Annotated in this window: 51 protein-coding genes, 1 tRNA gene and 3 rRNA genes (1 of these 55 running past the window's edge); 16 read left to right on the plus strand and 39 right to left on the minus strand. The window is 66.0% G+C overall.

Annotated features, from left to right (window positions below; genetic code table 11):
• Both A5756_RS05170 and A5756_RS05175 read left to right on the plus strand, forming a co-directional pair.
• Window positions 1-494: SDR family oxidoreductase (locus tag A5756_RS05170; protein WP_156659243.1), on the plus strand; the 494-nt coding region annotated here is incomplete at its 5' end.
• Window positions 495-547: 53 nt separating this feature from the next.
• Window positions 548-976, plus strand: a complete 429-nt coding sequence (locus A5756_RS05175; protein WP_066948308.1) for a pyridoxamine 5'-phosphate oxidase family protein — start codon at window positions 548-550, stop codon at window positions 974-976.
• Window positions 977-981: 5 nt separating this feature from the next.
• Here A5756_RS05175 and A5756_RS05180 read toward each other — a convergent pair whose 3' ends face one another.
• The 3 genes from A5756_RS05180 to A5756_RS05190 all read right to left on the minus strand — a co-directional run bounded on the left by A5756_RS05180 (window position 982) and on the right by A5756_RS05190 (window position 6,467).
• Window positions 982-2,058: a phosphotransferase family protein gene (locus A5756_RS05180; protein WP_066948515.1), complete on the minus strand. Its 1,077-nt coding sequence runs from the start codon at window positions 2,056-2,058 to the stop codon at window positions 982-984.
• Between the two features lie 87 nt (window positions 2,059-2,145).
• On the minus strand, window positions 2,146-3,885 hold the full coding sequence (locus A5756_RS05185) for an ABC transporter ATP-binding protein (RefSeq protein WP_066948311.1): 1,740 nt from the start codon (window positions 3,883-3,885) through the stop codon (window positions 2,146-2,148).
• Window positions 3,882-6,467 carry an ABC transporter ATP-binding protein/permease gene (locus tag A5756_RS05190; RefSeq protein WP_066948315.1) on the minus strand — a complete coding sequence of 862 codons (2,586 nt, stop codon included), beginning with the start codon at window positions 6,465-6,467 and terminating at the stop codon, window positions 3,882-3,884. The genes A5756_RS05185 and A5756_RS05190 overlap by 4 nt, the downstream gene beginning before the upstream one ends.
• A 154-nt stretch (window positions 6,468-6,621) precedes the next feature.
• Here A5756_RS05190 and A5756_RS05195 point away from each other — a divergent pair, with 154 nt between their 5' ends.
• On the plus strand, window positions 6,622-7,047 hold the full coding sequence (locus A5756_RS05195; protein WP_066948318.1) for a thiol-disulfide oxidoreductase DCC family protein: 426 nt from the start codon (window positions 6,622-6,624) through the stop codon (window positions 7,045-7,047).
• 315 nt (window positions 7,048-7,362) lie between these two features.
• Here A5756_RS05195 and A5756_RS05200 read toward each other — a convergent pair whose 3' ends face one another.
• A complete protein-coding gene (locus A5756_RS05200; RefSeq protein ID WP_082959988.1) occupies window positions 7,363-7,638 on the minus strand; it encodes a DUF3761 domain-containing protein in 276 nt (91 codons plus the stop codon).
• Window positions 7,639-7,842: 204 nt separating this feature from the next.
• Window positions 7,843-7,925 (minus strand) — tRNA-Leu (locus A5756_RS05205).
• A gap of 97 nt (window positions 7,926-8,022) precedes the next feature.
• On the opposite strand from A5756_RS05205, the gene A5756_RS05210 reads away from it, so the two are divergent.
• Both A5756_RS05210 and A5756_RS05215 read left to right on the plus strand, forming a co-directional pair.
• Window positions 8,023-8,403: a hypothetical protein gene (locus A5756_RS05210; RefSeq protein WP_066948324.1), complete on the plus strand. Its 381-nt coding sequence runs from the start codon at window positions 8,023-8,025 to the stop codon at window positions 8,401-8,403.
• Window positions 8,400-8,741, plus strand: coding sequence for a DUF3817 domain-containing protein (locus A5756_RS05215; RefSeq protein ID WP_066948327.1), 342 nt, complete (start codon window positions 8,400-8,402; stop codon window positions 8,739-8,741). Before A5756_RS05210 ends, A5756_RS05215 begins: the two co-directional genes overlap by 4 nt.
• Before the next feature lie 67 nt (window positions 8,742-8,808).
• Here A5756_RS05215 and rdgB read toward each other — a convergent pair whose 3' ends face one another.
• Window positions 8,809-9,411, minus strand: coding sequence for an RdgB/HAM1 family non-canonical purine NTP pyrophosphatase (rdgB, locus tag A5756_RS05220; RefSeq protein ID WP_197505383.1), 603 nt, complete (start codon window positions 9,409-9,411; stop codon window positions 8,809-8,811).
• 159 nt (window positions 9,412-9,570) lie between these two features.
• Between rdgB and A5756_RS05225 the strand changes: the two genes are divergently transcribed.
• Window positions 9,571-10,014, plus strand: a complete 444-nt coding sequence (locus A5756_RS05225) for a nitroreductase family deazaflavin-dependent oxidoreductase (RefSeq protein ID WP_066948330.1) — start codon at window positions 9,571-9,573, stop codon at window positions 10,012-10,014.
• A 91-nt stretch (window positions 10,015-10,105) separates the two neighbouring features.
• On the opposite strand, the gene rph is transcribed toward A5756_RS05225, so the two are convergent.
• From rph to clpS, 7 genes are all read right to left on the minus strand, one after another.
• Entirely contained in the window at window positions 10,106-10,885 is a 780-nt protein-coding gene (gene rph / locus A5756_RS05230) for a ribonuclease PH (RefSeq protein WP_066948346.1), read from the minus strand.
• A gap of 25 nt (window positions 10,886-10,910) precedes the next feature.
• On the minus strand, window positions 10,911-11,693 hold the full coding sequence (locus A5756_RS05235) for a cyclic nucleotide-degrading phosphodiesterase (RefSeq protein ID WP_066948350.1): 783 nt from the start codon (window positions 11,691-11,693) through the stop codon (window positions 10,911-10,913).
• 70 nt (window positions 11,694-11,763) lie between these two features.
• A complete protein-coding gene (gene murI, locus A5756_RS05240; protein ID WP_066948354.1) occupies window positions 11,764-12,579 on the minus strand; it encodes a glutamate racemase in 816 nt (271 codons plus the stop codon).
• A complete protein-coding gene (locus A5756_RS05245) occupies window positions 12,576-13,250 on the minus strand; it encodes a rhomboid family intramembrane serine protease (protein ID WP_066948358.1) in 675 nt (224 codons plus the stop codon). Before A5756_RS05245 ends, murI begins: the two co-directional genes overlap by 4 nt.
• Before the next feature lie 36 nt (window positions 13,251-13,286).
• Entirely contained in the window at window positions 13,287-14,330 is a 1,044-nt protein-coding gene (locus A5756_RS05250; protein ID WP_066948361.1) for a P1 family peptidase, read from the minus strand.
• A gap of 17 nt (window positions 14,331-14,347) precedes the next feature.
• Entirely contained in the window at window positions 14,348-14,929 is a 582-nt protein-coding gene (locus tag A5756_RS05255; RefSeq protein WP_066948366.1) for a DUF2017 domain-containing protein, read from the minus strand.
• Window positions 14,930-14,953: 24 nt separating this feature from the next.
• A complete protein-coding gene (gene clpS / locus A5756_RS05260) occupies window positions 14,954-15,259 on the minus strand; it encodes an ATP-dependent Clp protease adapter ClpS (RefSeq protein WP_066948522.1) in 306 nt (101 codons plus the stop codon).
• Between the two features lie 67 nt (window positions 15,260-15,326).
• Between clpS and A5756_RS05265 the strand changes: the two genes are divergently transcribed.
• The gene (locus A5756_RS05265) at window positions 15,327-16,640 is read left to right on the plus strand and encodes a nicotinate phosphoribosyltransferase (protein ID WP_066948369.1); all 1,314 of its coding nucleotides are present in this window, start codon (window positions 15,327-15,329) and stop codon (window positions 16,638-16,640) included.
• A gap of 19 nt (window positions 16,641-16,659) precedes the next feature.
• Entirely contained in the window at window positions 16,660-18,666 is a 2,007-nt protein-coding gene (locus A5756_RS05270) for an ATP-dependent DNA helicase (protein ID WP_066948373.1), read from the plus strand.
• A gap of 2 nt (window positions 18,667-18,668) precedes the next feature.
• Here the strand turns inward: A5756_RS05270 and glgP are convergent, their stop codons facing one another.
• Window positions 18,669-21,308, minus strand: a complete 2,640-nt coding sequence (gene glgP, locus A5756_RS05275; protein ID WP_066948376.1) for an alpha-glucan family phosphorylase — start codon at window positions 21,306-21,308, stop codon at window positions 18,669-18,671.
• A gap of 403 nt (window positions 21,309-21,711) precedes the next feature.
• Between glgP and A5756_RS05280 the strand changes: the two genes are divergently transcribed.
• Together A5756_RS05280 and glgB are read left to right on the plus strand one after the other, a co-directional pair.
• The gene (locus tag A5756_RS05280; RefSeq protein ID WP_066948379.1) at window positions 21,712-23,826 is read left to right on the plus strand and encodes an alpha-1,4-glucan--maltose-1-phosphate maltosyltransferase; all 2,115 of its coding nucleotides are present in this window, start codon (window positions 21,712-21,714) and stop codon (window positions 23,824-23,826) included.
• A gap of 1 nt (window position 23,827) precedes the next feature.
• Complete coding sequence (gene glgB, locus A5756_RS05285; protein ID WP_066948382.1) at window positions 23,828-26,023, plus strand: 1,4-alpha-glucan branching protein GlgB; 2,196 nt, start codon at window positions 23,828-23,830, stop codon at window positions 26,021-26,023.
• 4 nt (window positions 26,024-26,027) lie between these two features.
• Here glgB and A5756_RS05290 read toward each other — a convergent pair whose 3' ends face one another.
• Window positions 26,028-26,951, minus strand: coding sequence for a tetratricopeptide repeat protein (locus tag A5756_RS05290; RefSeq protein WP_066948384.1), 924 nt, complete (start codon window positions 26,949-26,951; stop codon window positions 26,028-26,030).
• A 175-nt stretch (window positions 26,952-27,126) separates the two neighbouring features.
• Entirely contained in the window at window positions 27,127-28,308 is a 1,182-nt protein-coding gene (locus tag A5756_RS05295) for an acetyl-CoA C-acetyltransferase (RefSeq protein WP_066948387.1), read from the minus strand.
• 78 nt (window positions 28,309-28,386) lie between these two features.
• Here A5756_RS05295 and mce point away from each other — a divergent pair, with 78 nt between their 5' ends.
• Window positions 28,387-28,854 (plus strand): methylmalonyl-CoA epimerase, encoded by a 468-nt coding sequence (gene mce / locus A5756_RS05300; protein ID WP_082948363.1) that lies wholly within the window; start codon window positions 28,387-28,389, stop codon window positions 28,852-28,854.
• Between the two features lie 10 nt (window positions 28,855-28,864).
• Here the strand turns inward: mce and A5756_RS25275 are convergent, their stop codons facing one another.
• Together A5756_RS25275 and nucS are read right to left on the minus strand one after the other, a co-directional pair.
• Window positions 28,865-29,161: a hypothetical protein gene (locus A5756_RS25275; RefSeq protein ID WP_082948364.1), complete on the minus strand. Its 297-nt coding sequence runs from the start codon at window positions 29,159-29,161 to the stop codon at window positions 28,865-28,867.
• Between the two features lie 19 nt (window positions 29,162-29,180).
• On the minus strand, window positions 29,181-29,852 hold the full coding sequence (gene nucS / locus A5756_RS05305; RefSeq protein WP_066948396.1) for an endonuclease NucS: 672 nt from the start codon (window positions 29,850-29,852) through the stop codon (window positions 29,181-29,183).
• Window positions 29,853-29,897: 45 nt separating this feature from the next.
• Between nucS and A5756_RS05310 the strand changes: the two genes are divergently transcribed.
• The 4 genes from A5756_RS05310 to A5756_RS05325 all read left to right on the plus strand — a co-directional run bounded on the left by A5756_RS05310 (window position 29,898) and on the right by A5756_RS05325 (window position 34,110).
• Window positions 29,898-31,520, plus strand: coding sequence for an adenylate/guanylate cyclase domain-containing protein (locus A5756_RS05310; RefSeq protein WP_066948400.1), 1,623 nt, complete (start codon window positions 29,898-29,900; stop codon window positions 31,518-31,520).
• Between the two features lie 60 nt (window positions 31,521-31,580).
• Entirely contained in the window at window positions 31,581-31,961 is a 381-nt protein-coding gene (locus tag A5756_RS05315; protein WP_066948405.1) for a hypothetical protein, read from the plus strand.
• Window positions 31,962-32,113: 152 nt separating this feature from the next.
• Window positions 32,114-33,610, plus strand: coding sequence for a DNA-3-methyladenine glycosylase 2 family protein (locus tag A5756_RS05320; protein ID WP_066948408.1), 1,497 nt, complete (start codon window positions 32,114-32,116; stop codon window positions 33,608-33,610).
• Window positions 33,607-34,110, plus strand: a complete 504-nt coding sequence (locus A5756_RS05325) for a methylated-DNA--[protein]-cysteine S-methyltransferase (RefSeq protein WP_066948412.1) — start codon at window positions 33,607-33,609, stop codon at window positions 34,108-34,110. The genes A5756_RS05320 and A5756_RS05325 overlap by 4 nt, the downstream gene beginning before the upstream one ends.
• 60 nt (window positions 34,111-34,170) lie before the next feature.
• On the opposite strand, the gene rrf is transcribed toward A5756_RS05325, so the two are convergent.
• From rrf to murA, 4 genes are all read right to left on the minus strand, one after another.
• Window positions 34,171-34,283, minus strand: a 5S ribosomal RNA gene (rrf, locus tag A5756_RS05330).
• A gap of 92 nt (window positions 34,284-34,375) precedes the next feature.
• Window positions 34,376-37,473: ribosomal RNA gene (locus A5756_RS05335) — 23S ribosomal RNA — on the minus strand.
• Between the two features lie 281 nt (window positions 37,474-37,754).
• A 16S ribosomal RNA gene (locus A5756_RS05340) occupies window positions 37,755-39,283 on the minus strand.
• Together the 16S, 23S and 5S rRNA genes form the textbook arrangement of a ribosomal RNA operon.
• 371 nt (window positions 39,284-39,654) lie before the next feature.
• Complete coding sequence (gene murA / locus A5756_RS05345) at window positions 39,655-40,908, minus strand: UDP-N-acetylglucosamine 1-carboxyvinyltransferase (RefSeq protein WP_066948415.1); 1,254 nt, start codon at window positions 40,906-40,908, stop codon at window positions 39,655-39,657.
• 138 nt (window positions 40,909-41,046) lie between these two features.
• Here murA and A5756_RS05350 point away from each other — a divergent pair, with 138 nt between their 5' ends.
• Entirely contained in the window at window positions 41,047-41,631 is a 585-nt protein-coding gene (locus tag A5756_RS05350) for a cob(I)yrinic acid a,c-diamide adenosyltransferase (RefSeq protein WP_066948419.1), read from the plus strand.
• Window positions 41,632-41,646: 15 nt separating this feature from the next.
• On the opposite strand, the gene A5756_RS05355 is transcribed toward A5756_RS05350, so the two are convergent.
• The 17 genes from A5756_RS05355 to thrB all read right to left on the minus strand — a co-directional run.
• Entirely contained in the window at window positions 41,647-42,090 is a 444-nt protein-coding gene (locus tag A5756_RS05355) for a DUF2550 domain-containing protein (RefSeq protein WP_066948424.1), read from the minus strand.
• A gap of 17 nt (window positions 42,091-42,107) precedes the next feature.
• Window positions 42,108-42,473, minus strand: a complete 366-nt coding sequence (locus A5756_RS05360) for a F0F1 ATP synthase subunit epsilon (protein ID WP_066948427.1) — start codon at window positions 42,471-42,473, stop codon at window positions 42,108-42,110.
• A gap of 33 nt (window positions 42,474-42,506) precedes the next feature.
• The gene (gene atpD, locus A5756_RS05365; protein WP_066948432.1) at window positions 42,507-43,973 is read right to left on the minus strand and encodes a F0F1 ATP synthase subunit beta; all 1,467 of its coding nucleotides are present in this window, start codon (window positions 43,971-43,973) and stop codon (window positions 42,507-42,509) included.
• A 21-nt stretch (window positions 43,974-43,994) separates the two neighbouring features.
• The gene (locus A5756_RS05370; protein WP_066948435.1) at window positions 43,995-44,903 is read right to left on the minus strand and encodes a F0F1 ATP synthase subunit gamma; all 909 of its coding nucleotides are present in this window, start codon (window positions 44,901-44,903) and stop codon (window positions 43,995-43,997) included.
• Window positions 44,904-44,909: 6 nt separating this feature from the next.
• Window positions 44,910-46,586 carry a F0F1 ATP synthase subunit alpha gene (gene atpA / locus A5756_RS05375; RefSeq protein ID WP_066948440.1) on the minus strand — a complete coding sequence of 559 codons (1,677 nt, stop codon included), beginning with the start codon at window positions 46,584-46,586 and terminating at the stop codon, window positions 44,910-44,912.
• A 58-nt stretch (window positions 46,587-46,644) separates the two neighbouring features.
• Window positions 46,645-47,985: a F0F1 ATP synthase subunit B/delta gene (locus A5756_RS05380; RefSeq protein WP_066948443.1), complete on the minus strand. Its 1,341-nt coding sequence runs from the start codon at window positions 47,983-47,985 to the stop codon at window positions 46,645-46,647.
• Window positions 47,986-47,991: 6 nt separating this feature from the next.
• Window positions 47,992-48,525, minus strand: a complete 534-nt coding sequence (locus A5756_RS05385; RefSeq protein WP_066948447.1) for a F0F1 ATP synthase subunit B — start codon at window positions 48,523-48,525, stop codon at window positions 47,992-47,994.
• A 9-nt stretch (window positions 48,526-48,534) separates the two neighbouring features.
• Complete coding sequence (locus A5756_RS05390) at window positions 48,535-48,780, minus strand: F0F1 ATP synthase subunit C (protein WP_065052998.1); 246 nt, start codon at window positions 48,778-48,780, stop codon at window positions 48,535-48,537.
• 84 nt (window positions 48,781-48,864) lie between these two features.
• Window positions 48,865-49,620, minus strand: coding sequence for a F0F1 ATP synthase subunit A (gene atpB / locus A5756_RS05395; protein WP_066948452.1), 756 nt, complete (start codon window positions 49,618-49,620; stop codon window positions 48,865-48,867).
• Entirely contained in the window at window positions 49,613-50,107 is a 495-nt protein-coding gene (locus A5756_RS05400) for an ATP synthase subunit I (RefSeq protein WP_066948457.1), read from the minus strand. The genes atpB and A5756_RS05400 overlap by 8 nt, the downstream gene beginning before the upstream one ends.
• A 218-nt stretch (window positions 50,108-50,325) precedes the next feature.
• Window positions 50,326-51,543 (minus strand): glycosyltransferase family 4 protein, encoded by a 1,218-nt coding sequence (locus A5756_RS05405; protein ID WP_156659255.1) that lies wholly within the window; start codon window positions 51,541-51,543, stop codon window positions 50,326-50,328.
• A 28-nt stretch (window positions 51,544-51,571) separates the two neighbouring features.
• Window positions 51,572-52,231, minus strand: coding sequence for an L-threonylcarbamoyladenylate synthase (locus tag A5756_RS05410; protein WP_066948462.1), 660 nt, complete (start codon window positions 52,229-52,231; stop codon window positions 51,572-51,574).
• The gene (gene prmC, locus A5756_RS05415) at window positions 52,224-53,075 is read right to left on the minus strand and encodes a peptide chain release factor N(5)-glutamine methyltransferase (RefSeq protein ID WP_066948467.1); all 852 of its coding nucleotides are present in this window, start codon (window positions 53,073-53,075) and stop codon (window positions 52,224-52,226) included. Before prmC ends, A5756_RS05410 begins: the two co-directional genes overlap by 8 nt.
• Window positions 53,072-54,145 (minus strand): peptide chain release factor 1, encoded by a 1,074-nt coding sequence (gene prfA, locus A5756_RS05420; RefSeq protein ID WP_066948472.1) that lies wholly within the window; start codon window positions 54,143-54,145, stop codon window positions 53,072-53,074. The genes prmC and prfA overlap by 4 nt, the downstream gene beginning before the upstream one ends.
• Window positions 54,146-54,247: 102 nt before the next feature.
• Window positions 54,248-54,484, minus strand: a complete 237-nt coding sequence (gene rpmE / locus A5756_RS05425; protein ID WP_066948533.1) for a 50S ribosomal protein L31 — start codon at window positions 54,482-54,484, stop codon at window positions 54,248-54,250.
• A 190-nt stretch (window positions 54,485-54,674) separates the two neighbouring features.
• On the minus strand, window positions 54,675-56,507 hold the full coding sequence (rho, locus tag A5756_RS05430) for a transcription termination factor Rho (RefSeq protein ID WP_066948476.1): 1,833 nt from the start codon (window positions 56,505-56,507) through the stop codon (window positions 54,675-54,677).
• Between the two features lie 267 nt (window positions 56,508-56,774).
• Window positions 56,775-57,671 carry the 3' portion of a homoserine kinase gene (thrB, locus tag A5756_RS05435; protein ID WP_066948537.1) on the minus strand. 39 nt of this gene lie beyond the right edge of the window, so only the last 897 of its 936 coding nucleotides appear in the window; its start codon lies beyond the right edge, outside the window; its stop codon occupies window positions 56,775-56,777.

The raw sequence follows: 57,671 nt of genomic DNA on the forward strand, positions 1-57,671 counted from the left end.
CGCAGGCCTGGAACGACATCACGCCGGAAAACTTCCGCGACGTCATGGACATCAACGTGACCGGTACCTGGAACACCGTGATGGCCGGCGCCAACAGGATCATCGAGGGGGGCCGCGGCGGCTCCATCATTCTGATCAGTTCCGCGGCCGGCATGAAGATGCAGCCGTTCATGATTCACTACACGGCAAGCAAGCACGCCGTCACCGGAATGGCGCGGGCTTTCGCCGCCGAGCTGGGCAAGCATTCGATCCGCGTGAACAGCGTTCATCCCGGACCGGTGAACACTCCGATGGGAACGGGCGACATGGTCGCGGCGGTGGGCAAGGCCATGGAGACCAACCCCCAGCTGTCCAATGTCCTCACCCCATTCCTGCCCGACTGGGTTGCCGAGCCGGAGGAGATCGCCGATACGGTGTGCTGGCTGGCCAGCGATGAGTCCCGCAAGGTGACCGCTGCCCGCATACCGGTCGATCAGGGCTCGACGCAGTACTGACCGGTCGCCCGATCCCGGGAATATATTCACCGGCATCGGCGCTTGCAGGGCACATGAAAGCCTTCACCGAGAGCGAACGTCAGGAGTTTCTGGCCGCCAAGCACGTGGCCGTGCTGTCCGTCGACGCCGCCGACGGCCGGCCGCCCGCCAGCGTCCCGATCTGGTACGACTACACCCCCGGTGGCGACGTCCGGATCATGACCGGAGCGTCCAGCCGCAAGGCGCGGCTCATCGAGCGGGCGGGCAAGGTGACGCTGGTGGTCCAGCGCGAGGAGCCCCCCTACCAATACGTGGTGGTCGAGGGCACGATCGTCGATACCACCAAGCCTGCCCCGGCCGACGTGCAGGAGGCCGTCGCCATCCGCTACCTCGGTGAGGAAGGCGGCCGCGCGTTCATCCGCAGCATGGAGGGCGTGGAAGAGGTGTTGTTCACCATTCGCCCCGACCGCTGGCTCAGCGCGGATTTCACCGGCGACCTGTAGAGTTCTCAGCCGATCAGTTCCAGCGTCCCGAGTTCGCGGATCGCTCGACAGCCTCGGCCGAGCATGGTCAGCACCATGTCGTCGCCGCGTTCGGTGGCGGCGGCGAACGCGAACCCCAACGCCGAGATCAGCGGCGCCTGCAACACCCCGAGCCGGTAATCGCGCCAACATGTTTCGCGGTCATAGCCGGTGACGCCGCAGGCCACCAAGGCGCGGTGATAGTCGGCGACGAGCTCCTCTTCGATACTCGCGCGCAGCTGCGAATTGAGACTCGTCGCGGTGAAGTAGGCGAGATCCCTGGCCGGCAAACCGACGCCGAGCGTCTGCCAGTCGACCACGCTGACCCGGGTCCGGTCCGGGTCGAAGAGCAGGTTATCCAGGCGATAGTCGCCGTGCAGCAGGGCGAACCGGTCATACTCGGAGAGCAGCCACGGCGTGACCAAACCCATTGCCGTGCTGAAGGTCTCGCGGTCTTCGGCGCTCATCCGGTCGCCCAGCTTGTCCAGCGTGATATCGGCGCTCATCTTCGCCACTTCGCCCATGCCGCCGGCGCCCGCCTCGTCCGGCCTGGCGAACGCGATGCCCGGGAAGTCGAGCCAGACGGGATCACACCAGCTGGGCGCGTGCAGCCCGGCCAGAGCGGTAACCGCGAGGCGCGCTTCCGTCTCCCCGCAACCGGCCAGCTGATCGCCCTGCACCGCCGGCGCCTGGTCGGCGAGGAGCAACGCAAAATCCATCGCATCCTCGGTGATCTCGGAGTAGAAGCACTGCGGCGTCGGCACCTGCACCCGGTCCGCCACGGATGAGTAGAACGCGCATTCGCTGCGATATCCGATGACGACCCGGTCGCGCACGGTGTCGTCCAGGGCCGGCAGTTTGATGACGAAGGTCTGCGGCAAGTCACCGGGGTCGGTCGCGTACCGGGCGCACACTCGGTAGGTGGCACCGGTCTGCCCGGTGCCGATCGCGACCACGTCGACGTCGGCGACCCCGACAGGGGCGCCACGCCCGCTGAGCGCGGCCGACAGCCATTGCGGGGTCACGTCGCCGGGATACCGCGGAATCGACACCACAGCACTCATGAACAGCACGCCTCCTGTACCCGGACCGCTCCGTCCGACTGACAAACTGTAAGGCATACCGCAAGTGCTGCGGTCAACTACGGTGACCTAGTCCGCGAGAATCCGCCAGTCGGCGGCCTCATGCTGCTGGCGCCAGAACTCGTCGAAACGCCCACCCGCCGCGAGCAATTCGTCGACCGTGCCGTCCTCGATCACTCGGCCGTCGTCCAGAAACAGGACGCGGTCGGCGTGGCTGATGCTGGCCAACCGGTGCGCGACGATCACCTGGGTGCGTGAGCGCGGGTCTAGTGTGAGCGCGTCGACCACCGCGGCCTCGTTCTCGGTGTCCAGGGCGCTGGTCGCCTCGTCGACCAGCAGGATCGGCGCCGGCTTGAGCAGTGCCCGCGCGATGCTGACCCGTTGGCGTTCACCCCCGGAAAGCGCGGAACCGGCCTCGCCGACGATCGTGTCGGCACCGTCGGGCAGCCGATTGATGAGTTCATCTACACGGGCGAGGACGACCGCTCGTTTGAACTGGCCGTCGCCGGCGCCGGGATCCCCGGCGAACACGTTGTCGCGGATCGACCCGTGGAAGAGATAGGGATGTTGGAACACCACGCTGCTCGCCGCCCGGCGGGCTTCGGCGTCCAGCGTCGCCGCGTCGACGCCGTCGATCAGGACCCGGCCGCGGGTGGGTTCGTGCAGTCCGGCGATCAGCGCCAGGATGGTGCTCTTGCCCGATCCTGACGGTCCGACGATCGCCGTGGTGCCCCCCGGCGCCAAGGTGAAGCTCACCCCATCGAGCACCGGCACGGTCGCACCGTCATAGCGAAAAGTGACGTCGTCGAACTCGATGCGCGGCGCCGCGGCGGCGTCGGGCAACGTGGCCGCCCCGGCGTTCATCAGCGGCGCGGTGAGGACCGAGCGAATGCGATCGAGCGTGGCGCGGGTGCTCTCCAACGCCGGTGCCAGCTCGCTGATCGTGGTGAACGGCTCCAGATAGCGCACGATGACGACGATCAGGGCGATGGCTTCCGGGATCGTGACCGTCTTGTTTACCGTCAGCGCGGCGGTCGCGCCTGCCAGCAGGATCAGGGAGAGCTGGCTGGCAAGGCTGAACAGCAGCTGGCCCGGGATCTGCATGGACAACAGCCGCATGGTCGCACCGTGCTGCGCGGCCAGCGCATCCCCGACCAGGCTGCGCGCGGGCTCGACGCGCCGCGCGGCCCGCAACGCCTGCTGGGTGCGGGCGATCTCGATGATCCGTTCGGTGAGGGCGCCATTGGCTTCGTCGGCCGCGGCGTCGGCTCGCCGCGTCAGCCGCGCCGACGCCCACAGCGCCCCCAGCAGCAGGGGCACGCCGCCCAGCGCGGCCGCGCCGAGCTGCCATGAAACCGGGAGTAAGGCCAGCCCGATGGCCGCGGGCAGCAGGATGGCCGAGATCAGCGGGGTCAACAGGTTGACGACGAGGCCGACCAGTTCGGGTCCCGTGGCGGCAATCGCCTGCCGTGCGGTCGCGGTGTGCTCGGCGGTGAACCAGTCCAGCCGGACGCCGGGCAACCGGTCCGCCACATCGTGCTGGCTGTGGTCGAGCACGGCAAAGCCGAGGCCGAAGCCGATGCGCGCGGTCGCGGTGTCGATCACCCATCCGATCACGGTGGCGGCGGAGAGCCAGCCCAGCCACACCAGCGCGCGGCGCGGATCATCGCCGAACAGGGCGCCCACCAAGGGAACCAGCAGGACGGTGGCCACCGCCCGCACCACCACCGAGAGCACCGCGAGCGCGGCATAGGCGATCACCTTGGCCCGGCGATCCGCGGGCACCAGGCCCAACCACGTGCGGATCATCGCGCCCCCTCCTGAACCGTGGTGGCCGCGACCGGTTCTCGACGGCCACGCTCCCACAGCCGTCGATACCGACCGTCAGCGGCAAAAAGCTGGTCGTGCGTGCCGCCTTCGGCGATCCGGCCGTGGTCGAGCACGGCGATCTGGTCGGCTCCGGTGATGGTGTGCAATCGATGGGCGATCACCAAAACGGTTCGATCCTGAGTCAACCGGCTAAGCGCTTGCTGCACAAGGTATTCCGATTCCGGATCGGCGAACGCGGTGGCCTCGTCCAGGATCAGCACCGGGGTATCCGCCAGGATCGCCCGGGCGATGGTCAGCCGCTGTCGTTCGCCGCCCGAAAGGGCGGTTTCCGCGCCCAGCACGGTGTCGTAGCCGTTGGGCAATCGCATGATCCGGTCGTGGATCTGCGCCTGACGCGCCGCCTCCTGGATCTGCGCCGCGGTGGCATCGGGGACGGCCAGCGCGACGTTCTCCGCGACGGTGCCGTGCACCAGCTGCGTCTCCTGCAGGACGAAGCCGACCTTTGCGTAGAGTTCGTCGGCGGTCATCGCCCGGATATCTTGTCCCCCAACGCGTATCACGCCCTGGTCGACATCGTGAAAGCGGGCCAGGAGGGCGGCCAACGTCGACTTGCCGGACCCCGACGGCCCCACGAGGGCGGTGACCGTGCCGGGCCGCAGCGTCAGCGAGACGCCCTGGATCACCGGAACCCCCGGGCGATAGCCGAAACTGACATCGTCGAACACCACCGCCGCCGACGAATCTCCGGACCGCTCCTGCTCACGCACGTCGAGCTCGGGCTCGTCGAGCGTGTTCTGCAGGCGCCGGGCGGCAAGCATGCCGGCACTGATACCGCCGACCCCGTACGCGATCCCGAGCAGTCGCGCGCCGAAGGTGGTGCCCAGCAACAGGAACGGCAGGAGGTTCACCGGATCCATTCGCCCGGTGACGGTGAGCAGGGTGCCCGTGAGCGCGATCAGCCACAGGAATGTCGACGGCCGGGTAACCAGGTCCATGAGCGTCTTCTTGCCGGCCAGCGGGCGCTGCCAGGAGACCAGGAATTCGACGTACTCGTCCAGGCGGCGGCGGAAGCTTGATGGGGCCGCCCCGCCGAAGACGCGGATCACCGGCTGGCCCTCCAGGTAGGCGCCGGCCTCACCGCTCATCTTCTCGGCCCAGCGCTGTGATTGGGGGATGCGCGGGCCCGACTGAATGGTGAGTGACGACGTCAACACCAGGTACACCAGGACGGGCAGGAATAGCACGAGCGCTACGCGCCAGTCGACGACGAAGAGGTAGACCAGCACCGCGACTGGCGCGACGATCGCCGCGACCGCGTCGGGGATGGCGTGGGTGACCAGATAGTGCAGTGAGAGCGTGTCGTCCTGCAGCAGCTGTTTGATCGAGCCCGATCCGCGCGCGGTGAACCAGCCCAGCGGTAGCCGAGATAGCTTGCGCAACAACCGCGAACGCAGGTCGGCGGCGAATCGCGCGTCGATGACGTGCAGCCACAGCGTGAGGGCCGCACCCAGCACGGTTCCCGTTCCGAGCAGCGCGACGGCGGCGATTCCGACGTCCCAGAGTCGCGATGCGGGCGCCCCGGCTACCAGCAGCCGGGACAGCTCGACCAACAGCACGAACGGCGCCAGCTGCACCACCGTGATGACGGCCTGCAACACGCCGGAGAGGATCAGCGCCGAGCGCAGCGGCGCGAGCAACCGGCCGGCGCCCTGGGCGCGCCAACTTCCGCGGGCCGCCGGGGCGGGCGTGTTGTCGGGCGGCTTTGGTGGGCAAACATGCTCGGGGACAACGTCGTTCACCGGCTCCGGCTCGTCGCCGCGGCGGGTTCCCATCGCACGCCCGGCACTCCAGTACGCCTGCGCATGTATTACCGACTTGGGGAAACCGAACTCGTCGCGCAGTCGCGTCCGCACGTGCTTGAGCACCGTCGCCTCGGGCGTGGCCCAGGCATACCAGTTGGACCAGTCGCGGTTATCAATCGCCGCGGCAAGTGACCGCTCGTCGCTCCGCGCGACCCAGTGCACTTGCAGGCGAGGGTGCTGAGCGAGCGGGATCAGGACGTCGTTGTCGTCGCGCTGCTCGAGATACATCTCGATCGGGACGTCGTCGGGGATGACCCCGATGATGCCGTTCATCCCGGGGATCGACGCCGAGTCGCCGATCAGCAGGTAGCCGGCCGGTTGTTCGTCGGGCACGTCGAATCGGGACGAGCCCATCAGCGCCATGACGGCGATCGTCGCGCCGGGCTGCACGGTGCGCGCCCACTTCGACGCCGGGCCGGCGGGCTCGTGCAGCACGACGTCGACGGAGAAGCGGCCGCTGGGGACGTCGGCCTCCGAGATCGTGTAGGCACGCTGGAACTCGGTGTTGGATCCGTCCGGGTCCGGAAACCAGAACCGCAGCCACGCGGCGGGCTCGGCGTCCACGTCTTCGAACAACGTCGGGGATGTCATGCGCACCCGCACGAAATGCGGCGCAATCCGGACGGTTTCGATCACCGTTGCGGTGTGGTCACGTGCGCCGAAGCTTCGCAACATCACACCGGAGAACCCGCGCGCCATCAACGGTCCCTTCCTGCGGCGCTCAACTCCGCGACGACTTCACCGAACGGGGGCCCGGCGGACCCTCCACTCGACAAGTTACCGCAAAACTAAGGGTTGCCTTACCAAAGGTCAACTCGTGGCCCGCGGGCTGTTGGGCCAGTAGCCTGGAAGCGTGAGCAGCGAAACGGTGCCGCCCGTGTTGCTTTACGACGGGGTCTGCGGCGTCTGCAACGCCGCGGTGCGCACGATACTTCGGTTCGATCACCACGGCACCCTGCGCTTTGCGGCCTTGGACAGCGACTTCGCCCAAGCGGTCTTTGCCCGGCACCCATCCATCAAGGACGTGGACTCCGTGGTGTTCGTCGACGAGCCCGAGCAGCCTGGAGAACGCGTCGCCGTGCGATCCGCCGCCGCGTTGCGGGTGGTGGATTACCTTGGCGGGCCGTGGAAGCTGCTCGAGGTCGCCCGCGTCATCCCCACTCCCCTACGGGACTGGCTATACGACAGGGTCGCCGACGTCCGCTACCGCATCTTCGGCAAGTACGACACCTGTCCGCTGCCGCCGCCGGAGGTTCGCGCGCGCTTCCTGGACGCCTAGTCGATAACCAGGTCGGCCTCGGACGCTTTGCGCTTCAACTCGGCGAGCTTGGGGTGGCCGATTCGCGGTGTTCACCCATCAGCAGAGCTACCTCGTCATCTTCCTCCCCGCCATGACGTGCCCGCCGAGAACAGGCCAACACCGACCCCATCCCTCGCGTTGAGATACCGCCTCGGACGCCGAAAGCTCCTCCCCCTATCCCCCGTCGCATGGAGTGAAACCTTATGTTGCTCAGACGATTTCGCAGCCAAATTGGCTAACTCGCAACGACCTCAGGGAGACACAGCGATTGGCGACGCAGCGAAGCAGGCTGACCTATTTCGACCGACCGGTGCCGCCGTGCCAGGAGCCCGACCCCTGCTTGTGTTGGGAGTGGCTGTATGTGCCGTCGCCGTCCGGAAGGTTGCTCCGGGTGTGGTCCGGCGATGGCACGCAGTTTCCGTCGACGTTGGTGTAGCCGCCGCACAACGGAAGTGGCGCGTGCGGCGACAGCGGGGCGACCACTAAAGGCGGTTGAGCGCTCGCGATGGGCGCCGAACCGATGGCAGCCGAGATGAACATTGCGGCGCCGACGAGCACAGAACGAACCATGCGTATTTCCCCCTGAATTTGGCTTGTGAACCTGCCGTGGCAGTCCCGAGCGCCGCCTTGGGGGAGGTTAGCGTGACAGCCGCCTCCGAGAGGCGGTTTTCGTACAGAAGTACCAAAAGGGCCCAGAGAAAGCTCACTCCAATACCACGTGCTGATGATGTCGAAGCCAGTCAGACCGCTGCATGGACCGCCCTTGAAGATGAGTGCGGGCGGAGGGACTCGAACCCTCACGCTCTTTCGAGCACCGGCACCTAAAGCCGGCGCGTATGCCATTTCGCCACGCCCGCGCGCCTCAGCGATCGTACCGCCCAGTACAGGAAGCGACCGGACGGCGGCGCCTCGACGAATTCGTCGGACCCAGATCGTGAGCGGTACCGTCAAGGGGTGTCCACTACGCATCGTCGCAGGCCCGCGCTGATCGCCTTGGTGATCGTCGCGGCGTGCGGTTGCCTCGCGCTGGGCTGGTGGCAGTGGACCAGGTTCCAGTCGGTGTCGGGCACGTTCCAGAACCTCGGCTATGCGCTGCAGTGGCCGCTGTTCGCCTGGTTCTGCGTGTACGCGTACCGCAAGTACGTGCGCTACGAAGAGATGCCACCGGAGCCTCGGCAGGACGCCGCCGTCACCGAGATACCCGTCGGCTTGCTGCCCGAGCGCCCCAAGCCGACGCAACAGACGTCCGATGACCCCGCGCTGGCGGAGTACAACGCCTACCTGGCCGAGCTTGCCAAACAAGACACCGAAAAACAGAACAGGACCACCGCATGACCACACCGGAAAGATCAGCGTCGGCATTCCCCGTCGAGAAGATCCGCACCGCGTTGCTCGGCTACCGGGTCATGGCGTGGGCGACGGGTCTCTGGCTAATAGCGCTGTGCTACGAGATCGTCTCGCATCTCGTCTTGCACCACGAGATCCGCTGGATCGAGGTGGTCCACGGTTGGGTGTACTTCATCTATGTCCTGACCGCGTTCAATCTCGCGGTCAAGGTGCGGTGGCCGATTCCCAAGACGATCGGCGTGCTGCTTGCCGGCACCATCCCGCTCCTGGGCATCATCGTCGAGCAAGTCCAGACCAGGGATGTGAAGGCCCGATTCGGGCTGTAGGGCTCGAGTGTGCGGCTGGCTTCACACTCGAGGCCGAACGTGCGGCCAGCTTCACACTCGGCAGGCTCTAGGGCAGGTCGCGCAGCGCCGGCACTAGCGAAGCGAGAGCACGACCGCGATGGGAGACCGCGTCCTTCTCCTCGGGGCTGAGCTCGGCCGCGGTGCGGTCGGAACCCTCTGGAATGAAAACCGGGTCATACCCGAAGCCGCCGTCCCCCCGCGGTTCCCGGGCGATGCTGCCGGGCCACTCCCCGCGGACGACGACCTCGCCGGACGGCCCGGCCAGGGCGCACGCCGACACGAACGCCGCTCCGCGCCGTTCGTCGGGCACGTCGCGCAACTGCGCCAACAGCAGCGCGGTGTTGGCGGCGTCGTCGCCGTGATCACCCGACCAGCGCGCCGACAGGACACCGGGCATGCCGTTCAAAGCGGCCACCTCCAGGCCGGAGTCGTCGGCCACCGAAGCCAGGCCCGTCGCGGCGAATGCATCCCGCGCCTTGGCCAACGCGTTGTCCTCGAACGTCGCGCCCGTTTCGGGCGCCTCGTCGAAGGGCGGCACGTCATGCAATGAGACCAGTGTCAACCCCGTCAGGCCGGCCGCATCGAGCACCCGGCGCAATTCGGCCAGCTTCTTGCGGTTGCGGCTGGCGACCAGAAGCCGGGTCATCATCTATTCCCAAATAGGCGTCTGGGCCGTTGCCGATGCACCCCGGCCACCTTACGGACTGCGAGATATGGGTCGGCGACGCGAATGGCATCAGCAGCACCGGCGTACAACGCGACACGCTCCGCAAGGAATAGCCAGGGCGACGAAGTAGCTTCGTCAAGGGTGAGTCAGAAACCCGATAACGAGACGCTCAAGGCGCTCAATAAAAACATCACCGATGAGTTTCGCGCCAAGGCCGGCAAGGTCGGCGGACGATTCGAGGGCAACGAGCTGTTGCTACTCACTACGAAAGGCGCGAAGTCCGGCGAGCCGCGCGTCGCGCCGCTGGTGGTCTTCCGTATCGACGGCAAGCTGCTGATCGTCGCGGGTTACGGTGGCGCCGACGTCAACCCGGGGTGGGTCCACAACCTGCGGGCCAACCCGCGGGCGCGCGTCGAAGTCGCTTCCGACTCGTTCGACGTCGTCGCGCACGAGCTCGACTCGTCCGAACGCCAGGCGATCATCCCCAAGATCAACGCGACCGTACCCGCGTTCGCGTTCGCGAACTACCAGTCAAAAACCACACGCACCATCCCAATATTCGAGCTGCAGAAGGACGAGTCATGACCGACCGGAAGGGGTCTCGTCTTGGCCGCGGCGTCGGCGATGGTAAACGCGGGCAGTCAGGCCAAGGTCAAGCTGCCGACCAGAAGCCGGGTCAGCTGCCGAACGCCTTCGGCGGCGCCGAGCCCTCGGGCAGCTCACCCGGATAGGGCAGGGCCAGCGCCTCGCGCTGGGCGGCGAACAACTTGTCGCAAGCGGCTAGCGCCACGTCGAGCAATTTGTCCAGCGTCGAACGCGGGAACGTCGCGCCCTCGCCGGTGCCCTGCACCTCCACGAGTGTCCCGGTGTCGGTGGCGACGACGTTCATGTCGACCTCGGCCCGCGCGTCTTCCTCGTAGGGCAGGTCCACCCGGATCCTGCCGTCGACCACCCCGACGCTGACCGCAGCGATGGCACACGACAGCGGCCGCGGATCGGACAACTTGCCCGCCGCCGCCAGGTAGGTCACGGCGTCGGCCAGCGCCACGAAGGCGCCCGTGATGGCGGCGGTGCGGGTGCCGCCGTCGGCCTGCAGCACGTCGCAGTCGACGGCAATGGTGTTCTCCCCCAACGCCGCCAGATCGATGCAGGCCCGCAGCGACCGGCCGACCAGTCGGCTGATCTCCTGGGTGCGCCCGGACGGCCGCCCCTTCACGGATTCGCGATCGGAGCGCGTATGGGTTGCCGACGGCAGCATCGCGTACTCGGCGGTCAGCCATCCCAAACCCGACCCCTTGCGCCAGCGCGGCACCCCATCGGTGACGCTGGCGGTGCACATCACCTTGGTGTGGCCGAATTCGATGAGTACGGATCCCGCGGGGTGGTCTGTGAATCCGCGGGTGATGACTACGGGACGGAGCTCGTCGTCAAGACGACCGTCTTCTCTTCTGGTCACGACGCCAACCCTAACGCGGGCTTGCTCAGACCCTTTCAGAGCGGCGGATATCGAAAGATTCGCCGCACACCACCGCATGTACGGGGCCGTCGAACTCGGCCTTGGCCTCGCTGATCACGTCCTCGCGTGAGGTCCACGGCGGGATGTGGGTCAACAACAGCTCGCGAACGCCGGCCTGCGCCGCGATCCGGCCGGCCTCGGTGCCCGACAGATGCAGAGCGGGCGGGCGGTCCGGCGAGTGCGTCCAAGAGGCTTCGCAAAGGAAGACGTCGGCGTCCCGCGCCAGCTCGACCAGCTGATCACAGACGCCAGTATCGCCGCTGTAGACGAACGAGGCGCCGGTCGAATCGGTGAACCGCAGGCCGTACGACTCGGTGGGGTGGGCGACCACCCGCGGTGTCACGGTCAGCGAGCCGAGCGTGACCGGTTCGCCGTCGACCCAGTGCCGAACGTCGAAAATGTCTGAGCAGTCGTCGATTTCACCGCCATACGGTGACGACGCCGCACCCAGCCGAGACCAGGTGTCGCCGGGGCCGTACAACAACGCCTTGCCGTCCGGCCGCGACGGGTGGTAGCGCCGCCACACGAACAGACCGGGCAAATCGAGGCAGTGGTCGGCGTGCAGATGGGACAAGAGCACGTGCACGGAGGCGGGATCGGCATAGCGCTGGAGCGCGCCCAGCACGCCGCCGCCGAAGTCGATGACCATCGGCGGTGTGTCCGGTGCCCGGAGCAGATATCCCGACGCGGGCGAATCCGGCCCTACCACGCTGCCCGAGCAGCCGAGCACGGTTATTCGCACGGACACTACTGTGCCATGCCCGATAGGACCGTGACGAAAACATCGCCGCATTGGTGTGATGAGAATCTCGTCAGCACTAGTCGATCCGCACGTGGTGAACGGGCTGCACGCCGGTGACCGCGGGACCGAGGAATCGCGCGGCCAACTTGGTGAATGCCTCGGGGTCGCCGGTGGCTTCGAAGACCCGGGTCGCGGGCGGCGCGTCATGCGGGCGCAGCAGGTCATGCTCGGTGAGCACGCGGAGTACCTCCTTGGCCGTTTCCTCGGCGCTCGACACCAGCGTCACCTGCTCGCCCATGGCCAGCTGGATCAGTCCGGACAGCAGCGGGTAATGCGTGCACCCGAGCACCAGGGTGTCGACCTGGGCGCGTTGCAGCGGCTCGAGGTAGCCCTCGGCCAGCCCGAGCACTTGACGGCCACTGGTCACGCCGCGCTCCACGAAGTCGACGAATCGCGGGCAGGCCACGGCGGTGACCTCGGTGTCGCGCGCGGCGGCGAACGCGTCCTGGTAGGCGTGCGAGTTGATGGTCGCCTGGGTGCCGATGACACCGATGCGGCCGTTGCGCGTCGTGGCGACGGCACGACGGACCGCCGGCAGGATCACCTCGACGACCGGTACGTCATACCGCTCGCGGGCATCCCGCAGACAAGCCGCGGACGCGGTGTTGCACGCAATCACCAACGCCTTCACCCCGCGCCCGACAAGGTCGTCCCCGATGGCCAACGCGTGCGCGCGGACCTCGGGAATCGTGAGCGGACCGTATGGCCCGTGACCCGTGTCGCCCACATAGACGATGTCCTCGTCGGGCAGTTGGTCGATGATGGCCCGCGCGACGGTCAGTCCCCCCACGCCGGAGTCGAAGATCCCGACGGGCGCCAACGGCGAGGTCATGTCTTGGGCCGCGGCGTGGCGGCGCCGGCTTTTCTCTTCGCGCGGGCTTTGCGTTCCGGCGCGGACAACCAATACGCGGCGACGACGCCGGCGATCGCACCGCATAGGTGACCCTGCCAGGACACGCCACCGCATCTGCCGAGCACCGGCATGGCACCCAGGAGCACTCCGCCGTAGGCGAACAACACCACCAGCCCGATCGCGATGTCCGCGAAGCGGCGCACGAAGATCCCGAACACGAGCAGGAAGGCCAGCCAGCCGAAGATCAGGCCGGAGGCCCCGATGTGATCCGTCGGCCCGCAGGAGCTGCCCATGTCCCCGATCAGCCAAGTGCCGAAGCCGCCGAGGATCCACACGATCGCGGTGGCCCAGACGAACCGGCTCAGGCCGGCGAGCGTCATGAGGAATCCGAGCACCAACAGCGGGACCGTGTTGGCCATCAGATGCTGCCAGCTGGCGTGCAGTACCGGGGAAAAGACGATCCCCCACAGCCCGTCGGCCTCCAGCGGTCTGATGCCGTTCTCGTCCAGGGAGTGCCGGGTGAGCTGGTCGATGAGCTCAATCAGGTACAGCAGCGCGACGAAGGTGAGGATCGTGGCCGCGCCGACCACCCACGGAGGACGCTTTGCCGACGTCGCCGGTGTCCCGGAGCGCCCCGTGGTCTTACCCATAGCTGCAGGTTACCGGCGCGGACGGCGGGGAACTTCTCATCGGGTAAACGCCCCGGGCAACACCTCGCGGTAGGCCGGTATGCCGGCCACCGAATTCGCGGCGAACACGCCCACCAGCACCGCGCGCGCCAGGCAGTCGGCTGCGGCGGCACCGACCTCCGCGGCCAGCCGCATCTCGGGCGAAAACGAGGCGGGCGCGTCGGGCGGGGGTGGCACCTCGACGGCCCCGGTGGCCAGGGCGAACACGGTGTCGCCGTCGTACGGGGTGTGCGCTGGCCGGACGGTACGGGCCAGGCCGTCCTGCGCGGCCACGGCCACGCGCCGGCACGCGGCCGGGCTCAGCGCCGCGTCGGTCGCCACCACGCCGATGACGGTGTTCAGCGGGCTGTCCAGCGAGCTCGACGCGGTCGGCAACTGCGCGAACGCGTCGATCTCCTCCCTCGGCGGTGGCCGCAGCGCGAACTCCTGGATGAGGTCCGCCATCCACGGCAGGCCGGTGGCCCGGTCGGCGACGTCGCCGGCCGAATTCACCACTACCACCGCGCCAACGGTCGCCCCGGACGGCAGCGTCGTGGAAGCGGTCCCGACTCCGCCTTTGAACACCCCGGCACGTGCCCCGACGCCGGCACCGACGTTCCCGACGGCCGGCGCACCCTCGCCACTCGCCGCGGCTTCGCAAGCCAGGTAGCCGAACTCCGCCGTCGGGCGGCGATCCCAGCCGCCGACCGGCAGATCGAAGATCACGGCACCGGGCACGATGGGCACCACGCCACCATCCATCGCCACCCCGCGTTCGCGTTCTTCCAACCAGCGCATCACGCCGTCGGCGGCGGCCAGACCGTACGCGCTGCCGCCGGCGAGCAACACGGCGTCGACGTAGCGGACGGTGTTGGCCGGGTCCAGCAGGTCGGTCTCCCGGGTACCGGGGGCGCCGCCGCGACAGTCGACGGCCCCGACGGTGCCGGGCGGGGTCAGCACGACGGTGACGCCGCGGGCCCATCCGGCGCCCATGGACGCGTCGGGGTCGAGTCGATGATGGTGACCGACGCGGATACCCCCCACGTCGGTGATGGCGTCCATCCGGCGTCCATCGGGGCTCATCGGGACCCCATCAGCACCAGGACGAGGTATTCCTGCAAGACGGTCAACCACTGGTACACGTCGAAGTGCACCGCCAGCGGGTGGTCAGCGGGCAGCCGCTCCGGCCCTTCGGGCCCGACCTCGAGCATCACCCCCAGCGTGAGCCGGATGTCGTTCACCGCCGCCACCCAGGCGTTCGCGTCCTCCTCGGTCAGGTCGAACCGGCCACCGTCTGCCGGAACGGTGTCCAACATCCGCTGCGCCGCAAGGCGTTTGGCGTCGATGATCTCGGGCTCGTGCAGGCTGCGCAGCGCGGCGTTGAGGCTATTTACGGCGCCGGAAGCCGATGGGTCGTCGTCGTCGGGATGGAAGAAGTCGGGCAGCAGCCGGCGCAGGGTCGGGTCCTTCGGCGGATCACTGTTTCCGGTCTTTATGCCGGTGATCTGCTCGAGTTCGTCTGCGGGCGAGGATGATTCACGCTCATCGAGCAACCCGACCATGGCGGTTGCCAGGTTCTTCAGCAGGGCGGCCTCGTGGGACGCCAGGGCGGACCGAAAACGGGGACCGTCCGCGGTCTCGACGCGCTTCCACTTGCGCACAGGTATTCGCCGCAGCCCCGAGTATCAGCGGTCCTGCTGCAGCGTCGCCCACAACCCGGCCGCATGCAGCTTGGACACGTCGACTTCCATGGACTCCCGGCTGCCGGCCGACACCACCGCCCTGCCTTCGTTGTGCACCTGCAGCATCAGCTTGGTGGCGTGCGGCTCGCTGTAGCCGAACAACTTCTGGAACACATACGTCACGTAGGTCATCAGGTTGACCGGGTCATCCCACACGACCGTGACCCACGGACTCGCCGTGACGTCTACCGGAGCGGACTCGCGTTGTCCTGTAGTGCCCGGCTTAGTGGGCGCTGACATAACAACCATGGCCTCCACGATACCGAGCGACCGGCGAGGTTTCCGAGCCCCCGAGGGCAGCCGATACCGTTATGGAATGAACGACCCGGTCGTAACTGGGCTGCTTACCGACAAGTACGAGTTGACGATGCTGGCGGCGGCGCTGCGAGACGGTACCGCCGACCGACCGACGACCTTCGAATTGTTCGCGCGCCGACTCCCCGAGGGGCGCCGCTACGGCGTGGTCTGTGGGACCGGGCGCCTGCTCGAAGCGTTGCCGCAGTTCGGCTTCGACGACGAGGCGTGTCAGCTGCTGGCGCAATTCCTCGATCCAGATGCGTTGCGCTACTTGCGCGATTTCCGGTTCCGCGGTGATATCGACGGCTACGCCGAAGGCGAGCTGTACTTCCCCGGCTCTCCCGTCTTGTCGGTGACCGGCACGTTCGCCGAATGCGTCGTGCTCGAGACACTGGCGTTGTCGATCTTCAACCACGACACGGCGGTCGCGTCCGCAGCGGCGCGAATGGTGAGCGCGGCCAGGGACCGTCCGCTGATCGAGATGGGGTCACGGCGAACCCACGAGCATGCCGCGGTCGCCGCGGCACGCGCGGCCTATATCGCCGGCTTCGCCGCGTCCTCCAACCTCGAGGCCCAGCGCCGATACGGAATCCCCGCGCAGGGCACGTCGGCGCACGCGTTCACCATGCTGCACGCGAGCGGAGAGCCCGCCGATGTGACCGAACTGGCCGCTTTCCGCGCGCAGGTCGACGCGTTGGGCGTCGACACCACGCTGCTGGTGGACACCTACGACGTGACGACCGGCGTTGCCAACGCCGTGGCCGCCGCCGGGGAGTCGCTCGGCGCGGTCCGTATCGATTCCGGGGAGTTGGGCGTGCTGGCCCGCCAGGTCCGCGAGCAGCTCGACGGTCTGGGAGCCACCGCAACCCGCATCGTGGTCTCCGGCGACCTCGACGAGTTCTCGATCGCCGCCCTGGCTGCCGAACCGGTGGACAGTTACGGCGTCGGCACGTCGCTCGTGACGGGTTCGGGCGCGCCGACGGCGAATATGGTCTACAAGCTGGTCGAGGTCGACGGAATGCCGGTGCAAAAGCGCAGTAGCCACAAGGAATCCCGCGGCGGCCGCAAAGAGGCGCTGCGCCTGACGCGCACGTCCGGCACCGTCACCGAGGAGCTGGTGTATCCGGCCGGCCGCCGGCCCTCGGTCACCGAGCCGTCGCGGGTGTTGACCGTCCCGCTGGTCCGTGGTGGCGACGTGGTGTCCAAACCGAATGTGGCCGCGGCACGCGAGCTGGTAGCTTCCGGGCTGCGCAGTCTGCCGTGGGAAGGGCTGAACCTGTCCCACGGAGAACCCGCGATCCCGACCACGCAGATCCCCGCCGGCCGCCGGTAGCACCGCAGAGCAAAAGAGGCTGACCACGTCCGAAGTGTCCGTGCCCGAGTTGCTGGCCATCGCCGTGGCTGCGCTCGGCGGCAGCGAGCGCAGCGGCCAGCTCGAGATGGCCGACGCCGTCGCGCGGGCGTTTGCCACCGGCGAGCATCTCGTCGTGCAGGCCGGTACCGGCACCGGAAAGTCGCTGGCCTACCTGGTGCCCGCGATCGTCCGCGCCATCGATGACGACTCGCCAGTCGTCGTATCCACGGCCACCATCGCGCTGCAGCGGCAGCTCGTCGATCGGGACCTACCCAGGCTGATCGATTCGATCGCCGACGCCCTTCCGCGCCGCCCGCAGTTCGCGCTGCTCAAGGGCCGCCGAAACTATCTGTGCCTGAACAAGATTCACAATGGCGGCGCCGAGGCCGAGGAAGACGCCGGCGACCGGCCGCAGGAGGAGCTCTTCGATCCGATGGCGTCCACCGCCCTGGGCCGCGACGTCCAACGGCTCACCACGTGGGCGTCGACGACCGAGTCCGGTGACCGCGACGACCTGAAACCCGGTGTGCCGGATCGATCCTGGTCCCAGGTCAGCGTTTCGGCACGGGAATGCATAGGCGTGGCCCGCTGCCCGTTTGGCTCCGAATGCTTCTCCGAACGGGCGCGCGGCCGGGCCGGGGGTGCCGACATCGTGGTCACCAACCATGCGCTGCTCGCCATCGACGCCGTCGCCGAGTCTGCGGTGCTGCCCGAACATGCGCTGCTGGTCGTCGACGAGGCCCACGAACTGGTCGACCGGGTGACGTCGGTGGCCACCGCGGAGCTGACACCGGCCGCCCTGGGCGTCGCGGCGCGGCGGATCGCCCGATTGGTCAATCCGGAACTGACCCAGCGGCTGGAGGCGGCGACGGCCAACTTCGCCGCGGCGATCCATGACGGCACACCGGGCCGCATCGACCGCCTCGACGAGGAGCTCGCGACGTACGTGACCGCCCTGCGCGACGCGGCCGGCGCGGCGCGCTCGGCGATCGACACCACGAGCGACGCGAAAGCCGCCGCCGCACGCGCCGAAGCGATAGCGGCGTTGAGCGAGATATCCGACGCCGCCTCGCGGGTCCTGTCGTCGTTCACCCCGGCCATTCCCGATCGCACCGAAGTCGTGTGGCTGGATCACGAGGACAACAGGGGGGCGATGCGCCCGGTGCTGAGGGTGGCGCCGCTGTCGGTCGCGGGCCTGCTGCGCGACCGGGTGTTCGCCCGTTCCACCACCGTGTTGACGTCGGCGACCCTGACCATCGGCGGGTCCTTCGACGCGATGGCCGCGGCGTGGGGTTTGACCGCTGCCGATACCGAAATGCCATGGCGCGGCGTCGACGTCGGCTCGCCGTTTGAGCACGCCAAGGCCGGAATCCTCTATGTCGCCGCACACCTACCGCCACCTGGGCGGGACGGCACCGGGTCGGCCGAGCAGCTGACCGAGATCGCGGAGCTCATCACGGCGGCGGGCGGGCGGACGCTGGGATTGTTCTCGTCGATGCGCGCCGCGCGGGCCGCCGCGGAAGCCATGCGCCAACGGCTGTCGATGCCGGTGCTGTGTCAGGGCGACGACAGCACCTCCGCGCTGGTGGAGCAGTTCAGTGCCGAGGAGCAGACCTCGTTGTTCGGCACGCTGTCGCTCTGGCAGGGCGTCGATGTTCCGGGGCCGTCCCTGTCCCTGGTGCTCATCGATCGCATCCCGTTTCCGCGGCCCGACGACCCGCTGCTGGGCGCGCGCCAGCGAGCGGTGGCCGCGCGCGGCGGCAATGGCTTCATGGCGGTCGCCGCCAGCCACGCCGCGTTGCTGTTGGCGCAGGGCTCGGGTCGGCTGTTGCGCCGCATCACCGACCGCGGGGTGGTCGCGTTGCTGGATTCGCGGATGGTCACCGCCGGTTACGGCGGCTACCTGCGTGCCTCGCTGCCGCCGTTCTGGCAGACCACGAATCCGGCGCAGGTCCGCGCCGCCTTGGAGCGGCTGCGCACCGCGTCGGAGGGCCTTCCCGCGTGAGGTCAGCGGGCCAGAGTGACCAGACCCAGCTCGGTGCCGGCGCCAAGCATCGGGTGATGGGGCAGCACGCGAACGGTGTATCCGACCGCCCCGGCCAGCGGTAACGACAGCGTCGTCGAGAACACCTGGTTGCCGCCCTCGGCGGTCCCGGTATACGACATCTCGACGGTGACCGGGTCCAGCAGCGCGTCGCTGGCGTCGACCCTGCCCACCACCCCTTGGACCGTGACCTCGTCGGGCGCCAGCCCGGCGAGCGCCACGGTGGCGGTCAGGGTCAGCTTGGAGCCGAGCACGGGCGTGTCCGGCAGCCCGGTGCTGTCCACATCGGTGATGGTGATCTTGGGCCAGGCCTCCTCGGCGCGCCGACGGTAGGCGGCCACCTCGCGGGCCGCCCCGAACTCAGCGCCGTCCGCACCGTCCTCGGCGGGACCGATGGTCCTGCGCAGCGACTGCGCCGCGTGCGTGTAGTACCGCTCGACGTAGTCGCGCACCATGCGCGAGGCCAGCACCTTCGGGCCGAGCGTCTGCAGTGTGTGCCGCACCATCTCGATCCACCGTGGCGGCACCCCGTGTTCGTCACGTTCGTAGAACTTCGGCGCCACGGCCTGCTCCAGCAGATCGTAGAGCGCGCTGGCCTCCAGGTCGTCCCGGCGAGCCTCGTCGGCCACGCCGTCGGCAGACGGTATCTCCCAACCGTTTTCGCCGTCGTACCACTCGTCCCACCACCCATCTCGGATGGACAGGTTCAGCCCACCGTTGAGGGCGCTCTTCATCCCGGAGGTGCCGCAGGCCTCCAGCGGCCGCAGCGGATTGTTCAGCCAGACGTCGCAGCCCCAGTACAGGTGCCGGGCCATGGACATATCGTAGTCGGGCAAAAACGCGATGCGGTGGCGCACTTCCGGCCGGTCGGCGAAACGCACCACCTGCTGGATCAACGCCTTCCCCCCGTCGTCGGCCGGGTGCGACTTCCCGGCGACGATCAGTTGAATCGGCCTGTCCTCGTCGAGCAGCAGACGTTCGAGCCGCTCCGGGTCGCGCAGCATCAGCGTCAGCCGCTTGTACGTGGGCACCCGCCGGGCGAACCCGATGGTGAGCACATTCGGATCGAATGCCGTTGCTATCCAGCCTAATTCGGCGTCTGATGCGCCGCGTTCCAGCCAGGATTTACGCAGTCGCTGCCGGACGTCCTCGACAAGCAGCGACCGCAATTGCGAGCGGATCCACCAGAGATGCCCCGCGTCAACCTGGTTCAGTCGGAGCCAGACGCCCGGATCGCCGAACGAATCCGACCCGGCCAGTTCGCGCCCCAACTGCAACCATTGCGGCGCCGCCCAGGTGCGCGCGTGAACTCCGTTGGTGATCGACCCGATCGGCACCTCGTCCGCGTCGAACCCGGACCACAGCTCGTTGAACATGGCCCGGCTCACCTCACCGTGCAGCAAAGAGACTCCGTTGGCCCGCTGCGCCAGCCGCAGACCCATGTGCGCCATGTTGAACTTGGTCGGATCGTCCTCGGCGCCGAGCGCGAGAATCCGGGCCGTCGGTACGCCCGGCAACAACGAGGGCGCACTCTTGGCACCGGCTTTCTTCTTACCGGGATCGTCCTCGACGTGACCGTCGAAGTAGAGCCGTACCATGTCGATGGGGAACCGGTCGATACCCGCGGGCACCGGAGTGTGAGTGGTGAACACGGTGCTGGATCGCACGACGGCCAGCGCGGTGTCGAAGTCCAACCCGGCATCGACCATCAACTCGCGGATGCGTTCCGCTCCGAGGAACCCCGCGTGCCCCTCATTCATGTGGAACACCTCGGGCGCGGGCAGGCCTTCGATGGCGGTGAACGCGCGGATCGCCCGCACCCCGCCAATGCCGGCCAGCAGCTCCTGCCTCATCCGGTGTTCCTGGTCACCGCCGTACAGCCGGTCGGTGATGCCGCGCAGCTCATGCTCGTTCTCGGGGACATCGGAATCGAGCAGAAGCAGCGGTACCCGGCCCACCTGAGCAACCCAGATCCGCGCGTGCAGCTGGGCGGAGTCGGGAAGCGTGAGCTCAACCAGGACGGGATCGCCGGCGGCATCGGTGAGTAGCCGCAGCGGCAGCCCTTGCGGATCCAGCGACGGATAGGTCTCGTTCTGCCAGCCGTCTGCGGTCAGCGACTGGCGGAAATAGCCGGACCGGTAGTAGAGGCCCACCGCCACCAGGGGCACCCCCAGATCGGAGGCCGACTTCAGGTGATCCCCCGCGAGGATGCCCAAGCCGCCCGAGTAATTGGGCAGCACCTCCGCGACGCCGAACTCCATCGAGAAGTAGGCGATCGCCGTCGGCATCGCCACGCCTTCGGCTTGCTGCTGCTGGTACCACAGCGGACGGCTCAGGTACTCGTTCAGGTCGGCGGCCAACTGATCGAGCCGGCCGAGGAACGCTTCGTCGAGCGCCAGCTCATCGAGTCGTGCTGGGTTCACCGCGCCCAGCAACGCCACCGGATCAGAGCCGCACCGCTCCCACAGGCCGTCGTCGATGGTTGCGAACAAGTCCTGGGTCGGCTTGTCCCATGACCATCGCAAGTTGGTCGACAGCTGATCCAGCGCGGCCAGCCGTTCGGGAAGGTGAGCGCGGACGGTAAAGCGGCGGAGGGCTTTCACGCGTCCTTACCTTACTGAGGATTTCGCCCCACGCACGGCGGCGGTAGAGACCGCTTTTCCCGCCGAGGGTGTGACCGGACACTAGGCTGGGTATCGGTTAGTTATTGGGGCCGCAACGCTGCTTCCCCACAAAGGAAGTTCCCCACGACAGGAAGTTTCGCCAGACGAGAGGCCTTCCGCGGCGGAGCACACCGCGGTTGGGCCGCACACAATCGGAACCAGTCGACGACGATGCGGTCCGAGAATGCGGACCGAGGAGGAGTCGGCTAGTCGGAACCAGTCGACGACGATGCGGTCCGCGAGAATGCGGACCGAGGAGGAGTCGGCTAGTCGGAACACTGCCGGCGACGATGCGGTCCGCGAAGCGGGCCGAAGAAGAGCTGGCAAATCGGAACGGAGTGTTGTGCCTGGTCGTGTCGAGATCGATAACGTACAACCGGTCGTCTCCTGCGGCGCGTATCCCGCCAAGGCGGTGGTTGGTGAGACCATCCCGGTCAGCGCGGCGGTATGGCGGGAGGGCCACGAGGCCGTCGCGGCGACGCTGGTCGTGCGATACCTCGGGCCGCGTTATCCGCAGGTAAACGAAACCCGCCGGATCAAAGCGGTCCAGGCCCCGGTGAAGGCCGCGACGGAAGTCGACGGGGCCGGCGATCAGCAACGGATCAAGCCGCTGCTGCTGCCGATGACGTTGGGCCTCGAGCCCTATGTCTTCCACGGGCAATTCACGCCCGACCGGGTGGGCCTGTGGACCTTCAGAATCGACGGGTGGGGCGACCCCATCCACTCCTGGCGGCACGGCCTGGTCGCCAAGCTCGAGGCCGGCCAGGGCGAGACGGAACTGTCCAACGACCTCTTGGTCGGGGCCGCGCTGTTCGAGCGCGCCGCGATGGGGGTGCCGCGCGCGCGGCGCGAACCGCTGATGGCGGCCGCGACGGCGTTGCGAAGCCCCGGGGACCCGATCACCCGCACCGTGCTGGCCCTGGGGCCGGAAATCGACGAGATCCTGGCCGAGTATCCGTTGCGCGATCTGGTCACCCGCGGCGACCAGTACGGGGTCTGGGTGGACCGGCCGCTTGCCCGCTTCGGCTCCTGGTACGAGATGTTCCCCCGCTCGACCGGCGGGTGGGACGCCGAGGGCAAGCCCGTGCACGGCACGTTCGCCACCGCGGCCGCCGAGCTTCCGCGCATCGCGGCAATGGGATTCGACGTGGTGTACCTGCCGCCGATCCACCCGATCGGCAAGGTACACCGCAAGGGCCGCAACAACTCTCCCACCGCCGCTCCCGGAGATGTCGGTTCTCCGTGGGCAATCGGCAGCGACGAGGGCGGCCACGATGCCGTCCACCCGGACCTGGGCACGATCGAAGACTTCGACGCATTCGTCGCCGCGGCGCGTGAGCTGGGCATGGAGGTGTCGCTGGACCTGGCGTTACAGTGCGCCCCGGACCATCCGTGGGCGCGCGATCACCGTGAGTGGTTCACCGAGCTGCCCGACGGCACCATCGCCTACGCGGAGAACCCGCCCAAGAAATACCAAGACATCTATCCGCTCAACTTCGACAACGATCCGGCGGGCCTTTACGACGAGGTGCTGCGCATCGTCCGGCACTGGATGGACCACGGCGTCAAGTTCTTTCGGGTCGACAACCCGCACACCAAGCCGCCGAACTTCTGGGCATGGCTGATCGCCCAGGCGAAGAGCATCGACCCCGATGTGCTGTTCCTCTCGGAGGCCTTCACGCCCCCGGCCCGCCAGTACGGACTGGCCAAGCTCGGGTTCACGCAGTCCTACAGCTACTTCACCTGGCGCACGGCCAAGCAGGAGCTCACCGAGTTCGGCGACGCCATCGCCGCCGCCGCGGACTTTCGGCGCCCGAACCTGTTCGTGAACACCCCGGACATCCTGCACGCCATCCTGCAGCACAACGGCCCTGGCATGTTCGCGATCCGGGCGGTACTGGCGGCGACCATGGGCCCGGCCTGGGGCGTGTATTCGGGTTACGAGCTCTTCGAGCACCGCGCGGTGCGGGAAGGCAGTGAGGAGTACCTGAACTCGGAGAAGTACGAATTGCGGCCTCGTGATTTCGCGGGCGCCCTGGCCGAAGGGCGCTCGCTCGAACCGTTCATCACGCGGCTCAACTCCATACGCCGGCTACATCCGGCGCTGCAGCAGTTGCGTACCATCCATTTCCACGCCGTGGACAACGATGCGCTGCTTGCCTACAGCAAGTTCGACCCGGCGACCGGCGACTGCGTGTTGGTGGTCGTGACGCTCAACGCGTTCGGGGCCGAAGAGGCCACGCTGTTTTTGGATATGGCGGCTTTGGGTATGGAGCCCTATGAGCGTTTCTGGGTGCGCGACGAAATCACCGGCCAGGAATTCCAATGGGGGCAAACAAACTACATTCGCATCGACCCTGCGCGAGCGGTCGCGCATGTCATCAACATGCCACTCATCCCGCAGGAGTCCCGAATGACGCTGCTCCGCAGGCCACCAAAAGGACCGGAGGGATTGTGACATGAGCCAAGCCGACCAACTCGCCAGGACACACCTGGCGCCCGACCCCGCCGACCTGTCGCGCCTGCTGGCCGGAACCCATCACAACCCGCACGGCATCCTGGGCGCCCACGAGTACACCGACCACACCGTCATCCGGGCGTTCCGCCCGCACGCGGCCGAGGTCGTGGCGCTCGTCGGAGACGACCGGTTTCCGTTGGAGCACATCGAGTCCGGCCTGTTCGCCGTAGCGCTCCCCTTCGTCAACCTGATCGACTACCGCCTGCAGGTGAAATACGAGGGTTCCGACCCGTACACCGTCGCCGACGCCTACCGTTTCCTGCCCACTTTGGGCGAGATCGACCTCTTCCTGTTCGGGGAGGGCCGGCACGAGCGACTCTGGGAAGCCCTTGGCGCGCACCCCCGTTCGTTCACCACAGCCGACGGCGTCGTCAACGGCGTGTCGTTCGCGGTGTGGGCGCCCAACGCCAAGGGCGTCAGCCTGATCGGCGAGTTCAACGGCTGGACCGGCAGCGATGCCCCCATGCGGTCGCTGGGCTCCTCGGGTGTGTGGGAGTTGTTCTGGCCCGACTTCCCCGCCAACGGCCTGTATAAGTTTCGCGTGCACGGCGCCGACGGCGTCGTGACCGATCGGGCCGACCCCATGGCGTTCGCCACCGAAGTGCCGCCGCACACCGCGTCCCGCGTGACGCGCAGCGAATACACGTGGCAGGACGCCGAATGGATGGAACGGCGCGCCCAGCGCAATCCGGTGTTCGAGCCGATGAGCACCTACGAAGTCCACCTCGGCTCGTGGCGCCCAGGACTCGGGTACCGGCAACTGGCCGAAGAGCTGACCAATTACGTGGTCGAGCACGGGTTCACTCACGTCGAGTTGCTCCCGGTCGCCGAGCACCCGTTCGCCGGGTCGTGGGGCTACCAGGTGACGTCGTACTACGCGCCGACATCGCGATTCGGCACGCCCGACGAATTCCGGGCGCTGGTCGATGCGCTGCACCACGCCGGCATCGGCGTCATCGTCGACTGGGTGCCGGCGCACTTCCCGAAGGATGCGTGGGCGCTGGGACGGTTTGACGGCACCCCGCTTTACGAACACGCTGATCCCAAGCGCGGTGAGCAACTCGACTGGGGCACTTACGTTTTCGACTTCGGACGCGCCGAGGTGCGTAACTTCTTGGTGGCCAACGCGCTGTATTGGCTCGAGGAGTACCACGTCGACGGGCTACGGGTCGACGCCGTTGCCTCCATGCTGTACCTGGACTACTCGCGCCCCGAGGGCGGCTGGACGCCGAACATCTACGGCGGGCGGGAAAACCTGGAGGCCGTGCAATTTCTGCAGGAGATGAACGCCACGGTGCACAAGTCGGCCCCGGGCATCGTCACCATCGCCGAGGAGTCGACGTCGTGGCCCGGCGTCACCCGCCCGACAAACCTTGGCGGCCTGGGCTTTTCGATGAAGTGGAACATGGGCTGGATGCACGACACGCTCGACTACATCAGCCGCGACCCGATCTACCGCAACTACCACCACCACGAGATGACGTTCTCGATGCTCTACGCATTCAGCGAGAACTACGTGCTGCCGATCAGCCACGACGAAGTCGTGCACGGCAAAGGCACGCTGTGGGGGCGCATGCCGGGCAACAACCATGTCAAGGCGGCCGGACTGCGCAGCCTGCTCGCCTACCAGTGGGCGCACCCCGGCAAGCAATTGCTGTTCATGGGCCAGGAATTCGCCCAGCGCGCCGAGTGGTCCGAGGAGCGCGGCCTGGATTGGTGGCAGCTCGACGAGCAAGGCTTCTCGAACGGCGTCCTGCGTCTGGTGCGCGACATTAATGACATCTACCGCAACCACCCCGCGCTGTGGAGCCAGGACACCGTCCCCGACGGTTACTCCTGGATCGACGCGAACGACTCCGCCAACAACGTGTTGAGCTTCCTGCGGTACGGCAGTGACGGCTCGGTCATGGCCTGCGTCTTCAACTTCGCCGGCAACGAGCACAGCGGATACCGCCTCGGCCTGCCGTCCGCCGGCCGTTGGCGCGAGGTGCTCAACACCGACGCCACCGACTACAACGGCACCGGCATCGGCAACATGGGCGGTGTCGACGCCACCGAGGACCCGTGGCACGGGCGACCCGCGTCGGCGGTGTTGGTGCTGCCGCCCAACTCGGCCCTATGGCTGGAGCCCGAGTAGGCCGTCAGTAGAGCGCGTTGGCGAGGTTGCGCCGTCCGGCGACGACCTCGGGATCGGCAGGATCGAAAAGTTCGAAAAGCTCGATCAATCGGGTGCGCACCCGGGTGCGCTCGTCCCCGGACGTGCTGCGCACCAAGGCAATCAGGCGGTCGAAGGCCGCGCTCGCATCCTGGTTGAGGATTTGCACGTCGGCGGCGGCGAAGGCCGCGTCGATGTCGCTCGGTGCCGCGTCGGCAGCCGCGAGGGCATCCGGCGAGTGGGTGGTTGCGCGCGTCAGAAAATCGATCTGCCGGATCGCGCCCTTGGCTTCGACGCTGCCCGGGTTGGCGTCCAGGATCGCTTGATACGAGGCTCTGGCCGCCTCGAAATCACCGGTCTCGAGCTGTTCGCGGGCCGCTGCCAGCTCGGGGTCGACCTCATCGGAGTCCGCGGAACCGCTTGGGCCCTTGAGCTTTCCGGCCGTGGCCGAGAGAAGCGAATCCACCCAGCCTCGCAACTGGTCGGGCGGCTGCATCCCCTGGAAGCTGGACAGCGGCTGCCCGCCGGCCAGAGCCACGACGGTCGGCACCGCATCGACACCGAATATCTGGGCCACCCTTGGCGCCACGTCGACGTTGACCGTCGCCAGGGACCACTTGCCGTTGTCCTCGGCGGCCAGGCCGGACAGGATGTCGACGAGCTGGACACACGCATCGCTGCGCGGGGACCAGAGCAGCACCACGACCGGCACTTCCTCGGACCGGAGCAGGACTTCGGTTTCGAAATTGGCCTCGGTGATCGCGGTAACTCCGGGACCGGCCTCAGCGGCCGGCGTTGCGCCGGCGCCCGTCGCGCCTGCCGGCGGCTGTTGCTGGGCCCGCTGCTTCAGGCCGGACAAGTCGACCGCACCGGCCATCGCCGGGCCTATCGAGGGTCGCGGGCGCGTCACGTCGTCAAGTTTGTCATGGGCGTCGGTGACCTATCCACCCGGTGGCGAGGACGTCCGGGCCGGTCCGGAGGTCGCACCAACGGGCCCGACCGGCAGATATGACCAAGATCACAAAACTTACCGTACGTCTGGAGCCAGCAACGTCCTCTGAGGGCGCTAGCGCCCCCCGGTCGAGCTACTTTGCCCGCAGAATCAGCGCGTCGCCCTGGCCACCCGCGCCGCACAGGGCGGCGACGGCGTAGCCGGAGCCGCGGCGGGCCAGTTCCAGGGCCGCATGCAGCGTGATCCGTGCGCCCGACATCCCGATGGGATGCCCGACGGCGATCGCACCGCCGTTGACGTTGACGATCTCGGGATCCAGGCCGAGTTCGCGGGTCGATGCCAGCGCGACCGCCGAGAACGCCTCGTTGATTTCCACGACGTCCAGCTGGTCGACGGAGATGCCCTCGCGGCTGAGCGCTTTCTTGATCGCGTTGGCGGGCTGGGATTGCAGAGTGGAGTCCGGCCCGGCCACCACGCCGTGGGCGCCGATTTCGACCAGCCAGGTCAGCCCGAGCTCTTCTGCCTTGGCCTTGTTCATCACCACCACGGCGGCCGCCCCGTCGGAGATCTGAGACGCCGAACCGGCGGTGATGGTGCCGTCGCGACGGAAGGCCGGTTTGAGGCCGGCCAGGGACTCGGCGGTGGTGTTGGCGCGGATCCCCTCGTCCTCGGTGAACTGCAGCGAATCACCCTTGCGCTGGGGGATGTTGACCGGCACGACTTCGTCGGCGAAGACGCCGTCCTTCCACGCCGCGGCCGCCTTCTGATGCGACCGCGCAGCGAACTCGTCCTGCTCCTGGCGGGTGAATTTGTCCACGTCGTTGCGCTGCTCGGTGAGCGCGCCCATCGGCTGGTCGGTGAACACGTCGTGCAGACCGTCGTAGGCCATGTGGTCAAGGACCGTGACGTCGCCGTACTTGTAGCCCGTCCGGCTGTCCATCAGCAAATGAGGCGCCTTGGTCATCGACTCCTGCCCCCCGGCCACCACCACGTCGAACTCTCCGGCGCGAATGAGCTGGTCAGCGAGCGCGATGGCGTCGATACCGGACAGGCACATCTTGTTGATGGTCAGCGCCGGGACGTCCCAGCCGATGCCGGCCGCAACGGCCGCCTGGCGCGCGGGCATCTGGCCGGCCCCGGCCGTCAGCACCTGCCCCATGATCACGTATTCGACCGCCGAGGCGGGCACGTTGGCCTTCTCCAGCGCGCCGGCGATCGCGATGGCACCCAGGTCGCTGGCCGAGAAATCCTTCAGCGAACCCATCAACTTGCCGATCGGCGTGCGCGCTCCAGCAACGATCACCGACGTGGTCATGAAAACCTCCTAGGGGTCCGTGGACGGCCGGTTCGGCCTCCCGGAGAAGCGCAATCTTTGCCGCCAGGTTACCTTTATGTGATGACGACCGATCAAGTTGACGCCCGTCAGATCCTGGCCACCGGCCTGGTGACGGCGATCGATCACGTCGGCATCGCAGTCGCCGACCTGGACGCGGCAATCGCCTGGTATCACGACCACCTCGGCATGAACCTGGTGCACGAGGAAGTCAACGAGGAGCAGGGAATCCGCGAGGCCATGCTGGCCGTGCGCGGTGCGCCGGCTGGTACCGCGCAGATCCAGCTGATGGCCCCGTTCGACGACTCCTCGACCATCGCGAAGTTCCTCGACAAGCGCGGGCCCGGCATCCAGCAGATGGCGGTTCGCGTGAGCGACCTCGACAGCGTGATCGAGCATCTGCGCGCCCAGGGCATCCGGCTCATCTACGACGCGCCGCGTCGCGGCACGGCAAACTCGCGGATCAACTTCATCCACCCCAAGGACGCCGGCGGCGTGCTCATCGAGCTGGTCGAACCGGCCGCCTGAGTCCCTCAGATCACGACCACTTCCGGGTCGGGCCGCGCGTGGCGCGGTGGCTCCAGCACGGGGCATGCCAATGCCGCCGATCGTCAGCTCCCCCGAGCGTCGAATCGATCGGCCACACCACCAGATGTGCGGTGCCGGCGCGTATTTCGTGGTCACAACCGGGGCAGCGGTACGTCTTGACCGCACGATCCGCGGCGACGGGACGGACTTCGTACTCGTGGCCGTCGGGCCCGGTCTCCACCCGGCGCGGCACCAGGGGCGGCGGTGACGCCCGCTGCCGGCGTGGCGGTGTGCGGCGCCTAGCCATGCCGCCAGCCTAGCGGGGTTCAGAACAGCCGGTACTCGTCGCTGTCCATCCCCCGCATCTTGTCGTAATCCAATGTGATGCAACGGATCCCGCGGTCAGTAGCCAGCGTGCGCGCCTGCGGCTTGATCTGCTGGGCGGCGAACACCCCCTTCACCGGCGCGAGCACGCTGTCGCGATTGAGCAACTCGAGGTAGCGGGTGAGCTGCTCGACGCCGTCGATCTCGCCGCGCCGCTTGATTTCCACCGCGACGGAACCGCCCTGCTCGTCACGGCAGAGCAGGTCGACGGGCCCGATGGCGGTCATGTATTCGCGACGCACCAGCGTGTAGCCCGCACCGAGCAGCTGCACGTGTTCGGCGAGCAACGCCTGCAAGTGGGCTTCGACGCCGTCCTTGACCAGCCCGGGGTCAACGCCCAGATCGTGGCTGGAGTCGTGCTCGACCTCCTCGACGGTGATGCGCAGCTGTTCCCCGGCCTTGTTCTGGACGACCCACACGGGCAGCTGATCACCGGGCTCCTCGGTGAGCCAGCAAGGTGGACTCATCCAGTTCAGCGGCTTGTAGGCGCGGTCGTCGGCGTGCACGCTGACCGATCCGTCGGCCTTGAACAGCAACAGCCTGCGGGCCGACGGAAGATGCGCGGTGAGCCGGCCGACGTAGTCCACAGTGCACTGGGCGATCACTAGACGCACCCGACTCACCTTAGAGCGTGGCCGACAAATTAGGCTGACGCCACCATGTCGGCCAACCAGAGCTTGGCAAAACGGATCGGCCGGGTGCTCGAGACGGTCACCCGGCAGAGCGGGCGGCTACCAGAGACCCCGGCGTACGGCTCGCTGCTGCTGGGACGGGTTTCCGAAAGCCAGCGACGTCGCCGCATCCGCATCCAGGTCATCCTGACGGTGTTGGTCTTGGGCGCCAACCTGATCGGCATCGCCGTTGCGCTGCTCCTGGTGACCATCGCCATTCCGCAGCCCAGTGTGTTCGACGCGCCCGGGTGGATCACCTTCGCGGCGTCACCGGCCTATATCGCGCTGGCACTGGCGGTGGGCACCTATTGGATCACCCGCAGGACCGTCGTATCGCTGCGCTGGGCGATCGAGGAACGCACGCCGAACCGGGAGGACGAGCGAAACACTTTTCTGGCCCCATGGCGCATCGCCCGCTTCGATCTCATCCTGTGGGGTGTCGGGGCGACGGTCCTGACGACGCTTTACGGACTGGTCAACACGCTGTTCATCCCGCGCTTCCTCATCGCGGTCGGCATCTGCGGCATCTTGGTGGCGACCGGCAGTTATCTGCTCGCCGAGTTCGCGTTGCGCCCGGCGGCGGCTCAGGCGCTCGAAGCGGGGCCACCACCGCGGCGATTCGCCTCGGGGATCATGGGCCGGACCATGGTGGTCTGGTTCCTCGGCTCGGGCCTGCCCGTTCTCGGCATCGGCTTCCTGGCCGGCTTCCAGGCCGTGATGCGCAATCTGACCGAGACGCAATTCGCCGTCGGCGTGCTGATCGTATCGATCGCCACGCTGATCTTCGGCTGCCTTTTGATGTGGATCCTGGCCTGGCTCACCGCAACTCCAGTCCGCGTGGTCCGCGCGGCGCTGAGGCGTGTCGAGCGCGGTGATCTGCGGGGCGACCTGGTGGTATTCGACGGAACCGAACTCGGTGAGCTACAACGCGGATTCAACGCGATGGTCGACGGGCTGCGCGAGCGCGAACGGGTTCGCGATCTGTTCGGCCGGCACGTCGGGCGCGAGGTCGCCCTGGCCGCCGAACGCGAGCGGCCGAAGCTGGGCGGAGAAGAACGGCATGTGGCGGTCGTATTCATCGACATCGTCGGGTCGACCAGGCTGGTGACGACCCGGCCCGCGGCGGAGATCGTCCAGTTGCTCAACCAGTTCTTCGCGATAGTCGTCGAGGAAGTGGACCGACACTGCGGGCTGGTCAACAAGTTTGAGGGCGATGCAACGCTGGCCGTGTTCGGGGCGCCCAATCATCTGGACTGCCCCGAAGAGCAAGCGCTGGCCGCCGCGCGCGCCATCTCCGAGCGACTGAACAACGAAATCTCGGTGTGCCGGGCCGGTATCGGGGTGGCGGCGGGGCAAGTCGTTGCCGGGAACGTCGGCGCCCGGGAACGCTTCGAGTACACCGTAATCGGCGGGCCGGTCAACGAGGCAGCCCGCCTGTGCGAGCTTGCCAAGTCGTACCCGGGCCTACTGCTTGCGGCGGCCGACGCGCTGGAAGGTGTGAGCGAGAAGGAGCGCGCCCGTTGGTCTTTGGGCGAGACCGTGACCCTCCGCGGACACGAGCAACCAACCCGCCTCGCCACGCCCGCCGACCCGCCGGCTCAACGCGATTGATTTCGGGCCCGAATGGGTAAGGGGACTAAGGACATCGCCCCTCGAGAGATTGGTGTTGACATGACCGGTAGTGGGACTGCCCGCCGTGTTTCCCTGGCCGCGGGCATCGCCGCGGCAATCGCCCTGAGTTCGTTCACCGCGGGATGCAGTTCGAACAACAACAACAAGAGCCCGACGACTTCGACCGTCACCACCACCGTCACGACGCCCGCGAGCGTCACCACGACGGCACCGGCCGCAACGACTCCCGCCGGACCGGGCGGCGGCGGCCCCGAGACCGGACCCGGGGGCGCCACGACCGCCGGACCGGGTGGTTCCGGCGCCGGCGCCGGTCCCGGCGGGGCGAGTGCCGGTGTGCCCGGCGCGGGGGCTTCCGCCGGACCCGGCGGAGCGGGCGCCTGCGCCGGCGGCGTTTGCGTCGGAACCCCTCCCGCCCCGTAACGCTCGAGCTACGGCTACCGGCCGGTAGCCGTAGTTGCACCGATGCGCCGTTTTGGTGCGGGGCCGCCGTCCGTCAGGGCTCCCGATCCGTCCGCACTACGATGTCGTTTTTCCGCCAGTTTTGTCGGCGGGCGGGTGTAAGTCTTGTAAGCGTGCACGAAGACTTCGAACGCTGCTACCGCGCCGTCCAGTCCAAGGACGCCCGGTTCGACGGCTGGTTCGTCACGGCGGTGCTGACAACCGGCATCTATTGCCGGCCCAGCTGCCCGGTGCGGCCGCCTTTCGCTCGCAACGTCCGGTTCTACCCGACCGCCGCCGCTGCTCAGCGCGCAGGATTCCGGGCATGTAAGCGGTGCCGTCCCGACGCGTCTCCGGGGTCGCCGGAATGGAATGTGCGCGGTGACGTCGTCGCACGGACGATGCGGCTCATCGCCGACGGCACGGTGGACCGTGAAGGTGTCGGCGGTTTGGCGGCCCATCTCGGTTACACCACCCGTCAGCTGGAGCGGCTGTTGCAGGCCGAGGTCGGCGCCGGCCCGCTCGCGCTGGCCCGCGCCCAACGAGCGCAGACCGCCCGCCTGCTCGTCGAGACCACCAACCTGCCGTTCGGCGACATCGCGTTCGCTTCGGGATTTTCCAGCATTCGCCAGTTCAACGACACCGTGCGCTCGGTCTTCGACAATGCGCCGACGGAGCTGCGCCGGCGCGCCGCGGATCCATCGAGCGCCGCAAAACTCGGAGCCGCTTCGGCGGGGACGGTCAGCCTGCGGTTGCCGGTGCGCACGCCGTTCGCCTACAAGGGCGTCTTCGGTCATCTCGCCGCCGGCACGGTGCCCGGCTGCGAGGAGGTCCGCGAAGGTGCCTACCGACGCAGTCTGCGCCTTCCGTTCGGCAGCGCCGTGGTCGCCCTGACACCGGTGATCGACCATGTCCGCTGTGTGCTCACCCTCGACGATTTTCGTGACCTGACGACGGCGATTGCCCGCTGTCGCCGGCTGCTGGATCTCGACGCCGACCCCGAGGCGGTGGACGACGCGCTGGCCGGGGACCCGTACCTGGCTCCCGTGGTGGCCAAGGCGCCCGGCCAACGCATTCCGCGCACCGTCGACGAGGCTGAGCTGGCCGTGCGGGCGGTCCTGGGGCAGCAGGTGTCCACCAAGGCGGCCCGAACCCACGCCGGCCGCCTGGTCGCGGCATACGGTGAGCCGGTCGCGGACCCCGACGGCGGATTGACCCGCACCTTCCCGTCAGCCGAGCAGCTCGCCGAGATCGACCCCGTCCACTTGGCGGTCCCCAAAGCGCGCCGGCGAACCCTCAACGCATTGGTCGCCGGCCTGGCCGACGGCAGTATCGTCCTGGACAGCGGGAGCGAGTGGGAATCCGCCCGCAGGCAATTGCTGGACGTGCCCGGAGTAGGCCCATGGACCGCAGAGGTGATCGCGATGCGCGGCCTCGGTGATCCGGACGCGTTCCCCGCCACCGACCTTGGCCTTCGCCTGGCCGCCAAGCAGCTGGGCTTACCGATTGGCGAACGGGCCCTGGTCGCCCATGGCGTCCAGTGGCGCCCTTGGCGCTCCTACGCCACCCAATACCTATGGACCACCCTCGAGCATCCGGTTAACCAATGGCCACCACAGGAGGTCGCATGATCGAGTACCGCACCATCGACAGCCCAATCGGGCCGCTGACCCTTGCCGGCCAGGACTCGGTTCTGACCATGCTTCGGATGGTCGACCAGACCTACGAGCCGAGCCGCACCGGCTGGGCCCCGAATCCGGCGGCATTCAACGAGGCCACTGAGCAACTCAACGCTTATTTCGAGGGCGAACTCACGGAGTTCGATTTCAAATTCGAGCTGCGCGGCTCCGCATTTCAGCGGCGAGTGTGGGAGGCCCTTCGGACTATCCCCTATGGCGAAACCAGATCGTACGGACAAATCGCGGCACAGATCGGCGCCACCGGCTCCGCTAGGGCCGTTGGGTTGGCCAATGGCCACAACCCGATCGCAATTGTCATCCCCTGCCATCGCGTCATCGGTGCCAACGGCAGCCTCACCGGCTACGGCGGCGGCCTCGACCGAAAGCGAACGCTGCTCGCATTGGAAAAGAAACGCGCATCGGTGAATTCGGCTCTGACTCTATTCGACTAATAACGCACCGGCGTCAGCGAATGCAAAAACACCCCCGTTGCCGGGGGTGTTTTTGTGTATGTTCGGCGGTGTCCTACTTTTCCACCCGGATGGGCAGTATCATCGGCGCTGACAGGCTTAGCTTCCGGGTTCGGAATGGGACCGGGCGTTTCCCTGTCGCTGTGGCCGCCGTAACTCTATTTAAATTTGGTTTCGGTGGGGGGTGTGGCGTCAGAGCGTCCCGCGACTAATAGTCGCTGGAACTGAAAAGTGGTTGCGATTGTGTGTTGGTAAGTTTTCGGCCGGTTAGTGCCAGTTCCCTACACCCATTACTGGGCTTCCAGGTCTGGCCTATCGATCCCGTGGTCTGCGGGGGGCCTTATCCCTCTAAAAGGGTGAGAAACCTGATCTTGGAGAAGGTTTCCCGCTTAGATGCTTTCAGCGGTTATCCTGTCCGAACGTGGCTATCCAGCCGTGCCCCTGGTGGGACAACTGGTATACCAGAGGTTCGTCCGTCCCGGTCCTCTCGTACTAGGGACAGGTTTCCTCAAGTTTCTGACGCGCGCGGCGGATAGAGACCGAACTGTCTCACGACGTTCTAAACCCAGCTCGCGTGCCGCTTTAATGGGCGAACAGCCCAACCCTTGGGACCTGCTCCAGCCCCAGGATGCGACGAGCCGACATCGAGGTGCCAAACCATCCCGTCGATATGGACTCTTGGGGAAGATCAGCCTGTTATCCCCGGGGTACCTTTTATCCGTTGAGCGACACCCCTTCCACTCGGGGGTGCCGGATCACTAGTCCCGACTTTCGTCCCTGCTTGACTTGTAAGTCTCGCAGTCAAGCTCCCTTGTGCACTTACACTCAACACCTGATTGCCGTCCAGGTTGAGGGAACCTTTGGGCGCCTCCGTTACATTTTAGGAGGCAACCGCCCCAGTTAAACTACCCGCCAGGCACTGTCCGTGAACCCGATAAGGGTTCGACGTTAGGTGTCCAATACGATCAGAGTGGTATTTCAACAACGACTCCGCCCCAACTGGCGTTGAGGTTTCACAGTCTCCCACCTATCCTACACAAACCGTACCGAACACCAATACCAAGTTGTAGTGAAGGTCCCGGGGTCTTTTCGTCCTGCCGCGCGTAACGAGCATCTTTACTCGTAGTGCAATTTCGCCGAGTCTATGGTTGAGACAGTTGGGAAGTCGTTACGCCATTCGTGCAGGTCGGAACTTACCCGACAAGGAATTTCGCTACCTTAGGATGGTTATAGTTACCACCGCCGTTTACTGGGGCTTAAATTCTCCGCTTCACCTTACGGTTAACGGGTCCTCTTAACCTTCCAGCACCGGGCAGGCGTCAGTCCGTATACATCGTCTTGCGACTTCGCACGGACCTGTGTTTTTAGTAAACAGTCGCTACCCACTGGTTTCTGCGGCCGAATCCCGCTCCCACCGCAAGGGTGTTCACGGTATTCCGGCCCCCCTTCTCCCGAAGTTACGGGGGCATTTTGCCGAGTTCCTTAACCATAGTTATCTCGTACGCCTTGGTATGCTCTACCTGACCACCTGTGTCGGTTTGGGGTACGGGCCGTGTGTGTGCTCGCTAGAGGCTTTTCTTGGCAGCAGAGGATCACCGAATTCACCTCAATCGGCTATGCATCACCTCTCAGGATTAATGAGCGACGGATTTGCCTATCGCTCTCCCTACAGGCTTGCCCCAGTATTACCACTGACTGGTACGGCTACCTTCCTGCGTCACCCCATTGCTTGACTACTACCAACGAAGGTCCCACGCAGCCGGCGATCCTCGCACCCCGAAGGGATTGATAGACCACCATTTGGGTGGTTAGTACCGCTGATTCGTCAGGGACGCCCACACACGGGTACGGGAATATCAACCCGTTGTCCATCGACTACGCCTGTCGGCCTCGCCTTAGGTCCCGACTCACCCTGGGCGGACTGGCCTGGCCCAGGAACCCTTGGTCTTACGGCGGGCAAGGTTCTCACTTGCCTTATCGCTACTCATGCCTGCATTCTCACTCCCCCAAACTCCACCACCGGTTACCCGGTAGCTTCGCTGCATGGGGGACGCTCCCCTACCCAACCTTGCGGTTGCCGCGGCTTCGGCGGTGTGCTTGAGCCCCGCTACATTATCGGCGCACAATCACTTGACCAGTGAGCTATTACGCACTCTTTCAAGGGTGGCTGCTTCTAAGCCAACCTCCTGGTTGTCTTTGCGACTGCACATCCTTTTCCACTTAGCACACGCTTAGGGGCCTTAGCCGGCGATCTGGGCTGTTTCCCTCTCGACGTACGGAGCTTATCCCCCGCCGTCTCACTGCCACGCTATACACCACGGCATTCGGAGTTTGGCTGACGTCAGTAACCTAGTAGGGCCCATCGGCCATCCAGTAGCTCTACCTCCGTGGTGAAACACGTAACGCTGCACCTAAATGCATTTCGGGGAGAACCAGCTATCACGGAGTTTGATTGGCCTTTCACCCCTACCCACAGCTCATCCCCTCAGTCTTCAACCTAAGTGGGTTCGGGCCTCCACGCGGTCTTACCCGCGCTTCACCCTGGCCATGGGTAGATCACTCCGCTTCGGGTCCAGAACACGCCACTACACCCCAAAGGGGATGCGCCCTATTCAGACTCGCTTTCGCTGCGGCTACCCCGCACGGGTTAACCTCGCGACGTGTCCCTGACTCGCAGGCTCATTCTTCAAAAGGCACGCCATCACCCCACAAGGAGGCTCTGACGGATTGTAGGCACACGGTTTCAGGTACTCTTTCACTCCCCTCCCGGGGTACTTTTCACCATTCCCTCACGGTACTAATCCGCTATCGGTCATCGAGAAGTATTTAGGCTTACCGGGTGGTCCCGGCAGATTCACAGCAGATTCCACGGGCCCGCTGCTACTCGGGAATTGATACAAGGTAGGTGCCGGGTTTTCGCGTACCGGGCTTTCACCGTCTACGGCAGGCCGTCCCAGGCCACTTCCGCTAACCACGACACTTTATGACTACCCCTCAGCCAGGTAGAGCTGAGACATATCAATCCCACTACCCCGCACACACAACCCCTACCCGGTTACACATGCGTGCGGTTTAGCCTGTTCCGCGTTCGCTCGCCACTACTGACGGAATCACAATTGTTTTCTTCTCCTACGGGTACTGAGATGTTTCACTTCCCCGCGTTACCTCCCGCACCCTATATATTCAGATACGGGTAACACGACATCACTCGTGCTGGGTTTCCCCATTCGGAAATCCTCGGATCAAAGCTAGGTTGACAGCTCCCCGAGGCATATCGCAGCCTCCCACGTCCTTCATCGGCTCTCGATGCCAAGGCATCCACCATGCGCCCTTAGACACTTACATACACACAAAAATCAAAAAGAAATTACACATTTTAACGAACACGCGACCGTTGCCGGCAACGCATCCGTTTAGATGCTCGCAACCACTATCCAATACTCAAACACCACACCCCACCACCAAGATGGAGGGACACCACACGGACTGGCCGAGTGTTGTCTCAGGGCCCAATAGTGTGTCTGGCAATCATTTGCTGTTGTGCACCCGGCCCTCACCCACTACAGGTGAGAACCCCGCACGGCTTACATCCCACCAATTGGGATGTTTTTCGTGGTGCTCCTTAGAAAGGAGGTGATCCAGCCGCACCTTCCGGTACGGCTACCTTGTTACGACTTCGTCCCAATCGCCGATCCCACCTTCGACAGCTCCCTCCCAAAGGGTTAGGCCACTGGCTTCGGGTGTTACCGACTTTCATGACGTGACGGGCGGTGTGTACAAGGCCCGGGAACGTATTCACCGCAGCGTTGCTGATCTGCGATTACTAGCGACTCCGACTTCACGGGGTCGAGTTGCAGACCCCGATCCGAACTGAGACCGGCTTTAAAAGGATTCGCTTAACCTTACGGCATCGCAGCCCTTTGTACCGGCCATTGTAGCATGTGTGAAGCCCTGGACATAAGGGGCATGATGACTTGACGTCATCCCCACCTTCCTCCGAGTTGACCCCGGCAGTCTCTCACGAGTCCCCGGCATTACCCGCTGGCAACATGAGACAAGGGTTGCGCTCGTTGCGGGACTTAACCCAACATCTCACGACACGAGCTGACGACAGCCATGCACCACCTGCACACAGGCCACAAGGGAACGCCTATCTCTAGACGCGTCCTGTGCATGTCAAACCCAGGTAAGGTTCTTCGCGTTGCATCGAATTAATCCACATGCTCCGCCGCTTGTGCGGGCCCCCGTCAATTCCTTTGAGTTTTAGCCTTGCGGCCGTACTCCCCAGGCGGGGTACTTAATGCGTTAGCTACGGCACGGATCCCAAGGAAGGAAACCCACACCTAGTACCCACCGTTTACGGCGTGGACTACCAGGGTATCTAATCCTGTTCGCTCCCCACGCTTTCGCTCCTCAGCGTCAGTTACTGCCCAGAGACCCGCCTTCGCCACCGGTGTTCCTCCTGATATCTGCGCATTCCACCGCTACACCAGGAATTCCAGTCTCCCCTGCAGTACTCTAGTCTGCCCGTATCGCCCGCACGCTCACAGTTAAGCCGTGAGATTTCACGAACAACGCGACAAACCACCTACGAGCTCTTTACGCCCAGTAATTCCGGACAACGCTCGCACCCTACGTATTACCGCGGCTGCTGGCACGTAGTTGGCCGGTGCTTCTTCTCCACCTACCGTCAACTCACGAAGTGAGCCTTCGTCGATGGTGAAAGAGGTTTACAACCCGAAGGCCGTCATCCCCCACGCGGCGTCGCTGCATCAGGCTTGCGCCCATTGTGCAATATTCCCCACTGCTGCCTCCCGTAGGAGTCTGGGCCGTATCTCAGTCCCAGTGTGGCCGGACACCCTCTCAGGCCGGCTACCCGTCGTCGCCTTGGTAGGCCATCACCCCACCAACAAGCTGATAGGCCGCGGGCCCATCCCACACCGCAAAAGCTTTCCACCACAAGGCATGCGCCGAGTGGTCCTATTCGGTATTAGACCCAGTTTCCCAGGCTTATCCCGAAGTGCAGGGCAGATTGCCCACGTGTTACTCACCCGTTCGCCACTCGAGTACCCCCGAAGGGGCCTTTCCGTTCGACTTGCATGTGTTAAGCACGCCGCCAGCGTTCGTCCTGAGCCAGGATCAAACTCTCCAAACAAAATCTCCTCGCAGAACGAGGTGAATTTCAAATCAGAGAAAATCTGACCTAACAAAAAGACACCAAATAACTGGCATCAAAAATTGCCATACCCGCACACGGGGAGTGCTTAGGTATGGCCAAAAAAACAACAACAAATAAAAAGACCAAACACACTATTGAGTTCTCAAACAACACTTGTTTCGCCCGTTTTGGGGCAACCCTGCCAGCTTAATACAAGTCCGGCAGTGGAGTCAACTCCCAGTTTTGGTCTTCCAGAGACCGTTTCGGGAGCAGCCGTGCCAGGCTAGTACCAATCCAGCGAGGGAGTCAAGCGCCCGGGGTGTCGACCGCCTGGTGTGGCGACCGGCCCTGCGGGGCACTGACTTTGGTTACTCTACCCGCTCGATCTCCGCTCCCAAAATCGCCAGGTTTTCGACGAACAAGGGGTAGCCGCGATCGATGTGGAAGACGTCGTGGACCTCGGTGTCACCGTCGGCCACCAGCCCCGCCAACACCAGGCCGGCGCCGGCCCGAATATCCGAACACCACACCGGGGCGCTCGACAATTGCGGCAGACCTCGTACGACGGCATGGTGCCCGTCGGTGCGGGCGTCGGCGCCCAACCGGATCATTTCTTCGACGAAGCGGAAGCGCGCCTCGAAGACGTTCTCCGTGATCATCGACGTGCCGTCGGCGATCGACGCCAGAGCGATAGCCATCGGCTGCAGGTCGGTCGGGAACCCGGGGAACGGCAGCGTCGCGACGTTGACGGCCTTGGGGCGCTCGTACTGCGTGATCCGGAAGCTGTTGTCCGTTTGGGTGACCGTCGCGCCGGCGTCGTGCAGTTTATGCAGCACGACCTGGAGGTGGGCCGGGTCGACGCCCGTCACCGAAATGTCGCCTCGGGTCATCGCAGCCGCGATGCCCCACGTGGCCGCAACGATGCGATCGCCGATCACGCGGTGCTCCGTCGGGTGTAGCCGGGGAACGCCGGTGATGGTCATGGTCGGCGAACCCGCACCTTCGACCTGCGCGCCCATCTGATTCAACATGGTGCACAGGTCCACGACATCGGGTTCGCGCGCCGCGTTGTGGATCGTGGTTACGCCCTCGGCGAGGACGGCGGCCATCAGGATGTTTTCGGTGGCTCCCACCGACGGAAACTCCAGCTGAATCTCCGCGCCGCGCAACGTGTCGGCCTGGGCGACGACGCAGCCGTGCTCGATGTTGCATTGCGCGCCCAGTTGGCGCAGGCCCGACTGGTGCATGTCCAGCGGACGAGACCCGATCGCGTCGCCGCCCGGCAGGGCGACCCTGGCCCGCTTACACCGGCCAACCAGCGGCCCAAGCACGCAGACCGATGCGCGGAACTGTCGTACCGCAGCGAAATCGGCGTCGTATTTCGGCTCGTCGGGTGAGGTGATGCGGGCGACGTCGCCGTCGAGCTCGACGGTGGCGCCGAGCCCACGCAACACCTCGGCCATCAACGGCACGTCGAGGATGTCGGGGCAGTTGGTGATGGTGCTGGTGCCTTCGGCCAGCAGGGTCGCTGCCATCAGCTTGAGCACGCTGTTTTTGGCGCCTCCCACTGCGACTTCGCCGGACAACCGGTTTCCGCCGGTCACCACGAATCGCTCAGCCACCCGCGTCAGTCTAGTGAAGCGGTATCGCCTTGTCAGTCAGCCCGCTTGACGGCGATGCGCTCCGCCGAGCGAAGTGAGGTGGAATCAAGCGGTCAGCCGAGGCTCCATGCCCACCCGGGCCGCAGTACCGTCTTGCTCATGGCGATACACCTGACCCGGATCTATACGCGAACCGGTGACGACGGCACGACGGGGTTGAGTGACTTCTCGCGGGTCTCCAAGAACGACCCTCGCCTGGTCGCGTACGCCGACTGCGACGAGGCCAACTCGGCGATCGGCGTCGCGATCGCCTTGGGGCAGCCCGACGAGGAAACCGCTGGCGTACTGCGGCAGATCCAGAACGACCTGTTCGACGCGGGCGCGGACCTGTCGACCCCGGTGGTGGAAAACCCCGAATATCCCCCGCTGCGAATCACCCAGCCCTACATCGATCGACTGGAAGGCTGGTGTGACAAATATAACGAGCACCTGCCGGCGCTGAATTCCTTTGTGCTGCCGGGCGGTTCGCCGTTGTCGGCGCTTCTGCACGTCGCCCGCACGATCGTCCGTCGTGCGGAACGATCGGCCTGGGCGGCGATCGATGCCGCGCCGCAGCAGATCAACGTGCTTCCGGCGAAATACCTGAACCGCCTGTCGGATCTGCTTTTCATCCTGGCACGTGCGGCCAATCCCGACGGTGACGTGTTGTGGCAACCCGGCGGAGGCGCGCCGACCCCGGGTTAGCCTGCGGCACGCGGCCTAAACGCTGCGGCGACGAGCGCGTGGTGACGGACGGGACTCCAGCCAGGACAGGAAGGCCGTCAAAGCGCCCTTGTCCAGCGCGATCTCGTAACCGGTCCTGCGGTCCTGCGTCGTGTCGCGCAGCTCCAGCACGACGATCTCGTCGGTCATGATGTCGAATTCGTCGCCGCGCGGCGCACGCCGGGCGACGATTTCCACTCCCCTGCGGCTGAGTCGACGATCCGGCCACAAACGCAGGCTGGACAGCCGGTAGAACGCCGCCTCACCGCCGCGGTAACGAATCACGCCGTGACGCCAGCCGTGACCTCCGACCGCGGGGATGTCCCGCATGATTCCCGCCGTGCCGCCCTGACGCAGCTTCCACAACCGATAACTCAGCGCGACGACTGCGCCCGCGAGGACAACGACGAGCACGACCATGCCGACCATGGGCGCGCTCATCCTCTTGTCCGGAGTGGCTAGTCGATTGCGCCGACGGCGCGCAATCTGCCGCGCCCCCGCGCCGCGATGCGCGGGTCGTCGGACTCAGATTCCTCCCTGGCGGCGCTCTCGTCGATCTCGGATTCGAATGCGGCGGACTCGGCCAGGACTGTGACCGTCTCCTCGGTGACCGACAGGAACCCGCCTTCGATGGCGACCCGCAGATCGTCTTCGCCCTCTCTCTCGACGCGCACCATTGCGTCGTCGACCAATTGCGCTACCAGCGGGATATGCCGCGGCAGGATACCGATCTCGCCGACGGTGGTGCGGGTGAACAGGAAAGTCGCCTCACCCGACCAGATCTTCCGGTCTACGGCGACTATCTCAACATTCAAATCCGCCATGCCACAGTGCCCTTCACAGCCTCGACTCAGTCCTCAGGAATCCAGTTTGGCGCCGAAGCTTTCGGCTTTCTTGGCCAAGTCGTCGAGGCCACCGATCAAGAAGAACGCCTGCTCCGGTATGTGGTCGAAGTCGCCCTTGGTCAGGCGGTCGAACGCCTCGATGGTCTCCTTCAGCGGCACCGTCGAACCCGGCTGACCTGTGAACTGCTCGGCCGCCATCATGTTCTGCGAGAGGAACCGCTCGATGCGTCGTGCGCGCTGAACGAGCTGCTTGTCCTCTTCCGAGAGCTCGTCGATACCGAGGATCGCGATGATGTCTTGGAGATCCTTGTACCGCTGCAGGATTCGGATGACCTCCTGCGCCACGGCGTAGTGCTCGTCACCAACGACGCTCGGGTCCAGGATGGTCGAGCTCGATGCCAGCGGGTCCACCGCCGGGAAAATTCCCTTGGAGAACACCGAACGCGACAGTTCGGTGGTCGCGTCCAGGTGCGCGAACGTCGTCGCCGGCGCGGGGTCGGTGTAGTCGTCGGCGGGCACGTAGACCGCCTGCATCGACGTGATCGAGCGCCCGCGCGTCGACGTGATGCGCTCCTGCAGCTCGCCCATCTCGTCGGCCAGCGTGGGCTGGTAGCCCACGGCCGAGGGCATACGGCCGAGCAGGGTCGACACCTCGGAACCCGCCTGAGTGAAGCGGAAGATGTTGTCGATGAACAGCAGCACGTCCTGGCCGGCCTCGTCGCGGAACCACTCCGCCATCGTCAGCGCCGACAGCGCCACCCGCATACGGGTGCCGGGCGGCTCGTCCATCTGACCAAACACCAGCGCGGTGTCCTTGAGCACGTCAGCCTCTTTGAGCTCGACCCAGAGGTCGTTGCCCTCACGGGTGCGCTCACCGACGCCGGCGAAAACCGAAGTACCACCGAAGTTTCGGGCGATACGGTTGATCATCTCCTGGATGAGCACCGTCTTGCCCACGCCGGCGCCGCCGAACAGGGCGATCTTGCCACCACGCACGTAGGGGGTAAGCAGGTCGACGACCTTCAGGCCGGTTTCGAGCATCTCGGTGCGGGGCTCGAGCTCTTCGAACGGCGGCGGCTTGCGGTGGATCGACCAGTGCTCGAAGTCTTCGCCGTATCCGGGCTTGTCCAGGCAGTCTCCCAGCGCGTTGAAGACGTGACCCTTCACCTCTTGGCCGACCGGTACCGAGATCGGCTTGCCGCTGTCGGTCACCTCGACGCCGCGGACCAGGCCGTCGGTGGGCTGCAACGAAATGGTGCGAACCAGGTTGTCGCCGAGGTGCTGTGCGACCTCCAGCGTGAGGGTCTTCTTGAGTTCCTCGAACGTGATCTTGGCGTTGAGCGCGTTGAACAGTTCGGGAACGGATCCACGCGGAAACTCGACGTCGACCACGGGGCCGGTGATTCGTACCACGCGGCCGCTGGTCTCGGAGTTGGTGGACTTATCGTTCTTCTTCGTTGCTTCGGTAGTAGCAGCCATATTTTTCTTCTTCCTCGTGTGCTACTTGGCGTCGGCGAGTGCGTTTGCACCGCCGACGATTTCGCTGATCTCTTGGGTGATCTGAGCCTGCCGCTCGCGGTTCGCCATCAGCGTCAGTTCTTTGATCAGGTCGTCCGCATTGTCGGTCGCCGACTTCATCGCCCGTTGGCGCGACGCGAGCTCCGATGCCGCCGATTCAAGTAACGCGGCGTAGACGCGGGTCGTCACGTACCGCGGCAGCAACGACTCGAAAAGCGTTGTCGCGTCTGGCTCGAACGAGTACAGCGTATGAAGTTCCTCGGTGTCCTCGACATATTCCACGACCAGCGGAGCGATGCGGTGGGCCACCGCTGCCTGCGACATCATCGACTTGAACTCCGAGTAGACGATGTGCAGTTCGTCCACGCCTTGGTCGTCCGATGACTCGTCGTCGCCCGCACCCGTCATGAAAGTCTCGACCAGGGTCGAAGCGATCTCCGCGGCGTTCTCGTAGCTGGGTTGCTCGGAGAATCCCGTCCACGATTCGGTGATGTCCCAGTTGCGGAACTTGAAGTAGTTCAGCGCCTTCCGGCCAACCGTGTACACGACCGGCGTCTTGCCTTCCTCCCTCAGCAGCGAGAACAGCTCCTCGGCCCGACGGAAGATGCTGGAGTTGTACGCCCCGCACAATCCGCGGTCGGAGGACACCACCAGAACGCCGGCCCGCTTGGGTTCCTCTCGCTCGACCAGCAGAGGGTGATCCAGTGCGGCTTCGGAGGACAGCGTGGTCAGCATCGAGGTGATCTGAAACGCGTAGGGCCTAGCGGCTTGCAGCCGAGCCTGCGCCTTTCCGATGCGCGATGTCGCGATCATCTCCTGGGCCTTGGTGATCTTCTTGATCGACCCTGCCGAGCGAATTCGGCCGCGTAGTTCGCGAAGTGTGGCAGCCATTGTTAGTTACTTCTTGTCCTTGCCGCTCTTGGAGTCCTTCTTGTCCTTGGGCTTCTCCTTCTTGACCTGGACCGACTCCTTTTCGAGATCTTCCTCGTCCAGGGGCTCGACGTGCTCGTCCGGCACCACCGATCCACCGCCCGTGGCAGCGAACCCCTTCTTGAAGTTCTTGATGATCTCGGTCAGCTGGTTCTCGCCCTCTTCGGAGAGCTTTCCGCTGTCGCGGACACCGGCCAGGAACTTCTCTTCCGACGCCCGCATGTGGTCCAGCAACTCGGTTTCGAAGCGCCTGACGTCCTCGACCGGCACGGAGTCCAGGTGACCGCCGGTGCCCAGGAAGATCGAAACCACCTGCTCCTCAACCGGCATGGGCTGGTATTGCGGTTGCTTGAGCAGTTCGACCAGCCGTTCACCGCGCTCCAGCTGCGCCTTGGACGTCGCGTCCAGGTCCGAAGCGAAGGCCGCGAACGACTCGAGTTCGCGGTACTGCGACAGGTCCAGACGCAGCGAGCCGGCCACCTCTTTCATGGCCTTGATCTGCGCCGCACCGCCGACGCGGGACACCGACACACCGACGTTGATGGCCGGCCGCACACCCTGGTTGAACAAATCGGACTCCAGGAAGCACTGGCCATCGGTGATCGAGATGACGTTGGTCGGGATGTAGGCCGAGATGTCGTTGGCCTTGGTCTCGATGATCGGCAGACCCGTCAGCGAGCCGCCCCCGAGGTCGTCGGAGAGCTTCGCGCAGCGCTCCAACAGCCGCGAGTGCAGGTAAAACACGTCACCGGGGTACGCCTCGCGACCCGGCGGCCGGCGCAGCAGCAGCGAGATCGCGCGGTACGCCTCGGCCTGCTTGCTCAGGTCGTCGAAGACGATCAGCACGTGCTTGCCGTCGTACATCCAGTGCTGGGCGATTGCCGAACCCGTGTAGGGCGCAAGCCATTTGAAGCCGGCGGAGTCCGATGCCGGGGCGGCGACGATGGTGGTGTAGTCCATCGCGCCGCCCTCTTCGAGCGCTCGCCGCACCGACGCGATGGTGGTGCCCTTCTGCCCGATGGCCACGTAAACGCAGCGAACCTGCTTCTTTTCGTCGCCGCTCTCCCAGTTCTCCCGCTGGTTGAGGATGGTGTCGACGCAGACGGCGGTCTTGCCGGTCTTGCGGTCGCCGATGATCAGCTGCCGCTGACCGCGACCGATCGGGGTCATCGCGTCGATGGCCTTGATGCCGGTCTGCAGCGGCTCGCTCACGCTCTGCCGCTGCACCACGGACGGCGCCTGGATCTCCAGGGCGCGGCGCGTGTCGGTGTCGATGTCTCCCCGGCCGTCGATGGGGTGGCCGAGCGGATTGACGACGCGTCCGAGGAATGCGTCGCCGACGGGGACGGACAGCACCTCCCCGGTGCGCTTGACCTGTTGGCCCTCTTCGATTTTCTCGAAGTCGCCCAAGATCACCGCGCCGACGCTGTGCTCGTCGAGGTTCAGTGCGACGCCGAGGACCCCGCCCGGGAACTCGAGCAGTTCCTGGGTCATGACGGAGGGCAAGCCTTCGACGTGCGCGATGCCGTCTCCGGCATCGACGACGGTACCGACCTCTTCGCGGGAGGTGTCGGAGGTGAAAGAGCCTACATACTCCTCGATGGCGTTCTGGATGTCATCAGCGGAGATCGTCAACTCGGCCATGGCTTTTCGTCTTCCTACTTGATCTTGGTTCGCGTGTGGTTGTGGTAGGCGGTTGGTGTCAGTCGGGCAGTTGCGCCTTCGCAGCGGCGAGGCGAGAAGCGAGTGTCCCGTCAATCACTTCGTCTGCCACGGAGATGAGCAGACCGCCGAGCAGTTCGTCGGAGACCTGCAGCTGCACCGTCACCGGATGACCGTAGATACGGCCGAGCACGTCGGTGAGGCGAGATCGTTGGGCGTCGCTGAGGTCGGCCGCCGCGCTGACTCGCGCGACGATCTCGCCGTGGCGCGCCACCGCAACTTTCGCCAAGAACTGGAAGGCCTCCTCGGCCGACTCACCCCTGAGCAGTTGGACGGTTTGGGTCAGCAGCGCCACCACAATCGGATCGACCCGGGCGCTGGCGCTGTCAAGAACCTTGCGAAGCAGGTCGATTCGGCCTTCGACCGGCACGCCGTAGTCGCCCAACATGATCCCGAGCCGGGGCTGTGCGTCCAGGATGCGGGAGAAGCGGAACAACTGGTCTTCCACGTCGTCGACCTTGTCCTCGCGTTCGGCGACTTCGAGCAACGCCTGGCGCGAGATGTGCTCGATCGCATCGCCCAAATCGGAGTTGGCCGACCAGCGCTCCGAGACGGCCATCCGCAGAACGTCGAGCGTGGCGTCGGCGACTTTGCCCGAGACCAGCCGCTCGATAAGCCGTACCCGGGGCGCCGGATCCTCGGCGGGCACGGTCAGGTACCGGGTGACAACGATCTCGCGGTCCAGCATTTCGGCGACCGAAACGAGCTCGGCGGACAGGCTGGAAAGGGCCTTGTTGTCAAGGTCTTTGGCGATGTCGCTGAACCGCTCCGCCAGGCTGGCCACCGCCAGCCGACTGGCGGAGCGCATCTTGGCCAGCAGCGGATATTGGACCTCTGCGGGTGCCGGGGCCATCGCTTCGAGGTCGTCCAGGAAGCGATCGACGGTACCCGCTTGTTGCGCGGGGTCGGCGACGTAGTTACGCACCAGCTCGCCTGCCTGACGCACCGCCTCGTGACCGAGTTCCAGGCGAAGCTGGCGGCTCAGCTGGGTGCGCAGCAGGTCGGCCTGGCGGGCACCCTGCGCGGTGATGCGTTCGGACTCGACACCGGCCTGGGTCCGGAACTGTTCGGCGATGCGGCCGGAATCCGTCTCCGCTTCTTCGACGAGCCGCTCGGCCTCAGTCTTGGCGGATTCCACCGCGTTGCTGTGGGCGGTGGTCGACTCGCTCAACCGATCTGCCGCTGCCGCAGAGTCTTTCAACTGTTGGCGCACGGTCTCTTGGCGGGCGGCCATCAGACGACGTACCGGCGGCACGACGTACCGCACGACCAAGAGCACGATGGCCGCGAAACCGATCAACTGCCCGATGAATGTCGACATACCCGATTACCGTCCAGATTTCCCGGTTGCAGATGCTGCCGAAGTGGCCGGGACCACCTCGACGCCAAGGATCCGGCTCGCCAGCGTCGCCGCCATGCCCGCCACGTTGGCGCGCAGATCCAGCTCCACGGCGTCTCTCTCCCGCTTGAGTTGCTCGGAGGCCATTTGCAACGTCGACATCACCTGTTGCTCGGCACTGGCGCGCGCGTCTTCGACCACCTTACGGCCCTCGGCGCGGGCATTGTCGCGCAACGACGACGCCTGAACCCGGCCCTCCGTCAGGGCCTCCTCATAGTCGGCCTTGGCGGCGTCGAACTGCTCGGCCGCCTTCTTGTTGTCGGCGGCCGTCTTGGCAACCATGTTGTCGCGTTCCCGCAACACCCGCATGACCGGCGGCACCACGAACGTACCGATGACGGCCAGCACGATCAGGAAGATGGCCAGCACAAAGAAGAAGGTGCCGTTGGGGACGAGGAAGTTGTTGCCTCCCTCTGCCACCACCTGGCTGGATGCCAAAATGCTCAGACTCGCGTCACGCATTGCAGCGAATTACTTGACCGGGGTCGCGAAGACGAACAACGCCATGAACGCCAGGTTGATGAAGTAGGCCGCCTCGACCAGACCGACCGTGATGAAGAACGGCGTGAACAGCCGGCCCTGCGCCTCGGGTTGCCGGGCGATACCCGAAACCAGCGCGTTACCGGCGATACCGTCACCGATGCCGGCGCCGATCGCGCCGCCACCCATGATCAGGCCACCGCCGATGAGAGCGGCGGCAGCGATTTGTGGGTCCAGGGCTGCCATTCTTTTCCTCCTTGATAGCTGGTAGCGGTCTACCAGGCCTCTGTAATGGTGTGTGGGACAAAGCGATTGGTGACCTCAGTCATGGTGTTCCTCGATCTCCATGGCCTGGCTGAAGTAGAGAATCGTCAAGATCGAGAAGATGAACGCCTGGATCGCCCCGACGAACAGGTCGAAGGCCTTCCAGATCGCGTTGGGCGCCCACATGATGTACGGCGGGAAGAGCGCGATCAGCGCGACCAGGATGCCGCCGGCGAAGATGTTGCCGAAAAGTCGGAGCGACAACGAGATCGGCTTGGCGAGCTCTTCGACGAGGTTGATCGGGGCCAGGAACGCCACGTGGCCCTTGAGCACGGCGAGCGGGTGGCCGACGATGCCGCGGCGCCAGATGCCCGCCACGTGATAGCAGACGAACACGAAGAGGGCCAGCGCCAGAACGTAGTTGATGTCCGCGGCCGCCGACTTCAGCAGTTCGGTGGTGTGCCCCGACTTGTCGGTGTACTGCAGCGGGAGCACCGACAGCCAGTTGGAGATCAGGATGAACACGAAAATCGTGACGGCCAGCGGCAACACGAACGGCGCGATCCGCATCCCGACCGCGCTCTCGATCTGATCGCGCATCTGGACGGTGATGGCCTCCCAGAACAACTGCACACCGCTGGGGACCCCGGTGGAGGTGATCTTCGCCCGCAGGAAGAAGGCCAGTGCCAGCACGATCACGGCGGCGATCGCGGTCGACAGAATCGTGTCGGTGTTGACGGTCAGCCCGAGCCATTTGGCCTGGCTGTGCTCCCCAACCTCGATTGCGGCGGCCAGGAACGTCGTCTCAGTCATCGGTGCTGCCTCTTCCTTCCGTTCCTTCCGATCCCGCGGTGACGCCGCCTCCGTCCGAGGGATGGGCGTCCGCCCAGTCACCGGCGCGCAGCTTCTTCCACACCGGAAGCGCCGTCGATGCCACCAACAAAACCTGGAAAAGCGCCAGCCCGAACACGACACCCAGGCCGGCGGGCCGGAAAATGTAGGCGATGATCAGCCCGATGATCGTGATAATCGCCAGCCGGGTAGCAGAATTGAGCGCCATCGTGCTTTTCAGCGGGTGCTCTTTCGCGGTGATCGACGCGACCGAACGGCGCACGAGAAGGGCGTTGAGCAAACCGAGCAGCAACCCGACGCCGAAGAAGACCCCGACCATCGGGTGACCGGTCAAGCTGGCGGCGACGACTGCCACCGCAGTAACCGCAATGCTGAGGACGAACAGCCGGACCGGGCGGAACGCCACAGAGGGAAACACCAACGGCGCGTCCTGCGCTGGTGTCGTCACTGCAGCACCTCAATCCCAAGTTAGTGGAGCGGGAGTCCCCCGACCGACTGATCGGTGGCCCGCCGAGCGTATCGCACGTCACAGTGGAATCACCCAAGGGGTATCTCCCGACGCGACTCCCCAGCCGACCCAACCGGATCTGCGTCCGATGGACCGGCGTTCTGTGCGGCTTTTTGGGGTTCTACCTGCACCGTACCATACGGCGAACGCCACTACTACTAGCTGTCGTAGTCCTCGTCTTCGTACTCGTCTCGCCGGCGCATTAGCGGGATCGCCGTCGCGACGCCGGCGACCACGATCGCGCCCAACATCACCGCGGCGGTATCGCGGGGATTGAAGAAAATGGTGCTGGCGGCGCCGAACGCGACGATGCCGACCCACAGGTAGATCAACAACACCACCCTGCGGTGGGAATGACCGATCTGCAGCAAGCGGTGGTGCAGGTGCATCTTGTCCGGGCTGAACGCGCTGCGACCCGCGCGGGTGCGGCGCACGATCGCCAGCAGCAAATCGAGCATCGGCACGAACATGACGGCGACCACCAGCAGGAACGGCGACAGGAGCGCGAACACGTCGCGCGCACCGTAGGCGTTTTGCGAAACGGGGCCGGCGGCGGTGGTAGAGGCCGCGGCGAGCATCAGGCCGATCAGCATCGAGCCCGAATCACCCATGAAGATCTTGGCGCGGTGGAAGTTGTGCGGCAGGAAGCCCAGACAGGCACCCGCGAGCACCACGGAGATCACGGCGGGCGGATAGAAGAGCACATCGCCGCCGTGGTCGCGCAACAGGCCGACCGAGAACATGCAGATCGCCAGAGCCGTGATCAGCCCGAGCCCGGCGGCCAGTCCGTCGAGCCCGTCGACGAAGTTCATCGCGTTGACGATGGACACCGTGAGCGCCAGCGTGAGCAGGATCGACGAGGCTTGGTCCAGCACGATGGTGCCGACACCGCCGATCGGGATATAGAGGACGCTCCAGGCCACGCCCATGGTGACCAGCACGCTGGCCGCGGTGATCTGGCCGGCGAATTTCGTCAGGGCGTCGAGCCCCCAACGATCGTCGATGAGGCCGATGCCCATGATCACCGCGCCGGCCACCAGTACGGCCGGCATACCCGTCGAATAGACGAACCCGCGAGTGAGCGCCGGAAGCTGGGACGCCAGGAAGACGGCCGAGAGGACGCCGAGGAACATCGCCAGCCCGCCCATGCGCGGGGTCGGGGTCACGTGTACGTCGCGTTCCCGCGGATAGGCAACCGCGCCCAGCCGGGTGGCGAGCACGCGCACGGGACCGGTGGCGAAGTACGTGATGATGGCGGCGGTCAGTCCAACGAGTGCAAGCTCGCGCAGCGGGACACCGGTGCCCCGGTCACCCAGGGCGAGCAAACCACTGGCTAGGTCGGTTATGTCGCTGGACACGTCGAGACCGTACTGCACCAACCTGGCAACCAGAGAACCGCTCGGGCTAGGCCTGGGCGGTCAGGCTTTCGAGGTCTAACCCGAGCACTTCCGCGATCCGTTCGGCGCTCACCGGGCCGGGCCGCAGGATCCGCGGGGCGGAACCGGTGAGGTCGACGATCGTGGAAGCGGCCTGCTGCTCAGCCGTCCCCGCGTCGAGATAAACGTCGACGAGATCGCCGAGTTGATCACGGGCCTCGTCGGCATCCACCGCGGGCGGACGGCCGGACACGTTCGCGCTGGACACCGCCATGGGCCCGACTTCGCGCAACAGCTCGATGGCGACCGGGTGCAGCGGCATCCGCAGCATCACGGTGCCGCGTGCGTCGCCGAGGTCCCACTGCAGCGACGGCGCCTGCGTCACCACCAGGCTCAGCGCCCCCGGCCAGAACGCGCGGATCAGGTCGCGGGCCCCGTCCGGCATAGTGTAGACGAGACCCTCGATGGTGTGCCACGAGCCGACCAGCACGCCGACCGGCATGTCGCGTCCCCGCCCCTTCGCCGACAGCAGGGCGGCCACCGCGGCGCTGTTGAAAGCGTCGGCGCCGATGCCGTAGACGGTGTCGGTCGGCATGACGACCAATCGGCCACCCTTCAGCGCCCCTGCCGCCGAGGCGATCCCGCGCGAACGTTGATCGGGATCGGCGCAGTCAAAGACTTCAGTCATCCGCCCGCTCCTTTCTGCGGGCGGTGACGAATCTCGGCCGGCCGGCCAGGTCATTGCGGGCGGTGGCGTCGTCGAAAAGCCCCGTCTCACAAATTAACTCGACGGTCGGCTGCGACGTCGTGTCGTCATGTTCGACGGCAAAGATGCCGCCCGGGCGAAGCCAGCGCCCGGCCAGGCGGACGATGGGGCCGATCACCGCCATCCCGTCCGGGCCGCCGAACACCGCATGGCGTGGGTCGTGTTGGGCGACTTCGGGTTCCACCTCCGCGGCGTCGGGAACGTAGGGCGGATTGGCCACCACCAAGTCGACTCCGTCGTCCAGTTCGGAAAGCAGTCCCCGGGCTGTGACGTCGGCCTGCAGGAGTTCGACCGGGGTGCCCGCCGCGTTGCGGCGCGCGTACTCGAGGGCCGTCCCGGAGTCATCGATCCCGATGATCCGCGCCGTGGGGTGGTGCTGGGCCAGCGCCACCGCCAATGCGCCCGAACCGGTGCACAGATCGACGATGACGGGCCGGGTGGGGAGGCGCTGTTCGGTCACCCACGCCAAAAGGGCTTCGGTTTCCGGGCGCGGGATGAAGACGCCGGGCCCGACGTGCAGCATGAGCGGGCCGAACGCGGCTGCGCCGGTGAGATGCTGCAAGGGCACCCGCCGGGAGCGTGCGGCCACGACGTCGCGGTAACGACCGAAGAAGTCGTCGCCGGGCGACTCGAGCAAGGCCAGCCGACCGCGCTCGGTGCCCGTCAGGTGCGCGGCCAGCTCCTCGGCATCCCAACGGGCGGAGTCGATTCCCGCTTCGGCGAGCGTCGCCGCCGCGGAGTCGATCGCACGCCGCAAGACACTCATGCCTGTTGCAACCGGGACTGTCTGTCGGCGGCTCCCAACGCGTCGAACATCGCGTCCAGGTCGCCGTCGAGTACTTGATCGAGATTGTGTGCCTTGTAACCGATTCGGTGGTCGGTGATCCGGTTCTCCGGGAAGTTGTAGGTGCGAATGCGTTCGCTGCGGTCGACGGTCCGGATCTGGCTGGCCCGGTCGGCCGATGCGTCTGCCAGTGCCTGCTCTTCGGCCAATGCCTGCAGGCGGGCGGCCAGCACCTGCAACGCACGCGTCTTGTTCTGCAGCTGCGAGCGTTCGTTCTGACACGTGACCACGATGCCGGTGGGCAGGTGCGTGATTCGCACCGCGGAGTCGGTGGTGTTCACCCCCTGGCCGCCCTTGCCGGACGAGCGGTACACGTCGACGCGCAGATCCGACTCGTCGATCTGCACCTCGCCCACTTCCTCGGGTTCGGGATAGACCAATACGCCCGCCGCCGAAGTGTGTACGCGGCCTTGCGATTCCGTCACGGGAACGCGCTGCACCCGGTGCACCCCACCCTCGAACTTCATGCGGGACCACACTCCGTCGGCCGAGTCGCCCTTGCTGGCGATGGACAGCGTCGCGTCCTTATAGCCACCGAGGTCCGACGTGGTTTCGTCCAGCACGGTCACGTTCCAGCCGTGCCGCTCGGCATAGCGGATGTACATCCTGGCCAGGTCCGCCGCGAACAAAGCCGATTCCTCGCCGCCCTCGCCGGATTTGACCTCTAGCACGATGTCGTCGGCGTCATGCGGGTCGCGCGGCGCCAGCATGTCGGTCAGTTGGGTGTCCAATTCAGCGACCCGTGATTCCAGTTCGGTCACCTCATCGGCGAACGACTCGTCGTCGGCGGCCAGCTCGCGCGCCGCCTCCAGGTCACCGCGCGCCGCCTCCAACTTGCGATGCGTCGCGACGATCGGGGCCAATCGGGCGAACCGGCGGCCGGCTTTGCGCGCCTCGGCGGGATTGCTGTGCAGGTCGGGATCCGCCAGCCGTTGCTCGAGCTCGGCGTGTTCGGCCAACAGCACATCAATGGTTTGCACCGGCTGCGTCACCTGTCACCTCCTGCCCGCTCAGCCCCGCGTTCTCATTTGCCGTAAACGCAAACCGACGCCCGGCCTGTGCTCTCTCGCACAGTTCGGGCGTCGGCAACGCAGCTATTTGTCGGTGTCGTCCGCCGCGGCACCTTTGCGCTTGCCGTAGCGCTTCTCGAAGCGGGCCACCCGGCCGCCGCTGTCAAGAATCTTCTGCTTGCCGGTATAGAACGGGTGGCACTGCGAGCACACCTCCACGACGATGTTGCCGCCGGGCTTGGTGCTGCGGGTCTGGAACGTGTTTCCGCACCCGCAATGCACCGTGGTCTCCGCGTAAGCGGGATGAATGTCAGATTTCATGCTGTCCTCTTCGATCTTGTCGAGCACCGATTATGCCGGGTCAACCGCTGTTCTCCCAAAACAACGGGGTACCCGTCGGCATTCCCGGCGCTTGGGTTGCGTCGAAACTTAAACCATGGCGGCGCCAGTCGGCGTGTCGCGTACGTGCTCTAAGTGTCGCGGTGACGACGCGCCGAGGAACGTGGTTCGGTTAGTCGTTGTCCATCGATCCCGGTGTGGTCTTGGAGACCTGCACCAGGAACTCGTAATTGGTCTTCGTCTTGCGCAGCTGCGACATCAGCAGGTCGATGGCCTGGTGGGAGTCCAGACCCGACAGCACGCGGCGCAGCTTGTGCACGATGCCGAACTCGTCCGGCGAAAGCAACAGCTCGTCCTTACGGGTGCCGGACGGGTTCACGTCGACCGCCGGGAAGACCCGTCGTTCGGAGATCTTGCGGTCCAGTTTGAGCTCGGCGTTACCGGTGCCCTTGAACTCCTCGAAGATGACTGTGTCACCGGTGGATCCGGTCTCGACCATCGCGGTGGCGATGATCGTCAGCGACCCGCCTTCCTCGATGTTTCGCGCGGCACCCAGGAACCGCTTCGGCGGATACAGAGCGGTGGAGTCGACACCACCGGACAGGATCCGGCCCGACGCGGGTGACGCGTTGTTGTACGCGCGGCCCAGGCGGGTGATCGAGTCGAGGAGCACCACGACGTCCTTGCCCTGCTCAACGAGCCGCTTGGCGCGCTCGATGGCCAGCTCGGCGACTGCCGTGTGGTCCGTGGGCGGCCGGTCGAAGGTCGAGGCGATGACCTCGCCCTTGACGGAGCGCGTCATGTCGGTGACCTCCTCGGGGCGCTCGTCGACGAGCACGACCATGAGGTGGCATTCCGGGTTGTTCTTGGTGATCGCGTTGGCGATGTCCTGCAGGATCGTCGTCTTACCGGCCTTCGGCGGCGACACGATCAGGGCGCGCTGGCCCTTACCGATCGGCATGATCAGGTCGATGACCCGGGTGGTCAGCCGGTCGGGAGTGGTTTCCAGGCGAAGCCGCTGGTTGGGGTAGAGCGGCGTCAGCTTGCTGAAATCGGGTCGCTTCTTCGCGTCTTCGACCGGACCGCCATTGACGCTGTCCAAGCGGACCAGCGGGTTGAACTTCTGACGCTGGTTGGGCTGTTCGCCGTCCTTCGGCACGCGAACCGCGCCGGTTACCGCGTCGCCGCGGCGCAGGCCGTTCTTGCGCACCATGTTCATGGACACGTAGACGTCGTGCGGACCGGCCAGGTAACCGGAGGTGCGGACGAACGCGTAATTGTCGAGCACGTCAAGGATTCCGGCGACCGGCTGCACGACGTCGTCCTCACGGAGTTCGGTGTCGCCGCCCTCGCCGGACCGCTCGCCGCGCCGCCTGCGATCGCGGAAGCGGCGACCACGCCTGCCGCCACGACCGTCGCCGTCGTCGTCCTGCTGGTTCGAGCCGCCGCGAGACTGCTGGCCGCCCGAGCCCTGCTGATCACCGCTTTGCTCGCTGCCCGAGTCCTGGCCGCGCTCTTCGCGCTGGTTGTCGCGCTTGCCGCCCTGGCGGGCGTGGTCCTCGCCGGTCGCATTGCCCTCGCGGTTGCGTGAGCGCTCGCCATCCGCTTCGTCGCCGGTGCGGGCTGATCCCGGCTCGCGTGAGGCGCTGCGCCGTTCGCGGCGGGGCGCCTCGGTTGTCGAACCGTTCTGGTGGTCCTCGCCAGCCGGTACTTCAGCACTGGCGGCCTCGGACTTGGCGCCGTCCTCGGAGGTGGTGGGGGCGGATGTCCCGTTGGACTGTCCCCTGATTTCCTTTATGGCGGCGATGAGTTCGTTCTTGCGCATGCCCGACGTCCCCTTGACGCCGACCTCGTTAGCCAGCGCGCGCAATTCGGGAAGCACCATGGTCGACAGAGAGCCAACCGTGGCTTTGGTTTTGACATCGGGTGTGTCTGGGGTCACAGCGCTCGGCACCTCGTTGCTGTCGGTGCTCGCGTCAGCCGTGAACAGGTCCGTATCGGTCACGGAGTTCCTTTCTTCCCCCGTTGATCACGTCATACGGGGGGTTCGTTGCATTCAGCCAAATCGCCGAGTGCGCCCAAATATCGACTCTGCAACGGTGATCGCCTTAATCGGCGGAGTAAGCGGCGAACCTCGTCCACGAGAAGAATTGGTGTTGTCCTAGCGGCAAGGCAGTATGTATGCAGATGCAGATGCTGCGATTGCTGGACGGGTCCGAGGATAGCCCGCATCCTGCCTGGAAGCAAGCAAACCCTCCGGCCACGCTGTGGATCAACCGGGGACTGTGACTCCCGGGCTCCAGCGAACTCCTTCGCCGGCGGTCATCTCAGTAAGGGCAAATCCGTTCGCGGCCCCGTACTCCACCACTTCCGTTGGCAACTCCGGCGCCGTGCTCAGCGCAATCAGTGCCGGACCAGCCCCCGAAAGTGTCGCTGCCACGTTATGACGCCGCAACAGTCGCAAATATTCCGCGGAGGCGGGCATTGCGGGAGCCCGCTGCGGCTGGTGGAGCACATCCTCGGTGGCCGGCATGAGCATGTCCGGGCGTTCGCTCAGCGCTACCACCAGCAATGCGGCCCGGCTGACGTTGAACCGGGCATCCTCGTGGCTCACCTGGGCGGGCAGTAGCACCCGGGTCTCCGCGGTCAACGAGCGCTCTTGGGGTATCGCGCAGTACAGACGGATGTCGGGGTGCAGGCGCACGGACACCGCCGAATACCGGGGACGGTCGCCCGAGCTGTCGATCCAGGAAACCACCGCACCACCCAGCACGGCGGCCGCAGCGTTGTCGGGATGACCCTCGAACTCCGAGGACAGCTGGATCAGCTGAGCATTGCTCAGCAGATCCGAATCCGTCTGCGCCACAAGGCCATTGGCCGCAGCCAGGCCGCCGACCACGGCCGCCGCGGACGAGCCCAGGCCACGGGAGTGCGGAATGGCATTGCGGCAGCGGATCACCAGGCCCGGGGCCTGGACGCCGACGGCCCGCAGTCCGCATTCGACGGCACGCACCACCAGGTGTTCTGAGCCCCGCGGCACCTGCTCGGCGCCCTCCCCTTCGACCAGCACGACCAGGCCGGAATCCGTTGTCTCCACGACGATCTCGTCGCAGAGGCTCAACGCCAAACCGATGCTGTCAAAACCGGGACCGAGGTTGGCACTGGACGC

This window comes from Mycobacterium sp. 852002-53434_SCH5985345 (assembly GCF_001667155.1).
Lineage (GTDB): Bacteria > Actinomycetota > Actinomycetes > Mycobacteriales > Mycobacteriaceae > Mycobacterium.

Bases quoted from the DNA above. Each gene is read 5' to 3' on its own strand.
- A5756_RS05250 (WP_066948361.1), bottom strand. From the start codon at position 14,330: ATGGACGCCATCACCGACGTGGGGGGTATCCGCGTCGGTCACCATCAT.
- A5756_RS05185 (WP_066948311.1), bottom strand. From the start codon at position 3,885: ATGATCCGCACGTGGTTGGGCCTGGTGCCCGCGGATCGCCGGGCCAAG.
- A5756_RS05350 (WP_066948419.1), top strand. From the start codon at position 41,047: ATGGCGATACACCTGACCCGGATCTATACGCGAACCGGTGACGACGGC.
- A5756_RS05200 (WP_082959988.1), bottom strand. From the start codon at position 7,638: ATGGTTCGTTCTGTGCTCGTCGGCGCCGCAATGTTCATCTCGGCTGCC.
- murI (WP_066948354.1), bottom strand. From the start codon at position 12,579: ATGACCTCGCCGTTGGCGCCCGTCGGGATCTTCGACTCCGGCGTGGGG.
- glgB (WP_066948382.1), top strand. From the start codon at position 23,828: ATGAGCCAAGCCGACCAACTCGCCAGGACACACCTGGCGCCCGACCCC.
- clpS (WP_066948522.1), bottom strand. From the start codon at position 15,259: ATGGTTGTTATGTCAGCGCCCACTAAGCCGGGCACTACAGGACAACGC.
- A5756_RS05175 (WP_066948308.1), top strand. From the start codon at position 548: ATGAAAGCCTTCACCGAGAGCGAACGTCAGGAGTTTCTGGCCGCCAAG.
- A5756_RS05360 (WP_066948427.1), bottom strand. From the start codon at position 42,473: ATGGCGGATTTGAATGTTGAGATAGTCGCCGTAGACCGGAAGATCTGG.
- A5756_RS05215 (WP_066948327.1), top strand. From the start codon at position 8,400: ATGACCACACCGGAAAGATCAGCGTCGGCATTCCCCGTCGAGAAGATC.
- atpB (WP_066948452.1), bottom strand. From the start codon at position 49,620: ATGACTGAGACGACGTTCCTGGCCGCCGCAATCGAGGTTGGGGAGCAC.
- A5756_RS05325 (WP_066948412.1), top strand. From the start codon at position 33,607: ATGATCGAGTACCGCACCATCGACAGCCCAATCGGGCCGCTGACCCTT.
- A5756_RS05315 (WP_066948405.1), top strand. From the start codon at position 31,581: ATGACCGGTAGTGGGACTGCCCGCCGTGTTTCCCTGGCCGCGGGCATC.
- A5756_RS05370 (WP_066948435.1), bottom strand. From the start codon at position 44,903: ATGGCTGCCACACTTCGCGAACTACGCGGCCGAATTCGCTCGGCAGGG.
- A5756_RS05310 (WP_066948400.1), top strand. From the start codon at position 29,898: ATGTCGGCCAACCAGAGCTTGGCAAAACGGATCGGCCGGGTGCTCGAG.
- rdgB (WP_197505383.1), bottom strand. From the start codon at position 9,411: ATGATGACCCGGCTTCTGGTCGCCAGCCGCAACCGCAAGAAGCTGGCC.
- A5756_RS05380 (WP_066948443.1), bottom strand. From the start codon at position 47,985: ATGTCGACATTCATCGGGCAGTTGATCGGTTTCGCGGCCATCGTGCTC.
- A5756_RS05265 (WP_066948369.1), top strand. From the start codon at position 15,327: ATGAACGACCCGGTCGTAACTGGGCTGCTTACCGACAAGTACGAGTTG.
- A5756_RS05190 (WP_066948315.1), bottom strand. From the start codon at position 6,467: ATGGCGCGCGGGTTCTCCGGTGTGATGTTGCGAAGCTTCGGCGCACGT.
- atpD (WP_066948432.1), bottom strand. From the start codon at position 43,973: ATGGCTGCTACTACCGAAGCAACGAAGAAGAACGATAAGTCCACCAAC.
- atpA (WP_066948440.1), bottom strand. From the start codon at position 46,586: ATGGCCGAGTTGACGATCTCCGCTGATGACATCCAGAACGCCATCGAG.
- A5756_RS05355 (WP_066948424.1), bottom strand. From the start codon at position 42,090: ATGAGCGCGCCCATGGTCGGCATGGTCGTGCTCGTCGTTGTCCTCGCG.
- prmC (WP_066948467.1), bottom strand. From the start codon at position 53,075: ATGAGTGTCTTGCGGCGTGCGATCGACTCCGCGGCGGCGACGCTCGCC.
- A5756_RS05410 (WP_066948462.1), bottom strand. From the start codon at position 52,231: ATGACTGAAGTCTTTGACTGCGCCGATCCCGATCAACGTTCGCGCGGG.
- A5756_RS05385 (WP_066948447.1), bottom strand. From the start codon at position 48,525: ATGCGTGACGCGAGTCTGAGCATTTTGGCATCCAGCCAGGTGGTGGCA.
- A5756_RS25275 (WP_082948364.1), bottom strand. From the start codon at position 29,161: ATGGCTAGGCGCCGCACACCGCCACGCCGGCAGCGGGCGTCACCGCCG.
- A5756_RS05245 (WP_066948358.1), bottom strand. From the start codon at position 13,250: ATGGGTAAGACCACGGGGCGCTCCGGGACACCGGCGACGTCGGCAAAG.
- rpmE (WP_066948533.1), bottom strand. From the start codon at position 54,484: ATGAAATCTGACATTCATCCCGCTTACGCGGAGACCACGGTGCATTGC.
- A5756_RS05295 (WP_066948387.1), bottom strand. From the start codon at position 28,308: ATGACCACGTCGGTGATCGTTGCTGGAGCGCGCACGCCGATCGGCAAG.
- A5756_RS05180 (WP_066948515.1), bottom strand. From the start codon at position 2,058: ATGAGTGCTGTGGTGTCGATTCCGCGGTATCCCGGCGACGTGACCCCG.